We start from the raw sequence: 57,671 nt of genomic DNA, 5'->3' as shown, positions 1-57,671 counted from the left end.
TGCCCGGGTTGTGACGAAATAGCTGCCGTCCCAGGAGTTGTGCTGAGCTTCCGTGCCGTTGGAGGCGGAAAGCTGAAGCGCCTTCACCGTGATCAGGTCTTTCTTGCCAAGAGATTTCGCAATTTCCGGCGTCGTGACAATGGCACAGGCCGATCCGTCACTCACACCACAGCAATCGAAGAGACCAAGTGGCTCTGCAATCATCGGGGCGTTCATCACCTTCTCTTCATTGATCTTGTTACGAAGATGCGCCTTTGGATTACGAGATCCGTTATCGTGGCTTTTCACGGAAATGTGGGCCATAGCCCGTTTCATGTCGTCCTTGTTGACACCGTGTTTTGCTGAATAGGCGGATGCCAGCTGTGCAAAGGAGCCGGGAGCCGAGGCATTCGCCCAGAAGAGGTCATTGACGGAACCGCGGTTACGTTGCGGCAAACCGCCATATCCCGTATCCTTCAATTTCTCGACACCAAGGGCGAGCGCGATATCGCAGGCGCCTGAAGCAACAGCATAGACGGCACCGCGGAAAGCTTCGGAACCGCTGGCGCAATAGTTTTCTACACGCGTTACCGGAATATTCGGCAGGCGGAGTGCCATGGAAAGAGGCACGGCGGACTTACCGACATGTTCCTCTTCAATAGCTGTCCCGAGCCATGCCGCCTCGATCTGGCTTTTTTCAATACCGGCGTCTTCCAGCGCTTCGACATAGGCTTCGATCATCAGATCTTCTGCGTTGTCATTCCAGCGTTCCCCGAATTTGGAGCAGCCCATACCGATAATTGCAACTTTATCTTTAATTCCTGAGGCCATTGTTATTCTCCTTTATTTGAAGCGTCCGCGGGGGCCGCTTTCCAGAAATAGCGCCTGAATCCGCGCTTGTCGTCATAGTCCTTAATCCTGAACATCATCCGCATCGGCATGCCCACCTGGATATCCGTCTCCGGTGAGATGTCCGTGAAGTCACTCATCAGGCGACCGCCTTCCTCGAACTGAATCATACCGTAATACGCGGGCGGATCGGGTGAGTAGGTAAGGCGGTCCGCCGTGTAGGAATTCACTTTGGAAATCCTTTCCGCGAAGGGGTAATCCTCCTGCGTGCCGATGGCACCGCAATTTTCGTTCACGCACATATTTGATTTCGGGAATTGTGCCGTACCACATTGCGAGCACTGCCCGCCAATCATAGCCTGAGTCATTCCCTTGTTGCGGTATAGAGTCGTGAGGCCTGTCTTCTTGTCGGTTTCTGCACGGATACCACGTTCCAGTTTAACAAGATTGTGGAACGCAAGAAACTTGCTGTAGTTCGTTTCCGCATAGCGCCGGGCGAGATACCCTGCAACACCCTTGCGGGGCGACAGCGACTTGATTTCTTCGGTTACCTCGAACAGCAGGGCGTCGCTGCCCTGACCGAAGCTTGCCACCAGAATTTTGTCGCCGGGCTTGCTGTTTTCCAATGCAAGAGACAGCATAACCATGGAATGCGCAGTACCGGTTTCGCCACAGTTTGCCTGGAGGTTGTCCGCGACGGCACTTTCAGGAATGCCGAGTTTCTTCGCGAGCATCCCGGCAACACCGCGTGCCGCGACCGGAAAGCAGAAAGTGGTAATATCTTCTGCCTTGACGCCGGTTTCAGACAACAAGGCTGAAATGGCACTGGGCACTATCTTGAGATAACCCTCATCCCGGATCCAGCGCTCTTCCCAGTTATAATCATAAGCTTCGCCTTCGCCGCGGAAGTGGTCCACAAAATCGACGGCTTCCGTATGGCTGCCGAGAAGTCGGGCAATGATCTTTCCCTGGCCAACCAGGAATGCGGCTGCACCGTCACCGGAAGTAAATTCCAGCGGGCTGGCTGCTTTCGTCTGGCGTTTTTCGGCGGCGGTGAAGAGGATCGGGCCGCTGCCTCCTTTGGCAACCTGGAGGGCCGTCGCCAATCCCGCGCTACCAGCTCTCTGAGAAGAGGCGAAGTCGAGGGTTTGCAGGCTAGTGCTCAGGTTAAGGGCATCGGCAACAATGCCGGCATTCTGACGATCCATGAATGGAAAGCTGGTGGACGCCATATAGACGGCAGAAATATCGCTGCGGTCATATTCCGAGAGGCAATCCCGTGCGGCTTCAACTGCCATGGTGACGCTATCTTCGTCCCAGTTCGCCATCGCTCGTTCGCCTTTGGCGAGACCCATCAGTCCGGGGTTAAACCAGCTGTGTGCTTTTGCGATTTCACTGCGTTGTAATCGGCTTTGTGGGATATATCCCCCGTAGGCCAATATTCCTACTTCCATTTGGAAAGGCTCCTTTTTATTATTTCTTAATGCCACATATGTTGCAGGAAACGCAGCACCATCTTTTCCGCACCGAAAATTCCTGCAGGCCAACAGTTTAAAACGACTGCTGGCGTAACACCAGAAAATTAAATCGTGCTTCGATCGTCCGCGTCTTTTTTTCTTAACGACGCAAACTTTCCTATGCTATCAATAAAGAAAAAAATAAAAATCCGGAGTTCCGAATGACCGTTTTCTCTTCCAAAATCGTCACATCCTCTGACAGTTTTGCCGCCAATCGACAGGAAATGTTAGCGCTTGTTGATGATTTGCAGGCACTCAAGGATCGCGCCAAACAATTATCTGAACGCCGTCGAGCCAGGTTTGAGGAACGCGGACAACTTACCCCGCGTGAGCGGCTGGTACGCCTTCTCGATCCCGGGATGCCGTTTCTGGAGCTGTTCGGTCTTGCCAACTACATGGTGGATACGAATGATCGGGACAAAAGCATTCCCGGTGCGAGTTCGCTGGCCGGTATCGGGTTCATCAATGGTGTGCGCTGCATGATCTTCGCAAGCGACAGCGGTATTAATGCGGGCGCAATGACCCAAAAGACTGGAGAGAAGCTTCGTAGGTGCCAGGATGTCGCCATCGATAAAAAGCTTCCCTTTGTACATCTTGTAGAGAGCGCCGGGGCCAATCTCCTGAAATATCAGGTTGAATCCTGGGCGCATGGCGGGGGTGGTTTTCAACGACTCGCAAAACTGAGCGCTGCCGGTATCCCGACCTTCGTTGTGCTACACGGACCGTCAACAGCAGGCGGGGCGTATTTTCCAGGCATGAGCGATTATGTAATCGGCATCAAGGGGCGGGGACGGGCTTCGCTCGGCGGTGCAGCCCTGGTGCGGGCGGCAACCGGCGAAATTTCGGATGATGAAGAACTTGCAGGGTCGGAAATGCATGCGACCACAACGGGGCTTATTGAGTATCTTGCCGAAGATGATGCCCATGGCCTCCTGATCGCGCGGGATATTATCGGCCGTCTCGGCTGGAACGACAATTGCCCTAAGCCGGAGGTGAAAAGCTTCAAGGAGCCACTCTATGATCCCGAGGAAATTGCCGGGGTTGTGCCAGTGGATTATCGAAAGCCCTACGATGTTCGTGAAGTTGTTGCCCGGCTCGTTGATGGCTCTGATTTTGAGGAATTCAAGCCGCGTTATGGTTCGACTCTCGTCTGTCTACAGGCCAATATCTTTGGACAGGCCTGCGGCATTGTTGGTAACAACGGTCCGATCGATCCCGACGGCGCAGCCAAGGGCGGACAATACTTCCAGCTCTGCGACCAGGCCAATATTCCACTCATCTTCCTCAACAATATTACCGGCTATATGGTCGGCAAGGAATATGAACAAAAAGGCATGATCAAGCATGGATCGAAAATGATTCAGGCAGTCTCCAATGTTCGGGTGCCGAAGATTACATTCTACATCGGCGCAAGTTTCGGGGCGGGAAACTATGGCATGGCCGGACTTGCGTATGACCCGGATTTCTTGTTCGCTTGGCCGAACGCCAAGACAGGCGTGATGGGCGGAGAGCAGGCTGCTGTCACCATGGACCAAGTGGCCCGAAGCGGTGCGGAAAGAAAAGGCATCCCCGTCGATGAGGAGGCGCTGGCCGCCCAGAAGAAGCGGTTGATTGATCATTTTGATAGTCAGGCGGATGCTTTTTATACCTCGGGCCGGCTGCTCGATCAGGGGGTCATCGATCCGCGGGACACCCGAAAGGTCATTGGCTTTGCGTTGCAGACCTGTTGGGAGGCGCGCAATCGAGTCTTGCAGCCAAACAGCTTTGGCGTCGGCCGACTTTAATCTCCGGTAATCAATAAAAATAATGATAAAGAACAGGTAGGTCCGGAAACAAATGAGAAATTTTAACAGTATATTGGTCGCCAATCGGGGCGAAATCGCCGTCAGGGTAATTAAATCGGCAAAAAGCCTGGGGTATCGAACAATTGCCGTTTACTCAGAAGCGGATGCAGCGGCACTCCATGTCCGAATGGCGGATGAAGCCGTGTTGATCGGTCCGGCTCCAGTGCAGCAGTCTTATCTGGATATGGCCAAGATATTAGCGGCGGCGAAAGAGGCCGGAGCGGAAGCAATTCATCCGGGATACGGCTTTTTGTCTGAAAATGCTGAGTTTGCGCGCGCGTGTGAGGCGGCGGGTATCGTCTTTATCGGGCCGTCTGCCGAGGCGATTGACCTTATGGGGAACAAGGCGGCGGCCAAGCGAAGGATGATCGCGGCAAAGGTGCCCTGCGTTCCGGGATATGAAGATCCGGATCAATCTGATGACACCCTCATTAACGCGGCCAAGGAAATCGGCTTTCCGATCATGGTTAAGGCGGCTGCCGGCGGCGGTGGACGCGGCATGCGTCTTGTTCATGAGGAGAAAAACCTTGCCGGCGCGTTGGCTTCCGCCCGGTCAGAAGCCCTTAACGCTTTCGGTTCTGAAGAGCTTATCCTTGAAAAGGCGATCATTGAGCCGCGGCATGTGGAGGTGCAGGTTTTTGCGGACAGCCACGGGAATGTGATTCATCTGGGCGAACGGGATTGTTCTGTGCAGCGCCGTCACCAGAAGGTGGTGGAGGAAGCGCCGTGCCCGGTAATGACGCCTGAGTTGCGCGAAAAGATGGGAGCCGCGGCGGTAGAGGCAGCCCGCAGTATCAACTATCGAGGGGCCGGTACTGTCGAGTTTCTGCTTGACGCCGGCAATAATTTCTATTTTCTCGAAATGAATACCCGCCTGCAGGTTGAGCATCCGGTAACCGAACTGGTTACAGGAATAGATCTGGTTTCTTTGCAGATAAAGGTGGCCCAGGGTGAACCTCTCGGGATGGCGCAAAAGGATGTGGCCTTGCAGGGCCACGCTATTGAAGTCCGCCTTTATGCGGAGGATACCACCCAGGACTTTCTGCCCTGTACAGGCAGGATTTCAAGATGGCAGGCGGCGGAAGGAGAGGGGATTCGCTTTGACGTCGGTATTGATGCCGGACAGGAGATTTCCCCCTTTTATGATCCGATGATCGCAAAAGTTATTGCCTATGGCGAGAGCCGGGAAATAGCGCGTCATCGCCTGATTGAGGCGCTCAAGAACACCGTTCTGTTCGGACTGACGACAAATCGTGGATTTCTCATTGATATTTTGAATGAGGAAACCTTCGCCAGGGGAGAGGCTACCACAGCTTTTATCGGGGAGCTGTTTGACGAGAACCGTCTTGCGGCAAAAGTGCCGAGTGATGCCGAGATGGCGATGGCGGCCGTTCTTTTCTATCAGGTGGAACGTGATAAGGCCGCTTCCAGCGCCTTATTTGCGAGCGATCAACTCATGGACTGGTCGAGTGGCGGTGATCTACTGACGCGGTATGTGTTCGCGGCGGGTGATGGCAAGACAGATGTGACCGTTTCACCAAGACGTGAGGGTGGCTATAAGGTCATGGTCGGCGACACCCCCCTTGTTGTGGATGTCATGGGGCGGAGTGAAAATAAGGCACAGCTGACCGTTGATGGAAATCGTAGACGCGTGCATTATGATGTCCCGTCCGAAGGTGTCCTCGAACTCACCGATGATGGAAAAACGCTCCGGTTTGCAAACGAGATTGCCGTCCCGCTATCAGCGGCGGGAGCCGCCGGCAGCGGGCAGGTGATAGCGCCCATGCATGGTACTTTACTGGATGTCTTCGTCAAAGCCGGCGATACGGTAGAGGTCGGAACACGCCTTGCGGTGTTGGAGGCAATGAAGATGCAGCACGATATTCTGGCGGAAGTCTCCGGTGTCGTGCAGAATGTAATCGCAACGGCGGCAAGCCAGGTATCGGTTGACGATCTGTTGTTTGAGATCGAAGCGTCGGAATAACCCGGAAATAAAAGGAAATTCAGATCATGCTGAAAGAAGCCTATGACTTCAGAGACGAAAGCGAAGCGCTCTACACTCTTATAGAGCCGCTTGGTGAAGCGGATTACGACCGGGTGACGTTATTTCGCGACTGGACCATTAATGATGTCCTTCAACATCTCCATTTCTTCAATTACGTTGCCGACTTGACCCTCACGGATGAAGAGGAGTTCAAGCGAGTTTACGGGAAACTTGGCGAACTGCGCGATAAATCCGGCTCGCTTGTCGACGCGACCGATAAGATGCTGGATGGCTTGAATGGTATTGCCCTTCGGGATGCCTGGCGGGATTATTATCTTGAGATGGCGGATCGCTTCCATGCGGCAGACCCGAAACAGCGGCTGCTCTGGGTTGGCCCAAGCATGAGCGCGCGATCCAGTATCTCGGCGCGCCTGATGGAGACCTGGTCCCACGCGCAGGAAATATACGATTTGCTGGGTGTTGAGCGGGAAAACAGGGATCTCATCAAAAGCATTGCCGTGATGGGGATGAATACCTTCGGCTGGACCTTCATCAATCGCAAGGAGGATGTGCCTGAGCCGGTTCCCTGCGTCAGGTTGACCGCCCCATCTGGCGAAATCTGGGAATGGAACTCGGAAAATGAAACGGACTTGGTTGAGGGCGATGCCGCGGAATTCTGCCAGGTGGTCACGCAGACCCGCAATATTGCCGATACCAAGCTGAAGGTCCGCGGCGATATCGCGATACGCTGGATGTCCATCGCACAATGTTTCGCCGGGCCACCGCGCAATCCGCCTGCTCCGGGAACGCGCCACGCCTAGGTTCGGATAAAAATTGGATATAAAATGACCGCACATAAGAAATACCCAAATCTATTCTCTCCCCTGGATCTTGGTTTCACCACACTCAAGAACCGTGCGTTGATGGGCTCCATGCATACCGGGCTGGAGGATGTTGAAGGGGGATTTGAACGCATGGCCCCTTATTTTGCGGAACGCGCACGGGGTGGGGTTGGGATGATTATCACGGGCGGCATTTCTCCGAATCCGGAAGGTGGCGGGCGCGCAAAGCTTTCCAATGATGAAGAGGTGGAAGACCACCGCCTGGTAACAGAGGCTGTCCATCAGGCCGATCCGGATGTCAAAATCTGCATGCAGATTCTGCATATGGGGCCACTCGCCCGCAACGACAGCCCTGTCGCGCCGTCAGCGGTGCGGTCCCGTATTGCCAGTAAAACCCCACGCGAATTGGATGCCGCAGGGGTAGAAAAACAAATTGCGGATATTGTGAATTGCGCTGTCTGTGCGCAAAAAGCCGGCTACGACGGTGTCGAAGTGATCGGTTCCGCCGGATACCTGCTGAGCACGTTCCTTGTTGAAAAAACCAATCTCAGGACGGACAAATGGGGCGGCTCGTTTGAGAACCGGATGCGGTTTCCTGTCGAAGTGATGCGCCGTGTGCGAGAGGCAGTTGGTCCGGACTTTATTCTTATTTTCCGGATTGCCGCAATGGATATGCTGCAGGGCGGCATGTCTTGGGATGAAGTGGTAAAACTCGCCAAGAAAATCGAGGAAGTCGGCGTTAATATCATGAGCACCCATTTCACCTGGCATGAATCGGCAGTCCCGACGATTGCCACGATGGTGCCCCGTGCGGCCTTTACCCAAGTGACAGGCCGCCTCAAAAAAGAGCTCAATATTCCGCTTATCACCAGCAATCGTATTAATATGCCGGATGTCGCGGAAGAAGTGCTGATGCGTGGTGACGCGGATATTGTCTCGATGGCACGTCCGATGCTCGCGGATTCCGACCTTGTCCGCAAAGCCTTCGAGGGGCGAGAGGATGAAATCAACACCTGCATCGCCTGTAATCAGGCCTGCCTTGATCATACATTCAATGGAATGGAAGTGAGTTGCCTCGTCAATCCGCGAGCCTGTCATGAAACTGAACTGAACTATGAACAGACGGTAGCGCCGAAACGGATTGCCGTTGTCGGGGCGGGGCCTGCGGGACTTGCTTACGCAACGGTTGCGGCTGAACGTGGTCATAACGTCACGCTTTATGATGCGTCATCGGAGATTGGTGGGCAGTTTAATCTCGCGAAGCGTATTCCGGGCAAGGAAGAGTTTCACGAGACGATCCGGTACTTCAATAGCATGATCGAGAAGCGGGGGATTGAACTGAAACTGAATACCCGGGTGAATGCCGGTATGCTGGCAGCGGAAGGCTTCGACAAGGTAGTCGTGGCGACAGGAATTTCGCCGCGTGTTCCTGACGTCGAAGGGATCGATCACCCAAAAGCCGTGAGTTATATTGATGTGATCAAGGGAGTGAAATCCGTCGGCAAGAAAGTCGCCATTATGGGGGCGGGTGGTATCGGTTTTGATGTGGCGGAAAAAATTACCCATGAAGGCAAGTCCTCCGCACTTGATGTCGATATTTTCGCAAAAGAATGGGGAATCGATTTCAAGAATCATCCGCGTGGCGGCGTTACCGGCGTTGAGCCAATTGTCGCGAAAGCGGATCGGGATGTCACGTTGCTACAACGGAAATCCTCACCGGTTGGGCGCGGACTTGGCAAGACGACCGGTTGGACGCATCGCATCACCTTGGCGCGGCGCGGCGTAAAAATGATCAATGGCGTCGAGTATCTCAAGATCGACGATGAGGGTCTGCATCTCCGTATCAATGACCAATATGAGATCATGGATGTGGATACGGTCATAATCTGTGCGGGTCAGCTCCCCTTGCGAGGTCTTTATGACGAGCTTGTAGCCCAAGGCATGGATGCCGAACTTGTCGGCGGTGCGTTCGAAGCGATGGAGCTGGATGCCAAGCGGGCGATAAATCAGGCGAGTTATCTCGCCGCCGCTGTCTGACGGGGTATAGCTGACGTATTTGTTAGCCCCTGTAGGTCCGCCGCGAGAGCGCGTAGTTTTTCAGGGGTGCCGAGTTGGGCCCGGTTAAAACCGATGCGCTTGAACCAGAAATGCAAACCCATCAGGTCCGTGTAGCCCATGCCGCCATGCACTTCCGTCGCCGTACGGGCAACGAACCGGCCAATTTCATCCATATGGGATTTTGCAAGCAAGCCGGAAAGCTGTGCCTCTTCTGGCAGGCGGTCAAAGGCATAAGCTGCATACCAGATAAGGGACTGGCATGGCTGCAATTCCGCCGCCATTTCCGCACAAAGATGTTTGACGGCCTGAAAGGAACCGATCACCCGGTCGAACTGGCGGCGTTCCTTGGCATAGTCGACAGCTCGGCGCAGCATTTCCTCCGATGCGCCGAAACTTTCAGCGGCCAGAATAATTCGTCCGGCATTGATTATTTCCGCAAGATGGTCTTTGCCGTTCCCCTCAAGCGGTTCCGCCGCGACATCCTCTAGCATGATTTCACAGAGTGGACGCGTGCCGTCTATAGTCGGCGTCTGAACGCGTTCCAGTCCCGATGCATCTGCTCGGACGAGATAGAGGTTGTTTTCGGCATCGCTCATTATAAGCACATCTGCCTCCGCCGCATCGAGAGTGAAGGGCGCGCGGCCTTTGAGCCGGTTGTTAGCCGCCGTAACAGCCGTGCCGCGTCCTGCCCCAGTGACAGAATCTGCGAGAGCCATGCCGACAATCGTCTTTCCGGAGGCAATTTCGGGGAGCCAGGCTTTTCTCTGGGCGGTGCTCCCGGCAAGCTTCAGGGCGAGGGGAGCCATAACGGCGGTCGCGACAAAGGGCACGGGCGCCATGCTGCGACCTAGTTCAATGGCGACAACGGCGGCATCAAACAAAGATAATCCTGTTCCGCCGTCCTCTTCTTCGACAAGAAGTCCCGGCAGTCCCAGTTCCACGAGGTGCTTCCATAGATCGTTGTCCATCGCCTGCGAGTCATTGGAGATGGTGCGAATGGAGTCGAGCGTAACCAGACGTTCCAGCGTTCCGCGAAAGCTGTCCTGAATAAGAAGCTGTTCCTGTGAAAGGCCAAATTCCATCGGGTTATCCTTGTCCCAAGCGCGGCTCCCGCGGCAGACTAAGCCCGCGTTCCGCGATGATGTTCTTCTGAATTTGGGCGGTGCCACCGCCGATAATTAAGCCGAGGTCGTACATATGGAGTTGCTGCCAAATGCCATCGAGTTCCATGGATGGGATGCCATCATACAGAACCCCGGTTTCCTCAAGGATATCGATGGCGAGCGCATCCAGTTGATGGTTGAGTTCGCAGCCGAGAAGCTTGCAAACCATATCCCCGAGACCACTCGGTTTGCCCGCCGCGGCATCCGATATAAGGCGCATTTCATGAAATCGCATGCCCTGCACCCGAGCCTGAAGACGGATATACCGGTCCATCAACGCAGCTGTTTCAACGGTCGGATGGCTGGATATTTCTTCCGACTTGATGAGCTTCTCAATTTTCTGGAGGCGTTCAAGAGACATATTGGCGCTCGATAGCATGCCCCGTTCGTGCGCAAGTGTGCTGTTTGCAACTTTCCAGCCTTTGCCGCGCCCGCCAACCACGGCGCTTTTCGGAACGCGGACGTCGGTAAAGAAAACCTCATTGAAGGACGGATGCCCCGTCATCGTCTGAAGTGGCTGTATCTCGATCCCCGGCGTATCCATCGGAAAGATCAGGTAGCTTATCCCGTCATATTTTCCCGCGTCAGGTTCCGTGCGGACGAGGCAGAAGATCATTTGTGCGACATGTGCGGAGGAGGTCCATATCTTCGAACCATTAACGATGAAGTCATCGCCATCTTCTATTGCGCTGGTCTGCAGGCTGGCGAGGTCGGAGCCCGAATTCGGTTCCGAGTAGCCCTGACACCAGAAAACCTCGGCGCGGATTGTAGGGCCGACCCAATCTTTCTTTTGCTGCTCTGTTCCATGTTCAAGAAGGGTGGGTACCAGCATGGAGATACCCTGGCTATATAGTCCCTGCGGGACATTTGCCCTGAAAAACTCATCTACAATGATCTTCGATTTCAGGATATCTGGTTTCGCGCCGAAGCCCCCATATTCAGTGGGTACTGTCCGGGTTGCATATCCTTTTTCAACCAGAAGCTTCTGCCAGTTACGGACGTCGTCAGAATAGGGGCGCGGCATCAGGCGGTAGGAATGTGCCGTGTCTCCCGGTGCGAGATGACGATATTCGGCGATGAACTTCCTCACTTCCTCGCGAAACTGTTTGTGTTCCGACTGATCCGTTAAGTCCATCTGTCTGTTCCTTAGTCCGGGGATATGCCCATCAGCTTCGTAATGACTTTCAGCATGACTTCATCAGCGCCACCGCCAATGGAGGTCAGTCGGAAATCCCGAAATTTCCGGGAGATGGAGGATTCCCACATATATCCCTGCCCACCCCAGTATTGCAGGCAGCTATCCATGACTTCCCGCTGCAACCTGCCAACCTTGAGCTTTGCCATGGAAGCAAGCTTGGTTACATCCTCTCCGGCGACATAGAGTTCCACCGCATGATAGGTGAGGGCGCGCAACGCCTCTACTTCCGTCTGGAGTTCGGCCAGTCGATAGTTTACAACCTGATTGTCCAGTATGGCTTTGCCGAAAGCCTTGCGTTCCCGAGTATATTCAATCGTTTCGTTAATTGCTTCTTCCATTACGCGGGGGCCCCGGGCGGCTGCGAACAGACGTTCTTCCTGGAACTGCTGCATCTGGTATATAAATCCGCGCCCTTCTTCGCCAATCCGGTTGCGCTGGGGCACGCGAACGTCGTCAAAAAACAGCTGCGCCGTATCAGAGGACATCATGCCAATCTTGCGGATTTTATGCTTGGTAATGCCGGGGCTATCCATTGGGACCAAGATCAGCGTTTTGTTCTTGTGCACGGGGCCGTCGCCGGTATTGGTAAGGAGGCAGATCCAGTCCGCCTGCAGCCCGTTTGTAATATACATTTTGGAGCCATTGATCACATAGTCATCGCCGTCTTTCCGGGCTGTTGTCTTAAGGCTCGCGACGTCTGAACCGGCGGCGGCTTCGGTCACGCCGATACAGCCGACCATATCGCCGGCGATGGCGGGGGCAAGGAATTCACGACGCAGTTCGTCCGAACCATGTCGGGCGAGAGCCGGGGTCGACATGTTAGTCTGTACGCCGATTGCCATTGCGACGCCACCGCAAGCAATATAGCCCAGCGCCTCGGATGCAACGGCTTCATAGGAATAGTCGAGACCACTGCCGCCGAACTCTGTCGGTTTGCTGATGCCGAGGAACCCTATATTCCCCATTTTCTTGAACAGTTCATGGGCCGGGAACTGTTCCGCCTCTTCCCATTCGTCGACATGGGGGTTTATTTCCGCCTCGATAAATTTTTTCAAACTTTCGGATAGTTCCCGGTGTTCCTGAGTGAGCTGCATGATTTTCCCCGTCTCTTTTATCCGGAATGATTTGAGTTTCCGGCCCCCTAAAGGGGATTGTTATTTTAGTTGGCTCATACTAACATTCATGCATGAATGTTACAAATAAATATTGTGGGATGACGATTGCGGATGTTTTTGCCGTGAATATTCGGGTGCGTGTTCAGGCTCCGCGAAAGCGGGTGTGACCATGATTGAGTCGCAAAAGAATGGAAAACGTCGACGGCAGGAAGACAGGCGAGTGGAAACCCGCCGGCGCCTCGTTGACGCAACAATTATGTTACTGCATGAAAAGGGGGCGGGACAGCTTACCATGGCGGATGTCGCCCGCGAAGCCGGGCTGACGCGCGGGGCAATTCAGTATCATTTCGAAAACCCCAAATCCCTGTTGATTGCCAGTATCGAGGAAATTGCAAGTCGGCTAAGCCAGCATCTGGATGCAACCGAACTTGCGAGCCTTCCGCTAACGGAGCGGATCGACCGGATTGTCGATGATTACTGGCAAGGGTTTCGCGGATTTAATTATACGGCTTTTATTGAAATTGCGGTACGCGGACGGCAGGATCCGGATTTCGAGGAAGCGATTGCGACGACGCTCGAAGAATTGGAGAGACGAAGAGCGGATGTTTGGCAGGCGATCTTTGAGGATACCGGCCGAAACCGGGCGGAAATTCGATCTTGGCGGCATATGCTGCTTGTGACGCTCCGCGGCCTGGCGTTGACAAATATGATTCCAGGGGGAAATGAAAAAGTTTCGCTGCAAATTGATCAATTTAAGGCTATGTTCAAACGATACCTGACCGACGCATAAGCGGCAGGTGATGCGATAAGAAGAAAGAAAAAGAAAATGCATGAACTACCGGAATGTGAATTTTTAAAGCTTGAAGTTGCTGAGGGGCGCTTGAACCTGTGGTTCAATCGGCCCGACCAGAGAAATGCCATCAACAGTCAAATGGGAGCGGAATTTGCGGCTGTTGTTGATTGGCTTGAGGCGACACCGGATGTGAGGGTCGTTGTCCTGCGTGGAGTGGGAGGGCATTTCTGTGCGGGGGGAGATATCAAGGAACGTCGCAACATGGCCGAGGATGTTGTCACCAAGGACAGCGACCCGATTATGGAGCGTAACCAGGCCGCCGGTATGGCCTTCCTGAAGTTCGAGCATTTGCCACAGACGACTATCGCTGTTGTAGAGGGATCCGCGTTCGGGGGTGGCATGGGCTACGCCTGTCTTGCCGACATTACAATCGTTGCGGAAGGCGCCCGGATGGGTATGCCTGAAACGACACTCGGCGTTGCGCCAGCGCAGATTGCGCCGTATGTGGTGAAACGTATTGGGCTGACACGTGCCCGCCAGCTCGCGCTCACGGGGGAACGCTTCGACGGCGCAAAGGCGTATGAGTATGGTATCGCACAATATCTCTCCGCCGATGCAGACATTGATGCGATGTTGGAAGATGTGGTGGCCCGGGTACTGCGCTGCGGCCCGATGGCCAACGCGGCGACCAAGGCGATTATGCTGAAGGTCGGATCGCTCCCGGAAGAGGAAATGGTGCGCTTTTCGGCGGCAAAATTCTCTGAACTCAATCGAGGTGGAGAAGGCAAGGAAGGACAGACCGCCTTCGCGGAAAAGCGAAAGCCATCCTGGCAGATCACCGACAATAACAAGAAAGGATGAAGGACATGGCAAGTTCTAAAACCATTCGGATTGGCGGAGCATCGGGGTATTGGGGCGATTCTCAAGAGGCGCCCCGCCAACTTGTCCTGAAGGGCAATCTTGACTACTTGGTATTCGACTATCTGGCAGAAGTCACCATGTCTATTTTGGTGCGCGCGAAAGAGAAATCACCTGAACTTGGATATGCGCGGGATTTCGTCGATCTCGCCATGAAGCCATTACTTCACGAAATTAAGGCGCGTGGCATAAAGGTTGTCGCCAATGCGGGCGGTGTCAATGTTGCGGCATGCGCTGCGGCACTTGCGAAAGTCGCTGAAGACGCCGGCGTGGATCTCAAAATAGGGACCGTCGAAGGCGATAATCTTACCAATGACATTGAAAATTTGAGGACAGAAGGGACGACCGAGATGTTTTCGGGCGCCCCGATGCCAGACGGAATGATAAGCGCCAATGCCTACCTCGGGGCATTTCCGATTGCCGCCGCTCTCGATCAGGGGGCAGATGTAGTGATTACGGGGCGCTGTGTTGACAGTGCCGTTACGCTGGGTCCGCTTATCCATGAATTCGGATGGACGGTCGATGACTATGACAAGCTTGCCTCAGGTTCACTCGCCGGACATATACTCGAGTGCGGCGCGCAGGCGACGGGCGGAAACTTTACGGACTGGCGTGATACCGTCGATGGTTGGGATGACATGGGCTATCCCATCGCCGTGTGTTGGGAGGATGGTAATTTTGCTATTACCAAGCCAGAAGGCACCGGCGGCCTTGTTTCCCGACTGACGGTGGGAGAGCAGATCCTCTATGAGATCGGCGATCCAGAAGCCTATATCATGCCGGATGTGATTTGTGATTTTTCCGGGGTTACCCTGACCGAGACAGGGAAAGACTGGCTGGAGATCGCAGGTGTTAAGGGTCGCCCGCCAACGGCAACGTATAAAGTATCCGGCACCTACAAGGATGGATATCGCGCGACCGCAATGACCGTTGTCACCGGGTTTGACGCGGCGGAAAAGGGGCAGGCCTTTGCCAATGCTTTGCTCAAGCGGACGCGCCGTCTTTTTGTCGAACGTAATCTCGGCGATTATCGCGATACGGCTGTGCATATTATCGGTGCGCAAACCCTATGGGGAAAGAATGCAGATGAACATGCGGCCGCTGCCCGGGAAATCATTACTCAGATAGACGTCCGGCATGATGAACGGGCAGCATTGGAGCTTTTCTCCAAGGAAACGACGGGTGTCGGTCTTTCCATGACTACAGGTCGCACCTCCGCCGGAGCAGCGGGCCGACCCAAGATTACACCGGTTGTGGCGCAATTCGCCTTTCAGATCGACAAAGCGAGAATTCAGCCGAAAGTATATATAAATAATAAACCGGTTAAATATGAGACAAAGGTTCCGAGCGAATATTCAAACTTCCCGAAAGTACGTCATGCCGCTCCCGAAACACCTTTGAAATTGACGTCTGACACCATGATCGAAGTTCCCTTGGTTGCATTGGCCGCGGCACGCAGCGGAGATAAAGGGAACAATGCCAATGTCGGCGTCATTGCCCGCAAGCCTGATTACCTTCCCTGGATTAAGCAAAGCGCGACGGAAGAGGCCGTGAAGGAATATTTCGGGCATGTCGTGGAAGGAGACGTCATGCGGTTTGATTTACCGGGTATGAATGCGGTGAATTTTCTGCTAACGAATTGTCTAGGGGGTGGCGGAACCTCCACTCTGCATCTCGATAATTTGGCGAAAACATATGCCCAGCAGCTTCTGGCCTTGCCGATTAAAGTGCCAGGCGACCTGATGGAAAGCCAAGTATAAAAATTAGTCGTAGGGATAAAAAAGGAAACAAGAATGACCCATCAACTTGAGCCCATGCTGCGGCCTAAATCTGTGGCGATTATCGGTGCCTCGAATACGCCATCCCGGATCGGCGGCCGACCAATAAATGCGATGAAGAACGCGGGATATAAAGGCGAAATTTATCCTGTAAATCCAAATTATGAAACCATCCAGGATTTGCCAGCCTTTGCCAGTATACAGGATGTCCCGAAAGGCGTCGATTGCGCGATCATTGCCGTTGCCGCGAAAGTGGCGGTGCAGACATTGCGTGACTGTGCGGACCAGGGAGTAAAAAGTGCGGTCATGTTTACGTCGGGCTTTGCCGAGCAGAGCGACGAAGGAGCCCGTGCCCAGCGTGAGATTACGGGCATTGCCAAAGAAAGCGGGATGAAAATTATTGGGCCCAACTGCCTTGGTGTCTTTAACATCAGTGCAGGCTGGTATGGAACTTTCAGTAATGCTCCAGGGGCTTTACTGCACCCACCCGGATCGATCGGCATTGTCAGCCAGAGCGGCGCTTATGGCGCACATGTCTTTGCCGTTTCGCAGCTCAGGGGCGTTAGGTCGAACTATTGGGTAACGACAGGCAATGAATCTGACGTTGATGTTGCCGAGGTGATTGAGTACTACGCCCAGAACCCCGAAGTAAAAGTTGTCCTTGCCTATGCGGAAGGGATGAAGGATGCGGACCGGGTTTGCCGGGCGCTTGAAATGGCGCGGGACGCAGAAAAACCGGTTATTTTTATGAAGGTCGGTAAAACCGATGCCGGCGCCGCCGCCGCTGCGTCTCATACGGCGTCGCTTGCCGGTGCGGATGCGGTGTATGACGCCTTGTTTAAGCAATACGGTGTGTACCGTGCAGAAACGACCGAGGAATTCGTGGATATCGCCTATGCCTGTCAGTTTGGCAACTACCCGAAGGGCCGCAAGATTGACTTGCAAACGATCTCCGGCGGGGTTGGTGTGCAGATGGCGGATGCTTCAGTGAAGTACGGCCTGGATGTGGCCCCGCTTCCCAAAGCGACGCAAAAGAAACTGAAGGAGCTGATCCCGTTTGCCGGGGTCAATAACCCGGTCGATTTTACGGCGCAGGCCCTCAATGATCCAAAATTGATGGAAGCCAACATCGAGATGACGATTGAGGAGGCCGATTTCGACAGCCATATCGTTTATCTCGCCGGTGTTCCGGCATCACCCTTTACGCGTGATGCCTGCCGGGAGATTTTCGCGAACATTCGCAAGAAATATCCCGATGAGGTCATGATGATGAGCCTGATCGGACCGCAGGACATTGTGGAACCGTTTGAAAAAATGAACATCCCCTGTTTTGAGGATCCGTCGCTCACCGTTCGGGCCATGGCGGCGCTCACCTATTTCGGTGAGGTTTTCTCGCGTGGCCGGCCGGACAAACCCTCGGCATTGCCGAAGGGAGCTTTGCCGGCCCCAGTTGAACCGATTGCGGAACATGAGGCGAAGAAGGTACTAAACAGTATCGGCGTGCCTGTTACCCGCGAAGAACTCGTTCAATCCGCGGAAGAGGCGGTTAAAGTCTGGCAGAAAATCGGTGGCGCGGTGGTTATGAAGATTGCCTCGCCAGACATTCTCCATAAGACGGAAATCGGTGGTGTCCTTCTCAAGCTCAATTCAGAAAAAGAAGTGGCGGAAGGATACGCGACGCTTATCGATCGCGCAAAAAAGGCGAAGCCGAATGCCAAGATTGACGGTGTGATCGTTGCTGAGATGGTTTCGGGCGGTGTCGAGACTGTCATGGGGGTTGTCTGCGACCCGGTCTTCGGTCCCGCCGTTATGTTCGGACTGGGGGGAGTCTTCGTTGAAGTGCTGAAGGACGTAACCTTCCGCCTGGCGCCTTTCGGTGTGGATGAAGCGCATCGGATGATCAATGAAATTCAGGGTCGCGCCATGCTTGATGGCGTGCGTGGGGCGCCACCATCTGATTTGAATGCGCTGGCGGAAGCCCTATCCAAGCTCTCCGTTTATGCGGCTGAAAATGCTGACAAGATTGAAACGATCGATGTTAATCCGTTTATCGTTCTTCCGGAGGGGGCCGTTGCCGTCGATGCTCTGATCGTTCCGAAGGGAGACGCATCATGAAGGCGTATGAAGGACTAAAAGTTGTAGATTTCACGCAAGTATTGGCGGGTCCGATCAGTACTCAGATGTTTTCTCTATTGGGTGCGGATGTCATCAAGATTGAAGCGCCGGTAAAGGGCGATCAACTGCGGACTACTCTCTCAGACGCGGAAATGGTCGCCAAGCGCCTGTCTCCGGCCTTTCTGACAGCAAATCTGAACAAGCGCAGTCTTGCCATTGATTTGAAATCGGAAGAGGGACGGAAGATTGTCTATCGTTTGATCGAAGACGCCGATGTGGTTGTCGAGAATTTTCGGCCAGGTGTCGCAAAGAAGCTGGGAATCGACTATGAGAGCGTGAAGAAGCGCCGGCCGGAAATCGTCTATTGCTCGATCAGCGGATATGGCCAGCAAGGGCCACGAAGCTCTGACAAAGCCTATGATTCCGCCATTCAGGCTGCCTCTGGGCTGTTCACCCTTAATGGCAGTGAAGAGTCGGGACCGATGCGTATTGGCATTATGGTGATCGACATGTTTACCGGCGTTAATGCAGCCTTCGCCATCTCGTCCGCGCTTCATCGCAAGGAAAAGACGGGCAAAGGGCAATATGTCGACGTTGCCATGTATGACAGTGCCATGTTGCTGGCCGCCTCTCAGATGGCTGATTATATGGTGCGCGGGAATGTACCTCCGCTGATCGGAAATGCATCGCCGACGCGTCAGCCGACGGCGGGTGTATTCGAAACGAAAGACGGAAATGTACTGATCGCAACGATTACGCCGGATCATAACATTGCCATGCTGAAAGCATCGGGAATGGAACATCTGCTTGAAGATCCGCGCTTTGCCACCTTCGAGGCGAGGCAGGAGAATTTGCAGGAAGGGTTGAAGATCGTTGGCGAGGCGATGAAAACCAAAACGACAGCGGAATGGGTGGAAATCATGAGCAAAGTCGGGGTCGTCGTTCAGGCGGTTCGTACCCTGGCGGAAGCAACGTCCGATCCGCAACTGGAACATCGCGGTATTGTAGTGCAGGGCGAGAATATCACCGGGTTCGATCAGGCCTTGCGCCTGGTTGGTGTGCCGTTTATTGCAAATGAAGATGGCCCGAAGAAAGTGGCGTCGTCACCTGGCAAAGTAGGCCAGCATACGGAAGAAATCTTGCGTGAACTGGGGTATACTGACGGTGACATTGCAAACATCATTGCACACAAGTAAGCCTGAAATCCGGTCTGCGGGGGATTATATACTGACTACTTAAAGGATAGCTGATCATGATTACGGTTCACCACCTCAATGACTCCCGCTCCCAGCGTATTTTATGGCTATTAGAGGAACTAGGCGTTGATTATGAGGTGGTGCGCTATGAGCGTGACGCCACGACTCGCCTCGCGCCGGACACATTGAAGCAAATCCATCCGCTCGGCAAATCCCCCGTGCTGTCGGATGGTGAGCTTCGGCTACATGAATCCGGGGCAATTACGGACTATCTGATCCGGACCTACGGTGCGGGGCAACTCGCGCCGAAACAAGACAGTGCGGAATATGCATCCTATGTGGAATGGTTACACTATGCCGAAGGTTCCGCCATGTTGCCGCTTCTCCTTAAGCTTTATACAAGCCGCCTTGGAGATGCTGCTGCCCCGTTAATGCCCCGAATTGACAGTGAAACGGAAAATCACTTTTCTTTCATGGATCGCGAAATGACGGGGAGAGAGTTTTTTGTCGGCTCCAGCCTTACAGGCGCGGACATTATGATGTCCTTCCCTTTGGAGGCCGCGCGCGCGCGCGGGATTCTGTCAGCCTATCCAGCTCTTACTGCATTTGTTGAGCGTATTCAGGCACGCCCGGCGTATATTCAGGCGCTTGAAAAAGGCGGCAAGTACTCCTATGGTCCGGCAACAACATGATTAAACCGGGTTAGATCCGCGTGACAAATGAATCCCAGGACCATGAGCCAGTCTTCAATGTGCCTCCCGTAACTGTCTATCTGGTAGCGGCGATTATTGGTGTGCATCTGCTGCTCACAGTTACGGCGCCCGAAACGCTGAACTGGGTCTACAGTAATTTTTCTTTCCGGCCTGCCGTTATCTCGGCCATTCTCGACCAGCCGTCTGTTGGTGGTCTGTTACATATATTTATGACCCTCAATACGCATATGTTCCTTCATCATGACTGGAGCCATATGGTTCTAAATGCCGGCATGCTGCTTGCCTTCGGGACAATGACTGAACGCCGGTTCGGGGCTGTGCGATTTCTGATTTTATATTTTCTGTCAGGCTGGGTCGGGGCCTTCATTGAGTATCTGGTTGCAGAACCGACTGTGGATATCACCCTATATGGCGCATCTGGGGCCGTCTTTGGCGCCATGGGCGCCACAATGATTGTCTTGTTACCACGTTACGGGTTCAGGGGTGTTGTCACGATGATATCAGTATTGCTCGGCATCAATCTGGTTATTGGCGCGACCCCGCTCGGCACCCTTCTTGTGGGCCCGGGGGCGGAAATAGCCTGGGTTGCGCATATCGCCGGCTTTGCCGTGGGATTGATCATGGCCCTCCTATACTCAAGCCGGCGGACTTCTTCCCCTTAACTGTTCACGCCATTGTTATTGAATGTGGCTGGCGGGGAAGGCAGATATTATTATCTTGAGAATGCATAGATAGGCTTTTTCTTTTATGCAAGGAAGGAACATCTAGATGATAGCCCGTTTGACCGGCCTTCAAGGCCTTGCGATTGCCCTGTTTGTCGCCCTTCTCTCATTTTCAATGATACAGACGGCTTCCGCGGAGAAGCTCTACTACAGCACGCTCTTCGGAACAGCTGTTGAGGGCTATGACGTTGTTGCCTATTTCACGGACGGAAAACCAGTTGAAGGCAGTAAGGACCACAGCGTCGAATGGAAAGGTGTGGACTGGTATTTTGCAAATGCTGAGCACAAGAAAATGTTCGAGGCTGAGCCTGACAAATATGCGCCTCAATACGGCGGATACTGCGCCTGGGCTGTGAGTCAGGGATATACTGCCTCAACGGTGCCGGAGGCATGGAAAATTGTCGATGGAAAGCTCTACCTTAACTATTCAAAAGGTGTTCAGAGCACGTGGGAAGAGGATATTCCCGGTAATATCAAGCTGGCGAACAACAACTGGCCAGGAATCGTCAAGGACCTGAAATAAAAAAGCACCTGGCTGCGGGGGAGCGAGAACCAGGTGCTTTCAAAAGAAGCCGTGTTATACGACTTTCTAATTCTTAACTGTTTATTTGTTGCGGCGCCAGAGGGGAAGCTCCTCATCGGAAGCCGGTTGATAGGTGACCGTCATTTCATCAAAAGCTTTCAATGAGTTGGAGGCATTCTGGTCATCACGTAACTCGAAACCGTTCATTCCGCAGCGCTGCATATAGAACAGCTGGTCATACAGGACATCACCGGTCGCCCGGATTTCTCCCTTGAAACCGTAGCGTTCACGAAGAAGACGGGCCTGGGTGAATGCACGTCCATCCGCCATTTTGGGGAACTCGAGAACAACCAGGTCCAGCCTTTCCAGATCATCCTTGATGATTGCCGGATCATCCGTGTTGCGAAGGGCAACGCCCAACCGGCCGTTTCGCGTGAGCAAAGTTTCCCGGGCATTCAGCCATTCTTCCAGGGGGACATAAATGTCGCCCGTCGGCAGGGAATCGCCATCCTCCAGCCCCGTGAATGGCATCCATTCATTGCTGTCTACCTTGCGGTCCTTAATGTAGTTATCCATAGAGCCGTTCCTTAAACAAGGCGGGGCCGAGCCGCCGGTAAGCTGTAAGGAAAGTTTCCTCCGGATCCTCCCGATTTTCAAGATAAACCGAAAGAACCTCGCTGACGGCATCCACTATCTCGTCCGCTTCAAAGGCCGGGCCAATGATCTTGCCGATCGCGGCATCTTCCCGGGCACTCCCGCCGAGGGTCAACTGGTAGACTTCCGTCCCTTTCTTGTTGACGCCCAGAATACCGATGTTGGCGACATGATGATGTCCGCAGGCATTGATGCAGCCAGATATATTGATACTGACATCGCCTAGGTCATTGATGAAGTCATAATCATCAAAGCGCGCCGTGATCGCCTGTGAAATCGGGATGGAACGTGCCGTTGCCAGGGCGCAGTAATCCAACCCGGGGCAGGAGATGATATCGGTCACATGGTTATAGTTGGGTGTGGCAAGGTCAAGCGCCTTCAACTCTCCCCACAGCGCGGGCAAGTCCTTGAGCTGGACGTCCGATAGAACCAGATTCTGGCGATGCGTTGTACGAATATGGCCAAGGCTATATTTATCAGCCAGGTCCGCGATGGCGTCCATCTGATCGGCCGTTACATCGCCGGGAGGTTGATGCGCGGTTTTAAGGGACAAGTAAACGATGCGGTAGCCGGACTGTTTATGCAGTTCGATGTTCTTATCAACCCAGCGGGCGAAATCCGCATTGCTGAGCATAAGATTCTCAAAATCCGCATCCTGATCGGGCAGGATGTCGTATTCAGGGTCGTTAAAGAACCCCTTGACCCAATTAAAGTCCTCTTCCTTCAGATATAGGCCGCCAGCCTTGATCTTCTCCCATTCCGCTTCTACGAGCTCGCGGAATTTTTCCTCGCCAGTTTCATGGACAAGGATTTTGATTCGCGCTTTATAGATGTTATCGCGCCGGCCGAGCATGTTATAGACCCGCAAAATAGCTTCAAGATAAGTCAGCATGTCCTGCTTCGGAAGGAATGCGCGGATGACCTTGCCGAGCATTGGCGTCCGGCCGAGGCCGCCACCGACGTAAACCTCGAAGCCGATTTCCTCGGACGTTTTACTCTTGACCAGACGAAGACCGATATCATGCACAGCCACTGCCGCGCGGTCCTGAGTGGCGCCGCTGACGGCGATCTTGAATTTGCGGGGCAGGAAATTGAACTCAGGGTGAAATGTCGACCACTGTCTGATCAGTTCGCAATAGGGGCGAGGGTCCTCAATCTCATCACGGGCGACACCGGCAAGCGGATCAGACGTCGTGTTGCGTATGCAATTGCCACTGGTCTGGATGGCGTGCATCTCGACCTTTGCAAGGTCATCCAGAATATCCGGCACATCTTCTAGCTTTGGCCAGTTATACTGGATATTCTGCCGCGTGCTGAAATGGCCGTAGCCTTTGTCATATTTACGGGCAATATGGGCGAGGGTTCGCATCTGCTCCGATGATAGCAGTCCATAGGGAATGGCGACCCGCAACATATAGGCATGGAGTTGCAGGTATAAGCCGTTCCGCAGCCTTTGATGCTTGAATTCTTCTTCTGACAGTTCACCCTTTAGACGGCGTGCCACCTGTCCACGGAATTGGGATACCCGCTCCAACAGGAGCTGGTGATCCTGCTCTGAATATTGATACATGGTAAACCTTAAAGTTTATGCAGCCTCACGGCTCTCGCGAATATTGTCCTGCGGCAGAGCTATCGTCGGTCCGGCGGCGCGAATCTGTTCCCGCTTAGTCGCAGCGACAATGCCATTCTCGGTCTGAAAGACATCAATTGCGTAAGGCGCGACGACAATATTATCCTGCTCTGATTGCTCTGCAGCCGTTTTTAATGTTTCCAGCGCGTCATCATTGCTCACGGTAGCGAGATGAATATCGGTTGTCCATGACGGACGGCCATTGTCGAGTGCCAGATATGCAACGAGTCCTTCTTTCAACAGCGAAGCTGTGTAAACCTGCAGTGCCATTGTCGTTCTCCTTTGAAAAAAGCCCATCATTCAGTCGAGAATGAGCCAATCAATTTATATTCTCTAAATTTAGGTGTTTATTTTAATTTCGCAACAAAAATGTGAAATAAAATAAAAACACATAAAATAAGTGTATTATATGGCCGTTACCAAATCCGGCCGCTTCGATAGGTGAATGCCGCATTCGGTTTTATCTCTGCCAGCCCAACGCCCAGATCGAGGATCGGCGCCTTCGGCGACGCGGCTGGTGCAGGGCATGCAGCCGATTGACTTGAATCCATCGGCGACCAGGGGGTGGGGTGGCAAATTCTTCGCAAGAAAAGCCTGTTTAATATCCTCTGTCGTCCAGTCAGCTAGGGGATTGATCTTGATGAAATCAGCGTCCGCTTCGATCTTGGGAAGGGTCGTGCGCGTCGCGGCCTGGAACTGCTTTCGGCCTGTAATCCACGCCTTGTATCCAAGATTTCCCATCTTATTCATGATGTTATCAAGTGGTGCGACCTTCCGGATGTGGCAGCATTTATCCGGATCCTCATTGAACAGCATGTCTTCGGGGTCGAGCCGCAGCAGAACGCCGTCATCAGGCCGGACTATCCGAACATCTTCCAGGCCGAGATAGTCGGTAAGGGTCTTTTGATACCGGAGTGTTTCACCGAAAAGCCGGCGCGTATCAAGGAAGATGACAGGAATTGTTGGGTCGACCTGCGCGACGATATCCAGAAGAACGGCTGATTCGGCCCCGAACGACGACGACAACATGATCTGACCATTAAGCTCGTTATGGACAAGCGCCTCCAGTAGATCAGGCCCTGAGAGATGGTTGTAGAGGCCGCGAAGTCGGGCGGCTTCCGATTCGGGGCAAAATTGGACTGCTGAATTGGTCATCTTCTATCCCATCAAATTTGTTCTAACGAAATAAGTATGTGGTATAGACTTAAATATCAACAAAAAATGTAAAAAAATAAAAATACATTTAATTAATGTAAAAAAGGTTTGTTGTAAATAGCATCGCAATTTCATTGATCACGCGCATGAATTTTCCCAAACTGAGGACAGGAGGGGGCATGCGGTTTCCAGGTTTCTTGACAATGGTGATTTGCATCGGAGCAATTTCCACGGCCAGTGCGGACGCGGACATGCAAACATATGTCATGGAACAGATCGAAGCAGACCGGATCGTTACAAAGAACAGTGTTCGCGTATCGCTCTATGGCGTGCGCCTTGTGGAAGAGAGCCAGGATCCAGAGCTTTATCGCAAGGCGCAACGCTATCTTCTGGAATCATTGGAACCATCAACCTTCAAGCTTGATATAGCGGCATTCCAAAGATCCGACGTTGCTCAAAGTCGGTATGGGGACCTTCATGGCACAATTATCCTGTCCGATGGTCAATGGTTGCAGGAACAATTGATTGCGCGCGGATACGGGCTCTGGAGTGGCGCGCCAGGCTATCCTCCCGATCTTCGGGACCGCCTCGTGCGGGCAGAAAAGGGGGCCGCAATCGAGAAGATTGGAATGTGGCGCAATTTTAAAATCATCGACGCCAACCAGCCGGCGCGACAGTTTTGGAATGGCCAGTTCATCATCGCAGAAGGTGTGGTGAGGGATGTCTACCGGGGTGCGAGCGCCACATATCTCAATTTCGGCGATGATTGGCGGAACGACTTTACAGTCGCGATTTCGTCCCGGTCCCGCAAAAAATTTGAGCGTAAGGACTGGACGTTGGCAGACCTGAAGAATAGATCAGTTAGTGTAAGGGGAAGGGTGCGTTTTTATAATGGACCTTATCTGGAGCTTGATTTTCCCGAACAGCTGGAAATACACGGCGTGGAGAATGAGGAATAGGAATTACATGAATATTGAGTTCGCAGGCAGAAAATGGCAGCGCATGAGACTTGTTCTTATTCCGTTGATGGTGATGATTGCCGTGCCAGCCAGTACGCCAGCCAAGGCTGATCTGATCGATAATCTCTTTTCAATTTTCGAGCCAGGCGATGACAGGAAGATCGGAGCCGAGCAGCATTCCCGGGTCGTTGCCCAATATGGCGGCGAGTATGTGAAGGAAGGCTTGAATGACTACATTCTTGATATCGGCCTGCGCCTTGCTTTCGTCTCCGAAATGCGTGACCTGCCTTGGCGGTTTACGGTCCTCAATTCGCCGGTGGTCAACGCCTTTGCGTTGCCGGGAGGTTATGTCTATATCACGCGTGGCTTGCTTGCCCTCGCCAATAACGAGGCGGAGGTGGCCGGTGTCCTCGCCCATGAGATCGGGCATGTCACGGCCCGCCATGGTGCCGCGCGTCAATCCCGTGCCACCGGTATCGGCCTGATCGGCGTATTGGCGGGCGTTCTTACGGGAAGTTCTGCTGTACAACAGTTGGGGCAACAGCTTGGCGGGCTCTATGTCGCGGGATATTCACGCGATCAGGAATATGAAGCGGACCAACTCGGCGTTAAATACCTGGGCCTTGCCGGCTATCCACGTGAGGCCATGGCCGATTTTCTCAAAAGGATGGACGCACAAACAGAATATATGGCTGGCCTGACAGGGAACTCGTCCGGCGGCAATTTCGACTTCTTCGCGTCTCACCCTCAAACGGAAGATCGCATAGGGCGCGCTTCGGCGAGCGCTGCTGAAAATGCGGACGACCTTGACAGAGAGTATGGTCGCAGTCGCTATCTCGGCGTAATAGACGGCATGCTCTATGGAGACGACCCGAAAGAAGGAATTATCCGCGGGCGAGAATTCCTGCATCCCGAGTTGCGGTTCAAGTTTTTCGCGCCTGAAGGATTCCAGCTTATCAACTCCTCGCGGGCCGTTTTTGCAGTTGACGGCAAGGGAAGCCAGATGGTCTTCGATCTTGGAAAGCTAAATAGTCCGGGTCAGTCAATGGCGGACTATCTGCAAAATGTATGGCTGGCCAAATTACAGGTTCCGTCCATCTCGACGACGGAAGTGGGAGGGGCCCCCGCCGCCGTCACGCGGGTTGTTCTCGACCGGGGCGGGCAAAAGATTTACCTGACGGCCGCAGTAATTGACTTTGGTGCCGGCCGCGTTGCCCGGTTTATTTATCAAACGCAAAATCCTGATAATACGCTGCAGACCCGGTTTACAGAAAGTTACAAGAGTTTTCGACCACTCGATGCCACAGAGGCTACGGCGATCAAGCCAACTCTGATGAAGATAGAAACAGTTTCGGGAAATAAAGATCTGAACGCAATTGTTGCCAGTATGGCGGATGTTACAAAAGATAAAATGGCGCTCTTCCTGCTTCTGAACCCGACGTTTGAAAATGGGGTTCCCCCCGCAGGCCAGCCTTATAAAAATATTCGTGAAGGGAACTAATGTGGCCGCGATCAAGCAGGAATGCTGACCTGATCCGCAATTTTTCCGTCCAGGGTTAAGCAGGCGGCCTCCAGCGTGCCGCCGAAACCGCATCCGCCATCCAGCGTAACCGTGTACGGCTTGATCGTTACGCCGCCATGGTGTTTCTCATATCCCCTGACAACGCGCTTGAAACCAAAATAGGGGGCGTCAATCTCATTAAACCGGCGATTGCCCCACCAGAAGCTGTCGGTTTGTTCGACAACGGGGAGGGTCGGGTCCAATCCTGCATGGACAAAAAGCAATTCGCCACTTTCGGTGTAGGCAGCCCGGCGCAGCGCGATAAAAATTTCGTTGTGGCCGGGAAAGGAGCGAATTTTCTCCCGCAGGCGATTCGTCCATTTTGTCGTTGCGAGGATGCCTTCACGAATATACTTGCGGACTTCGTCCGGGCTTTCTCCATATGCTGCTAGGGAATAGCCAAGGTCATTTGCGACCATCCAGTCGAGGACTTCCGTCGGTTGCGGGGCAAGTTGAAGTTGCAGAAGACTGCGCCAGATTTCTTCCTGTGCCCCCCGAAGATAAACGATGTCGTCCGGGATCATGCCGGGAAGGCACAACCGATTTATGCGAAAGGATAATAACTCGTCGAATACTTCTCTGATTTTCGCGCCCCGACCCAGATAGTTTCCCAGGTAGACTATCCGGTCGCCATGCCTCCAGCGCCGGGAGATTTCTTCATGCATGGCCATGAGGGCGTCAGCTTCTCCGTGAATAGAGGCTATTGCCCATACTCTTTTAGAAGCGGTCAGGCATCCGAATTTTTCTTTATATTTTCTGGACTTCATAGTTGTTTACAATGAAACCTATGGTGAGGATTGGCAAGTCCAACAAAGAAATTAGCGAAAATTTTATACAAAAAAAGCCCGGATATTCATCCGGGCTCAGTTTGGATCTCTTGCCACCGAAAGTCAGGCGGCTTTTAGAACCTTCTGAACTTTCTCTGTGGCGGCATCCGCCTCGATCTGTTCAACAACAGCGAGCTCGCGAGAGAGCCTTACAAGCGCTGCTTCATAAATCTGGCGTTCGCTATATGATTGATCAGGCTGATCGTCATTGCGATGCAGATCCCGGACAACCTCAGCAATCTGAACCGGGTCACCGGAATTGATTTTCGCTTCATATTCCTGAGCCCGGCGGCTCCACATCGTGCGTTTGATCCGGGCGCGACCTTTAAGCGTGTCCAGGGCACTCTTCATCTTTTTTGGCGTCGACAAGGGGCGCATTCCGACGTTCTTGGCCTGCTTGACCGGAACCCGGAGCGTCATTTTTTCATGGGCAAAGTCAACGACATAAAGCGTCAACGCCATTCCAGAAATTTCCTGCTCTTCGATACTGATAACCTGTCCAACGCCGTGGGTCGGATAAACCACATGATCGAGCGGTGCAAAATCCATTTCTTTTGTCATTTAAGTCCTTCTCATCAACCGCGGGAATTCACGCTTCTTGCGTTAATGCAAAAAAAAACAGCTGCGTTTAGAGCGCTGCAAATCCTCACATTAATCGTCAAAAATAGGCCATGCTATACTTTGCGCGAATAGCCATAATAACTATCCACACATCACCACTGCTATAACCAACCTAATGCATGATAGGCACTATAGCACAATTCTGCGCGTAAAGCTAATATTGTTGTATAAAATGTAACGGCTTTATAAAAGCCGACGGTGGCTGTCGGCCTGGTTAGCCTTCGCCGCCTGGTTTCGCGCTGAATTCTTCGGGGTACTTATTGGGCTTTCCGTCCCATTCTTCCGAGTCGGCGGGCGGTTCCCCTTTTTGCGTAATATTCGGCCAAACTTCAGAATATTCGCGATTGAGTTCCAGGAATTTTTCAGCGGCTTCTTCCGTGTCGGGAAGGATGGCTTCGGCCGGACATTCAGGTTCGCAAACACCGCAGTCGATACATTCGTCAGGATGTATCACCAGCATGTTTTCGCCTTCATAAAAGCAGTCCACCGGACAGACCTCGACGCAGTCCATGAATTTGCAGCGGATGCAATTTTCGGTAACAACGTAGGTCATTTAAGTTCTCCAGCCAGTTCATCAAAGCAACATAAATACGACACGAATAATGTCCCTTTACGGATTATCGCTAATAACAGCGAAAAACAACCCCAAAATCAATGGGGCGTCGAAAAATCAATCTTCATTGATCCCCAGACGGGCCATCACCCTTTTCCGCGCGTTCCCGCGGTCGCGATCGCTGACGTAAATGAGGCCCGCGATACGCCGGACGAGATTGGCCTCGAACTTGCTCAAGACCCCATCCGCATAGGCAATTTCCCAAAGCATCTCGATCAACTGCACCCGCGTCTCAATAGGAAAGCTTTCCTTAACGGTACGGGTAAAATAAAAGAGCTGTTCCGACGCGGCCTGAGCTTTTTCCGCTTCCCGGACCAAATCCCGGGCATCCGCGTCCGAAATCTTGTAATGCCGAACCAAGACATCGGCTATCGCATCGCGTTCTACATCCTGATAATCGTCATCCGACAGGGCGGCTTCGATCAAGAGGGCGGCTGTCGCGATGTGAGCCTCGTCCTGGGTCGCAGGCGTCGTCGCTGTGTTTTCGGACAAAAGAGTTCTTAAAAACGAAATCATGGCCAACCTTGAAACGAAATTTCCAACCGCTCCTTCAAACCCGTCCGTGACATTGCTTGAATTTTTTCCCCGAGCCGCAAGGGCAGGGCGCGTTACGCCTTACTTTACCCCAGTTTTCAGCATTGGTGCCGTCCGTATTCAGCTCCGCCGTTTCAAACTCGTTTTCACCTGTGACCGGGTCGATGTGGGTCGCGGTGATTTCGCTTTCATCCGGCTCCTGCCGCTGCAACTGCTCCGCCGGGTTCTGGAGCTGGACATGCGAAAGATAGGTTGTCACTGTCTCGCGGAGCTGGTTCAGCATCAACTCGAACATATTGAAGGCTTCGCTCTTATATTCATTGAGCGGGTCTTTCTGAGCATAGGCCCGAAGCGACACGCCTTGACGTAGCTGATCCAGTTGCAGGAGATGATCTTTCCACGCCTGGTCGAGAATCTGCAGCAAGATGCTTTTCTCAACCATGCGCATAATTTCGGATCCGTAGCGGACGGCCTTCTCTGCCATCCTGCGCTTAGCCGCATCCTTCAGGCGTTCCCGGATTTCCTCGTCGGCAATGCCTTCTTCCGCCGCCCATTCGGCTATGGGCAGTTCGAGTGCAAGTGTTCGCGCGACCGCCAGTTTCAGGCCCTCTACATCCCATTGCTCCGGATAGGCTTTCGGTGGGATATGCGTATCAACAAGGTCATCGATCACCTCGTCCCGCATGGTGGAAATTGTTTCGGAGACATCCTGTGTATCCATCAATTCAATGCGTTGCTCATAAATGACTTTTCTCTGGTCATTCATGACGTCATCGAATTTCAGCAGGTTCTTGCGAATCTCGTAGTTACGGGCCTCGACCTTTTGCTGCGCTTTCTCAAGCGCCTTGTTAATCCAGGGGTGAATGATTGCCTCACCCTCTTCTAGACCGAGCTTGCGGAGCATGCCGTCCATGCGTTCCGAACCAAAAATACGCATCAGGTCGTCCTGCAGCGACAGGAAGAAACGCGACGTTCCCGGATCCCCCTGGCGGCCGGCGCGACCCCGAAGCTGGTTATCAATACGCCGGGACTCATGCCGTTCTGTGCCGATCACGAAAAGTCCGCCCGCGTCGAGAACCTGCTTGCGCTGCTCCGCGATTTCAGCCTTCACTTCTGCGGTGATTTTGGCAATTTCCGCCTCATCTGTAAGATCAGCGGTCCTGGCCGCGATCATCATCTCTTCATTGCCGCCAAGCTTGATGTCGGTACCCCGGCCGGCCATGTTTGTCGCGATTGTTACCGCATTAAGACGTCCAGCCTGACTTATGATCTCGGCTTCTTGCTCATGATAGCGGGCGTTCAGGACTTTATGCGGGACTTTCTTCTTCTTCAGGAGCTCAGAGAGCATCTCTGATTTCTCGATCGAGACGGTACCAACAAGGACCGGCTGCCCTCTTCTAAGGCAGTCTTCTATAGTCACGACGATGGCATCGAATTTTTCTTCTACGGTCCGGTATACCTCGTCATCGGCATCAATACGGGCAACCGGAACGTTGGTCGGAATTTCAAGAACTTCCAGACCGTAGATTTCATGAAATTCGTCCGCCTCTGTTGCCGCGGTGCCGGTCATCCCGGCAAGCTTGTTATATAGACGGAAGTAGTTCTGGAAGGTAATCGAGGCGAGGGTCTGGTTTTCCGGCTGAATAGTGACTTTCTCTCTCGCCTCCAGTGCCTGATGAAGCCCTTCCGAAAACCGCCGGCCCTCCATCATGCGTCCCGTGAACTCGTCAATGATGATGACCTTGTCATTCTTGACGATATAGTCCTTGTCCTTTTCGAACAGCTTATGCGCGCGAAGCGCCTGGTTCAAATGATGGACAATGGTGACGTTTTCGACATCATACAGATTGCTGCCTTTGAGAAGCCCGGCAGATTCCAGTACTTTCTCAATATTTTCCGTCCCGTCTTCGGAAAAACCAACTGTCTTGGTCTTTTCGTCGACCTCATAGTCATCCTCTTTAAGGGCCGGGATCAAGGCGTCGATGGCCATGTAGAGATCGGAGGAATCTTCCGCGGGCCCTGAAATAATCAGCGGCGTCCGGGCTTCGTCGATCAGGATGCTGTCCACCTCGTCAACGATGGCAAAATTAAATCCGCGCTGAACCATCGCGGATTTTTCAAATTTCATATTATCGCGAAGATAATCGAATCCGAATTCGTTATTCGTGCCGTACGTGATATCAGCCGCATAGGCGGCACGACGTTCCTGGTCATCGATGCCATGAACGATGCAACCGACGGAGAGACCAAGCTTGGCAAAGACTTGCCCCATCCATTGCGAGTCGCGCCGAGCCAGATAATCATTCACCGTCACCACATGGACGCCTTTGCCGGTTAAGGCATTAAGATAGGCGGGGAGGGTAGAGACAAGGGTCTTGCCTTCACCGGTTTTCATTTCCGTAATCTTGCCCTGATGCAGGACGATACCGCCAAGCAGCTGGACATCGTAATGTCGTTCGCCAAGGGCACGCCAGGCGGCCTCCCGAACACAGGCGAAGGCTTCAGGTAGGAGCTCGTCGAGTTTCGCTCCCGCTTCAAGGCGGTCCCGAAATTCCTGTGTTTTTGCCATCAGTTCGGCGTCACTCAATGGTTTGATCTTGTCTTCAAACGCATTGATCTCGTCAACTTTGGTTCGAACGACTTTAAGAGCCCTGTCATTCGGTGATCCGAACAACTTCTTGGCAATAGAACCGAACATATCTGACTAAACTCCAGTCGTGGTTTTTTTCTGGATACGCGATTTCGCGCAGGCACATTGTATATTTAGTCTCTTCTTATAAGAAAAAACCATCTATATGAATATGCTGACAGATAAGGGGCCAGCGCAGTCATGTCAATCTATCCGGCGCGGTAGAGGCAAAAAGCGGCATATTTGATGGCAAAAATATGGAAATAAATCATCGTAACGTATGAAAGGTTGTCCTGATAAGAAATATTACTATATTCGCTTGAACTCTTGGCGCGCAGGAGAGCCGCATCGGCTTCTTCGAGGACGCAAATATAGATTGGGATTTTAGTATTATGAAATCATTACATTATTTTTCACTGGCGATCGTTGCCGTGCTCTGTCTGGCCATTGGCTACTATGTGGGTACACAGGGGAGTTCGTTGCCGGGTGCGGAAATGATTGCCTCGGAGACTACAGAGACGAAAACCGACGAAAAGACCGCGGAAGCCGAAGGTGAGGTTCTGGCGACTGTAAATGGTAAGAATATTACGTCGTCTGACGTTCAGGCGCTCTATGCGTCACTGCCGGCACAATATCGCCAGGCACCGATTGAATTCATCAAGGACCAGCTGTTACAGCAGCTCATCAGCATGGAAGTGATTTCCCAGGCGGCTGAAGCCGAAAATATGGGAGAGCAAAAAGAATTCCAGGATCGCATGGACACAATTCGCACCCAGATGATGCAGGAATTCTATATTACCCGCAAGATCGATGAACTTGTGACAGACGAGCTTCTAAAAGAAGAGTACAATAAGGCTGTTGCCGATTTTACGCCTGAAGAACAGCTTCATGCCCGCCATATCCTGCTCAAGACCGAACAAGAAGCCAAGGATGTCATAAAACTGCTTGATGACGGAGGCAATTTTGAGGAGCTGGCGAAAGAATACTCGACTGGCCCGTCGGGCCCCAATGGCGGCGACCTGGGATATTTCACCAAGCAAAGCATGGTGCCTGAATTCGCCGATGCGGCTTTTGCCCTGAACACAGGTGAATACAGCAAGACACCGGTAAAAACACAGTTCGGGTATCACGTCATCAAATCCGAAGACAAGCGGAACACCGAAGCTCCTACTTTTGAGGAGAAAGAGGCGGAACTGCGCGGGAAGGTGAGCAGCTCGGTTATCGACACGCTGCTTGAGGAATTGAAGGCGGACGCCTCCATAATCCTGATGACACCGGCCAAGGACGAAAAAGCAGAGGAAGCCGCGAAAGAAGACGGCGAGAAGGAAGACGATAAATCGGAAGAAAAGAAGACTGACTAGACTGCCTCCGAACCTCTCAAACGCAATAAAAAAGGCCCGGAATTTCCGGGCCTTTTCATTTGAACCAGTTAGCGGGTTCAGGCATCTGTTAATGGAAGCCACGGGATCTCGGCCACCTCAACACCTTCTTCCCGTAATTCTTCGCTTTCTTCGGGCGTTGCCTCGCCATAGATTCCGTGCCGTTCGACTTCTCCATAATGCATCTTGCGGGCCTCTTCCGCGAAGCGGGGGCCGACGTAGTTGCAATTTTCTTCCACGGCCTTGCGAAGCTGGCGAAGGGTCGTCATGGCAATAGCGGCTTTTTCGGCCTCTTTTATCGCTATTTCTTCACGTCTTGAAGCAGTGGATGAGCCTTTGCGCGGAACTGCGGGAGCCATTGGGGCCTTGTTAACGCTTGTAGATCCGCAAACCGCGCATACAATTGCCCCCGCGCCAGCCTGTTCATCGTAGGTGGCGCTGTTTTTGAACCATGCCTCGAACACATGGGCGTTTTCACATTTAAGATCGTACTTAATCATTCGCTGAAATTGTCATGTTAAAGTAAATCACCTATTCATAAGAAATAATCTTTTTCCAGTTAAACACAAGCCTTCGTTGGCTTGAAAAGGGAGTATCATGCGGCCCATATCACCCTGGATCCGGAAGTATGCGTCTTTAATACCTCAGAGTAGACCCGTTCTGGACCTTGCCTGCGGGGCAGGCAGGCATAGTCTCTATTTGCTGGATGCGGGCTATGACGTGACCGCGGTGGATATAAATATCTCCTCCATCGCGGCGTATCAGGAGAAGGTAGGGCTTTCCATCGTAGAAGCGGATTTGGAAAAGGATCGATGGCCGTTTTCCCGCGGCGCTTTCTCCGGCATCGTCGTCGTAAATTATCTCTGGCGTCCCTTATTCGCTGATATCGCGGAATCTCTGACACCGGGCGGTATTTTGCTGTATGACACATTTGCTCTCGGAAATGAAAAATACGGACGTCCACGCAATCCCGATTTTCTACTTGCGCCGGGCGAGCTCGCCGAATTTTTCGGAGCCAGTCTAGAAATTGTCGATTTTTTTGAGGGCGTTGTCGACGAGCCCAGTCCAGCGTGCCGCCAGGCTATCGTCGCACGAAAACCCCTTTAGACGGACTATTCCGCCGCGTTAGCGACAGACTCCGGCGTATGTAAGGTAAACTCCCGGATATTTCGCAAGTTCGGGATTTGTTGTCGCCGTTTGGCAATATCAGCCATGTTGATTTCGGCCATGACAAATCCGGGTTCCTCTCCTGCCTCCGCCAATATCTTGCCCCAGGGGTCGATAATCAGGGAATGACCAAAAGTGCGCCTTTTCTCCGAATGCTGGCCGCATTGTGCGGGCGCAATGACAAACGCACCATTCTCGATTGCCCGTGCCCGGAGCAGGATATGCCAGTGAGCCTCGCCCGTGGTCGCCGTAAAGGCCGCTGGTACCGTAAACACACCTGCGCCGGCCAGAGCAAGTTTCTGGTACAGATGGGCAAAGCGCACGTCATAGCATACTGACATCCCAACCGTTCCCCATGTGGTTTCAACGAGGTTCGCGGTCTCTCCAGGCGCATAGGCGCGGCTTTCCTTATGAGCCTCTCCGGTATCCAGTTCGACGTCAAACATATGAATCTTGTCATATTGCGCTGCGATGCTTCCGTCCGGGCGGATCAGGAATGAGCGATTGGCCAACCGATCCTCATCTGGCTTCTTGATCACGAGTGAGCCTGCCATGATCCATTTTCCGGTTTCTTCCGCGAGGGAACGGAATGCCTTGAGGGTAACATCATCTTCCTGGAACTGGGCTTTCGCGCGTGCCTCAACCTTGTTGGGTTCCAGCAGGTTCGTGACCTCAGGCGTAGCGATAAAGTCAGCGCCAGCACCCGCAGCCTCTTTAATCAGGGATGTCGCAACATCGAGATTTTCTGCAACATCGCCTTTGCTCGTCAATTGTATGCAAGCTGCGGTAAAAGTTGACATCCTGTTCTCCCTCCAGATCAGCTAATCCCTAAAATCTTATCAAGTTTTCCGTTCGCATCAAGCATATGGACATAGTCGCTATCGCCAATATGATTGCCATCGACGAAAATCTGCGGGACGGTATGGGCACCACCGGAACGGCGTGTCATTTCTTCGCGAAGATCGCCCGCGACCGTAACGTCAATCTCCTTGTAATCGACTCCTTTGCCATTGAGCAGCTTTTTGGCTCGTGAGCAGAAAGGGCAGAACATCGTCGTGTATATTTCAATTTTTTTCATGAGTTACTTCCATACCTAAATAAATTCTTCTCGCCCTTGCCTGTACTATATAGCCGTGTTTGAAGCCCGGACAACCCGGCTTAGGGTCAGGACGTCAACTTTTATTGCGCCGCCCTCCAGAAGGCATTTACTGCAGGCGTTTACCGTCGCCCCCGTCGTCAAAACATCGTCAATCAGGAGCACTCTCGCGCCGTGAAGCTGCGCTTTCCTCGCGGCGGTTACCTCAAAAACACCGCGGACATTCCGAAGGCGTGCTTTTGCGCTCAATCCCCCCTGTGACCGGGTGGGGCGCTTCCTAGTAAGAAGGTCGGGAATTGCGGGCTTGTCCACCAGGGCCGCAATCTCCCGCACGAGCAACGCCGACTGATTAAAGCGGCGCTTGATCAGTCGTTTGTGGTGGAGCGGAACAGGACAAATTATATCACAATCGTTGATCAGATCTGCGCCGGCACGCGACATCCAGTTCGCGAAGGTCGGAGCGCGGTTTGTCTGATCCGAATGTTTGTATCCGAGAATCATGTCCCGGCTTGCGTCATCATATTTGAAAACAGCGCGGGCCCTTGCAAAAACTGGAGGTTGTTTCAGGCACGTCGCGCAAACGAAGCCATCGCCTGCATCAAATTCAAATGGAAAGCCGCATTTATCGCAAAATGGCGCTGAGATATAAGTCATCTCCGGCCAGCAGTTGGCGCAAAGATTGCCCGGAGTATCTATCGGTTCAGCGCAGCTTATGCAGCCCGGCGGAAATATCGCGTCGAGGGCCGTTTTTTGCAGTTGCGTCAGCAGGCGCGTTGTGGCGGACATGCTCATTCACGGGAGTATACGCCAAGGACGGCCAATTCCATAAGATAGTTTGACTTGTAAATGGCGTAACGAACGCAAACTTACGTCAAAGATTGTTTCCGCTTGATGAAGGTGCGATAAAAGCCCAATGAAAAGAACACCATCGCTTCTCCCGCCTGAACAGGTCCTTTTTGATCGAGTGCAGGTTGCCCAACATCGTCGACGCGCGGCCACGCTCGATTGGCCGCGACATCGGTTTTTATTTAATGAAATTGCAGAGCGGCTGGCCGAACGCCTGCTGGATATCAACCATTTCTTCAGCCTCGCGCTGGATCTCGGCGGGCGGGATGGTGCGTTCGGCGACAAGCTGGTTGCAATGAAAAAGATCGATCGGGTTATACGGACGGATCTCACCGAGGTGATGCTGGATAACAGAACGGATGCCGCCGTAGTGGCGGATGAGGAGTTTTTGCCTTTCAAGGAAAACTCATTTGACCTCATCGGCAGTGTTCTTGGCCTCCACTGGACGAATGATCTCCCCGGGGCGCTTTCCCAGATCGCGAGGTCCCTGAAGCCGAACGGACTTTTCCTGGGAGCGCTCTTTGGTATTGAAAGCCTGCAAGAGTTGAAGGCTTGCCTGATCGAGGCGGAATCAGAGATAAAGGGAGGGGTTAGCCCGCGTGTCTCCCCGTTTACAGAGATTCGCGATGCGGGGTCCTTGCTCCAGCGCGCAGGGTTGGCACTTCCGGTTACGGATACCGATCTAATAACGTTGAAGTATGAGAATCCGTTTGCATTGATGCATGAGTTGCGGGGTATGGGGGAAAACAATGCGCTCATCGAGCGGCAGAAATATTTTACGCAGCGTCAGATCATGCTCCGCGCTGCAGAGTTATATATAGAAAATTACGCTGATGAGGATGGTCTTATTCCCGCAACTTTTCAGATCATTTATTTGTCGGGTTGGGCCCCCCATGAAAGTCAACAAAAGCCAATCGCGCGCGGCAGTGGAAAAATTAACCTCCGCGATTATCTGGAAAAATAGCGGCTTCCGAAATTTTTGCGAAAGCGCATTATTTCTTTGTTAAAAGGTTGCGAACCGCCCGCATTTCAGTCGATAGTATTAACCATATTTAATTCAATGCTGGACTGCGAGTAGTATCTATTATGCGTAGAATTGAGGAAATCCTGGAAGGGCGTGACTTCAACGCCGAAGAATTCAGGATCATCAATGATTTTTGGACCGAAGTTCGTGCTATTCGAGCGCGGCGGGATCCGGGCCAGACTAAAAATCGCTATCTTGTAGGGCTGGCGCTTAGCTATCGTCGCATGAGCCAGAAGGAAGTCGATCTGGAAACTTTGGCGTCTCTGACAGGACTTGGCCGGTCAAGCCTTCACAAAACACTTCAGTCGATGGAAAAGGACCATCTCGTCATACTCGTAAAAGACACGAACGATTTGCGCCGCACGCTGGTGAAGCCAACTCAGTATTATACGGACCGATCTCTTGATATGTATGAAGAAACTCGCGAGCTCATTCAAAGAACCGCGCAGCAACTCAAGGCTGCTAAGGAATAATCTGACCACTAGTGGCAATAAAAACAGTTGCCATAGCAAGTAATTTTGTTTGTTATTTCTAATGTACACCTAATAGAACGATGGGCGTCTTGGTGCCTGCCCAGAATTCTCGCTCTCTTTCGAGCAATAGGTTACCTGGGTCGGCTTTTGGATGAGGAGAAAGTCCAAATGCCGGCCTTTTTGGTTTGCTCAGGAAAGATTTTCCTCTTACAGCAAATCCCGCAGCATCGCGATGAGGGGTATATCCGCAGGCGGCATCTCATATTCTGTTAGCCGATTGGCGCGAACCCATTTTAGCGTCTGGCCTTCCGCCGGACAGGGTATGCCGTGCCAACGGCGACAGACATACAGCGGCATCAGGAGATGGAATTTTTCATAGAGGTGGCTTGCGAAGGTAAAGGGGGCGAGACAGGCTTCCGTGACGTCAATCGCAAGTTCTTCCCGTAATTCACGGATAAGCGCTATTTCCGGTGTTTCCCCGGGCTCGACCTTGCCGCCCGGAAATTCCCAAAGGCCAGCCATGCTCTTTCCCTGCGGACGTTGCGCGATAAGGACGCGATTCTCGTCATCCACAAGGGCGACGGCGGCCACAAGGATCGTTGGTTTGGTTGCCGCCATCTGGTTAGCTTCGGTAATCGGCATTGATTTCAATATATCCATGGGTGAGATCACAAGTCCAGGCGAAGGCGCGCCCATCGCCAACCGCGACATCAACGTCAATGTCGATCTCCTTCCCCGTCATATGAGGCATGACATCCTTCTCTTGATAGGATGAGGCGCGGGCACCGTTTTCGGCAATGAGAATGCCCCCGATTTTCAGGCTCATCTTGTCGCGGTCGGCTTTTTCACCTGATTTCCCTACCGCCATGATAATCCGGCCCCAATTCGCGTCTTCGCCGGCGATCGCTGTTTTCACAAGGGGCGAATTGGCAATGGCCAACGCAATTGTCTTCGCCGATGGATTACTTTCGGCACCGGTGACCTTGACCGTAATAAATTTGCTTGCGCCTTCACCGTCTCTCGCGACCTGTTGGGCGAGATCCGTCATTACCTCAAGGAGGGCTCGCTTAAAGCCTGCAAGGCTGTCATCGGAATTGGTCGCGGGTATCACATTCTGCGCGCGTCCGGTGGCAAAGAGCAGGGCGGTATCACTGGTTGATGTGTCGGAATCCACGGTTACGCAGTTAAAGCTTCTCTCATTTGCATCCGATAATAGCTGCTGCAGGATCGAGGCAGGGATTGCGGCATCCGTGAAAATGAACGCGAGCATTGTCGCCATATCCGGGGCAATCATACCCGATCCCTTGGCGAATCCGGCAATCGTAACGTCCGTGTTCCCAATTTTTGCAGTGGCGACGGCACCTTTTGCAAATGTATCGGTCGTCAGGATGCAGTTGGCGGCGCTATTCCCTGCATCTGCCGAGAGGTCCTCGGTCAGTCGGGGAAGGAGACTCGTGATTTTTTCTGTCGGGATAGGGTCACCGATCACGCCAGTCGACGCGATGTAAATATGCTCAGGAGACGCATTCAGCAATTGCGCTGCGGCGGTGGCGGTATCTTCCACCGTCTTTTTCCCGGCGGCGCCGGTAAAGACATTTGCAATCCCGGCATTGACAACCAGACCCCGCGCCAGACCGGTGGGAAGTATCTTCCGGCCCCAATCGACGGGGGCACCGGGCATGGCATTTTTCGTAAATACACCAGCAACTGTCGTGCCGGCATCAAACTCCGCGAGCATGACATCATCACGACCCTTATAGCGCATTCCGGAGTTGCCACAGGCATATCTCACGCCGGGAATTACCGGAAAATCAGGAAACGACTCAGGCGCGAGGGGTGATTTATTTGGGGCCATTACAGATCTCATAAGTAAAAAATTACACCCAATTAAGGCAAAGACCTAGGGTGGGTCAATTCTGATTTACGGGTGATTATTCCGGTTTCACGGCGGCAATCATGTAATTAACGCTGAGATCCTTGCTCAAATGCCATCGATCCTCAAAAGGATTGTAGGTCGCGCCGGAGATATCGTGGACGGCAAGATCATTTCCGCGAACAAGGCGGGCAACTTCGGAAGGTTTCAGGAATTTCTTCCAGCTATGCGTCCCCTTGGGCAACCAACGCAAGATATATTCCGCGCCGACGATGGCGAAGGCAAAGCTTTTGGCCGTGCGGTTCAAGGTTGCGATAAACATGATACCGCCAGGCTTGAGAAGGGTTGCGCACGCCTCGACAAAGCCTTCAATGTCTGCGACATGTTCGATGACTTCCATATTCAGGATGACGTCAAAACGTTCGCCCGAGGCTGCAAGTTCCTCTGCAGTTGTGTGACGATAATCGATCTCAAGGCCGGATTGTTCCGCATGCAACTGCGCGATCTGGATATTCTTCTCTGCCGCATCCGCCGCGACTACGTCGGCGCCGAGGCGCGCCATCGGTTCGGACAGCAAGCCGCCGCCACATCCGATATCGAGGATACGCAATCCCTTAAAGGGCTTTAGCTTGACGACCGCGTCATCGGTCTGCAGGCCGAAATGATCGATAACTGTGTCACGGATATAGCCAATACGAATCGGATTGAATTTGTGTAAGGGCTTGAACTTGCCATTTTCATCCCACCATTCATCCGCCATCGCCACGAAATTGGCGATTTCTCCCGGATCCACTGAATTCGCCCTGGCTGTGTTGTCCATAATTACCTCGCCGATATATGCCTTAATAAAAGTTGTTATTTTGCAATAAAAATCATCGCGGTGCTTGCCCCACACCCCCTGATAAGTATAAGTATACGCTCCTTTAAGACCAAAGGGTATTTGTGACTTTTAGATTATATTTGGACCCTCGCAGCAGGCGGGGGGAGAGGTAATGCGGCCATGGCACGGCTGGTAATGAAATTTGGCGGCACTTCTGTTGGTACTGTAGAGCGGATCAAGAACGTTGCACGTAAAGTAAAGCGCGAAGTCGATGCCGGCCATGAAGTGGCGGTTGTCGTCTCGGCCATGGCAGGAGATACAAACCGGCTCGTTGACCTCGTGTCAGACATAAGCAGTCTGCATGACGCCCGGGAATATGACGTTGTTGTCTCAAGCGGCGAACAGGTCTCGGTGGGACTTTTGTCGCTTGCGCTTCAGGACCTCGGGATATCGGCCCGGTCCTGGCTCGGGTGGCAGGTTCCTGTGAACACGAACGCGGTTCACAGCGCTGCCCGGATCGAGAACATAGATTGCAGCGAGATCATCAAACGCTTTGCTGACAATCAGGTGGCGGTTTGCGCCGGCTTTCAGGGAGTTGGTACCGACAATCGGATAACCACCTTGGGCCGCGGAGGTTCTGATACATCGGCAGTGGCACTGGCGGCCGCGCTGGAAGCGGATCGGTGCGACATTTATACTGACGTCGATGGAATCTATACAGCGGATCCGAGGATCGCGACAAAGGCTGCAAAACTTGATAAAATTACGTATGAGGAAATGCTCGAACTAGCGTCCCTTGGCGCTAAGGTTCTGCAGACACGATCCGTAGAGATGGCGATGAAGCATCGGGTGAAGCTGCAAGTGCTATCCAGCTTCGAAGATTTACCGGGAACATTGGTTGTAGATGAGGAAGATATTGTGGAACATCAGGTTGTAAGCGGCGTAACCTACACGCGTGATGAAGCCAAGGTGACGTTGCAGCAAGTCGCTGACCGGCCGGGTGTGGCTGCGCTTGTTTTCGGGGCGCTGGCGGATGCAAATGTCAATGTGGACATGATTGTCCAGAACGTATCGGAAGACGGTCAGGCGACGGATTTGACCTTTACGGTTGGGCAGAAGGAAATAAATCAGGCGATGGACGTCCTTGAAAAACTGAAGGGAGAGGTTGCGTGCAAGGCGATTGTTCCTGATTCCAATGTGGTCAAGGTGTCGATCGTTGGCATGGGTATGCGTAGCCACGCGGGCGTGGCTAAGACAATGTTCGCCGCGTTGGCCGAGAAAGGTATCAACATTCAGGTAATCTCGACATCCGAAATCAAGGTTAGCGTGCTACTGGCGGAGGAATACACCGAACTCGCCGTAAGGACATTGCACACGGCCTTTGGACTGGATGCGGCTTAATATGGACGATTTCGCAGCGAACAAAACAGAGAGCCTGGAAGCAGCCTGGAAAAGCGGATGTGAGTTTCTCGGGACTAAATACGCCATACTTGGTGGCGCAATGTCATGGGTGTCGGAACGCAATCTGGTGGCCGCAATCTCAAATGCTGGTGGGTTTGGGGTCATCGCTTGCGGTGCGATGACGCCGGACCTGTTGGAAACGGAAATCAAGGCGACGCAGGCATTGACCGATAAGCCCTTCGGCGTCAATCTGATTACAATGCATCCGGACCTGGAAAAGCTGGTTGATGTGTGTCTGTCACTCAACGTTGGCCATGTGGTTCTTGCCGGCGGGGTACCGTCAAAGGAGACAATTCTCAAAATCAAGGAAGGTGGCGCGAAGGTAATCTGCTTTACACCGACCTTGGCACTTGGGAAAAAGCTTATCCGCACGGGCGCCGATGCGCTGGTTATTGAGGGGATGGAGGCGGGCGGTCATATCGGACCGGTTTCAACGAGCGTTCTGGCACAGGAAATTCTGCCAAATATTAAAGATGTCCCAGTTTTTGTCGCCGGCGGAATTGGCAGGGGAGAGGCGATCGCCACCTATCTCCGTATGGGGGCGGCAGGCTGCCAGCTTGGGACCCGTTTCGTTTGTTCCCATGAATCCATTGCCCATCCTTCCTTTAAGAAGGCTTTTATGCGCGCCAATGCCCGTGACGCGGTGACGACGGTGCAGGTCGATCCGATGTTTCCTGTTATTCCTGTTCGCGCCCTCAATAATGAGGGGGGCAAGAAGTTTATAGAAACGCAGCACGAGGTAATCGCAAAATACAAGGCCGGCGAAATGGATCTTGAAGCTGCGCAGCTCGCTATTGAGCATTTCTGGGCGGGTGCCCTGCGTCGGGCCGTGATCGACGGGGATGTCGAGTTTGGCTCTGTTATGGCAGGCCAGAGTGTGGGCATGGTCAAGAAGGAACAATCTATAGAGGAGATTATGGAGGAACTCGTGAGCCAGGCACGAGAATCTTTCGAAAGTTATGGAGACTAAAAGGGCAGATCATAGATGAGCGGTCTGGGGATCAGCGCGCCAAGATTGTTGCTACGCAAGCTCCACCAGGTCATGGCGGGGCATGGCGATGCGGAACAGCGTCTGAATGAGATTGTTCGACTGATCGCGGGCAATATGATTGCCGAAGTTTGCTCCTGTTATTTACGTCGCGCCGGAGATGTTCTTGAGCTTTATGCCACAGAAGGTCTCAAGAAGAATTCTGTTCACCAAACCCGCCTGCGCTTTGGCGAAGGCCTTGTCGGCGATATTGCGGCACGTGCGCGGCCCCTCAATCTATCAGATGCTCAGTCACACCCGCAATTTGCGTATCGGCCGGAAACGGGGGAAGAGGAATATCATTCCCTGCTTGGTACACCTGTTTTGCGCGGTGGGCGGGTCATTGGCGTTCTGGTCGTGCAGAACCGGACACGGCGGACATATACCGATGAGGAAGTAGAGGCGCTTCAGACGGTTGCCATGGTCGTGGCAGAACTTGTCAGTTCGGAACAGATGGTTGCGGCGACGGAATTTTCGGACGCTGCCGGAAATGCCACCTTACCACATCATATTAACGGACGTGTGCTCGCAGAAGGGCTGGGCGGCGGTATCGCGCTGCTTCATGAACCCCGGATCGAGGTCGTTCACGCAATTTCCAATAATCGCGCGAAGGAACTTACCAGATTGAACTCTGCGGTTAACGCTCTGCAAAGTTCCGTCGACAAGCTGCTGATCGCCACGAATACGCTTTTCAAGGATGAATCCAAGGATATTTTTGAAGCCTATAAGATGTTCGCCCATGACAAGGGCTGGCTCAAGAAATTGCAGGATGCGGTCAATACTGGCTTGACCGCAGAAGCCGCGATCAAGCGTGTGCAAGACGATACCCGTAACCGGATGAAGGAAATCACCGACCCTTATCTGCGGGAGCGCTTGTCGGAACTCGACGACCTGGCCAACAGACTTTATCTACATCTTGACGGGCGTACACAAATCGATCGGCGAAATCTTGAAAATGATACGGTCGTGGTCGCGCGGAACATGGGAGCTGCTGAACTGCTCGACTATGATCGCCGCCGCCTGAAGGCCGTGGTATTGGCGGAAGGTACGCGATCCAGCCATATTGCCATTGTGGCACGCGCCCTTGGTGTGCCGGTGGTTGGTCAGTGTGCAGATGTGCTCGACACAGTGGAACAGGGGGACTTGATCCTTGTCGACGGTGAACATGGTCAGGTCTTCCTACGTCCTGGTGATGACGTCCAGCAGGCTTTTTCCCGCAGCCAACGCCAACGCGCACAACGGCAGGCAAAATACGCTGCTCTCCGCGACAAGCCCAATATTTCCAAGGATGGCGTATCGCTCAGCCTGAATATGAATGCAGGGCTGCTCATTGATATTGATCATTTTCCGGAGTTTGGGGCAGATGGTATAGGTCTGTTTCGGACCGAACTGCAGTTTATGGTCCGCTCCCAGATGCCGAAGATTGACGAGCAGACGCGGCTTTATTCGCGTGTTCTCGAGAAAATGGATGGAAAACCGGTTATCTTTCGTACGCTAGATATTGGGGGAGACAAGTTTCTGCCCTATCTAAAGACCAAACGGGAAGAAAACCCGGCACTGGGCTGGCGTGCAATTCGTATCGGCCTTGATCGTCCTGCGCTGCTTCGCAGCCAGCTCAGGGCGCTGGTTCAGGCGGCAGCTGGTCGCGAACTGTCATTAATGTTTCCCATGATCGCGGAAGTGTCAGAATTTCAGGAAGCGAAAGCACTTCTTAATAAAGAGGTGGAGCGTGCCGCACAAAAGAAAGAAGGGCCGCCCACAAAGGTAAGTGTCGGCACAATGATTGAAGTCCCTTCAATCGTCTGGCAGCTGCCGCATTTGCTGAAGGAAGTTGATTTTATATCCGTTGGATCAAATGATTTGATGCAATTCTTTTTTGCGGTAGATCGGGGCAATCCGAAAATAAGTGACCGTTATGATACGTTGAGCCCTAGCCTTTTATCACTATTGCACCATATCGCAGAGCAATGTGAGCAGGCCGGCAAACCTTTTTCCATCTGTGGAGATATTGCCGGCCGGCCCCTGGAAGCTATGGCATTGCTTGGCTTGGGGTACAGAAATTTTTCTATGTCGTCTGAAGCCTTGGGGCGGGTCAAGCAGATGGCCCTAAGCGCAGATATCAACAAGCTAGAGGACTTTGTCCGGGGCCTTTGTCAATCTCGGGATCATTCGGTGCGTGATCAATTGCGTGCATTTGCCCGGGATCATTCAATAATAATATAGAGTTTGTGCTTTCCTTATTTTCGCCGATAATGGCGAGTAAGCTGTTGAGACGAGTTAATTAACGGTAATTTGGCGTTCCATTATGGCGAGAGACAGCAACCGAAGAGATGTCGTAAGGCAGCCTAACCTGTTCAGCAGAAATGCGTCCAAGGAAAGCAGGCTTTTGTTAAAGACCCCCGAAGAGAAAATTGAACCGGTGGAAGAAGGCTCCCCTACAGTTGGTGCCCAGCTGCGTGCGGCGCGGGAAGAGAAAGGCCTTTCCCTCCATCAGGTTGCGGATATTCTGCGTCTTCGGGCAAGTCAGGTTCATGCTCTGGAGGAGGGCGAATTCAGCAGCCTGCCCGGACAGACGTTTGTAACCGGATTTTTACGCTCTTACGCGAATTTGCTGGATCTAGACGCGGTAGCGATTGTCGAGCTCTACAAGCATGAGGAGGGCGGTGGATTGCATGTCCCGTCGCTTGCCTTTCCGGAACCTTCATCCGGCGGACGTATACCGGGTGCAGGCATCTTGCTTGGGACATTCGTGGTTACTCTCATCCTGCTGGCCGGTTGGTTTCTTTATCAGGAGAGCGAAAGTCTGGACTTTGAACGAGTTGCGGAATTGCCCGAACATCTGGCGAGCAAAATTCGCGATCTTGATGAAACCCCGTCTGAAAACGCGGTAGATACCGCAAGTCTTGATGGTGCTCCCCAAAATAAATCGGAAATTCCGATCGCCGCCCCGTTAGTTGCGCCTGAAGTCAGCGCCGGGAACAATCCTGTTTCCGTGACTGAAGGTGATCCCGCCCGCGATCAGGACGAAACTTTGTCTGTAGAAAGTGCATCTGAGAATCTTGAAGTCACGGAGACGGCAGCAAACGTAGAAACGGGACTTTCAAATGATGCCTCAACTGGCACGGTGTCCGGGACGGAAAGCGAACCCTCTTCCGCTAGTGCCGCGTCAGAAACCGTGGCGACAGACAGCTCAGCGGCATTAATGAATGTGACGGCTTCAGAACCTGTTGCGGACACGTCGCAAGCGCCTGTCTCCAGCGAAACGCAGAGCTCAGCGGTGGCAGATGTAACTGAGGATCCGACGGTGACAGTGACGCCGGAAGCGCCGCAGCAGGAAACGGAAACTCCGTCGGTTTATCCGCAGGATACGCTCGATTTGGCTGCGGCGTCGAAGCTAGAGACCGGTGAAACGCCAGATAATCCGTTGCCGCGGACCTTTGGCGTTGAAAATACGGATGCCCGGATAGTTGTTCGCGCAACGGAGGAGAGCTGGATTGAAGTCAAGGCGACGAACGAGAAGCCGGTTCTTTCCAGGGTTCTAAAACCGGGTGATGTCTATATGGCACCAAATGCACCGGGCCTTATTCTCACAACGGGAAATGCGGGCGGTCTCGAAATTCGGGTGGATGGCAAAGAGATCAGGCCCCTTGGCGGTGCCGGGACAATTTTACGCGAAGTTCCGCTCGTTGCGGAGAGTTTGATTGAAAAGAACGGCTTTCAATAGCTGCGTAATGCAGATTGAAAGACGGCCAGCAATTGTATCACTTGTAATTTCCGCGTTTTGCAGCCATTTTAGGCGAAATTCGCGACTGCGGCATTTTTGACGCCAATTTTAAAAAGTATGATCCCATGAGCATCAGACCTTACCGAGAGATTATCCGCCGGAAATCGCGCCAGATTTTTGTGGGCGACGTGCCGGTTGGCGGCGATACACCGATTACGGTGCAATCGATGACCAATACCCTGACGTCCGACGCCAAGGCAACCATTGCGCAAATTCAGGCGCTGGAAGAAGCCGGCGCAGATATGGTCCGGGTTTCCTGTCCTGATGAGGCAAGCACGAAGGCCTTGAAGGAAATCATTCGGGAGACACGCGTCCCCATCATCGCCGACATTCATTTTCATTATAAGCGCGGTATCGAAGCTGCGGAAGCTGGTGCAGCCTGCCTGCGGATCAACCCCGGCAATATTGGTTCCCCTGATCGCGTGCGGGATGTTGTGAAGGCGGCTGTAGATCATAACTGCTCCATGCGTATAGGGGTCAATGCGGGGAGCCTAGAGCGGGATCTCCTCGAGAAATATGGCGAGCCTTGTCCGGAAGCCATGGTGGAGTCTGCCCTGAACCACGCCAGAATTCTTGAAGACAATGATTTCTTCAATTTCAAGATCAGCGTGAAGGCGTCTGACGTTTTCCTATCTGTCGCCGCCTATCAGGGACTGGCTGAGGCCTGCGACTATCCGCTTCATCTCGGTATCACAGAGGCTGGCGGATTGTCCTCCGGCACGGTGAAATCTTCTATCGGTCTTGGCATGCTTCTCTGGTCGGGGATTGGCGACACAATCCGCGTTTCCCTCTCTGCCGACCCGGTTGAGGAGATCAAGGCAGGTTACGAAATCCTGAAAAGCCTGGGGCTGCGGCGTCGCGGCGTCACGATCATTTCCTGCCCGTCCTGCGCGCGGCAGGCCTTTCCCGTGATCAAGACGGTTGAAATGCTGGAAGAGCGTCTCGCCCATATCCAGACACCTCTCACCCTCTCGATCATTGGATGTGTTGTCAACGGTCCCGGTGAGGCGCGGGAAACGGACATCGGACTTACGGGCGGCGGCAAAGATAATCACATGGTTTACTTGAGCGGTGTTACGGATCATAAGGTAGCAACCGGAGATATGGTGGATCATATTGTCGGGTTGGTCGAGGAAAAGGCCGCTGAACTGGAAGCCCTGAACGCAGACGGCGAAATGAATGAGGCCCCTGCCGCCAAGCGCATCGCCTGATCCCACCTTAGAAGTTTTTACTAGACGGAGAAAAGACGTGTCACTACCACAGCCAGTCCGCGGCACCCATGACCTGTTGCCCGAGGATTTTGCGCGCCATGCCCATGTTCAGGCAACCGCGCGGGAAATGGCGGCGCGTTTTGGCTATGCGGAGATGGCAACTCCGATTTTCGAGTTCACGGAGGTTTTCGCGCGGACCATGGGCGAGAGTTCCGATGTGGTCTCGAAGGAAATGTATTCCTTCGAAAGCCGGAGCGGGGAGAGCATGACACTGCGGCCAGAATATACCGCAGGGATCTGCCGCGCCTTTATCAGTAATGGGCTGCAGCAGAACGTACCGTTCAAGGTGTTCGCTGCCGGCCCGATGTTCCGATATGAACGCCCGCAGAAAGGTCGCCAACGGCAGTTTCACCAGATTGATGTTGAATGCATCGGCGCGGCGGAGGCAAAGGCGGATATTGAGGTGATTGCCCTTGGGGCCTCTATCCTTAATGCTCTTGGTGTGCTGGAAAACTGTTCCCTTGAGATCAACACCCTTGGCGATCAGGAAAGCCGTCAGTCCTATCGTGCTGCTCTTGTCGAGTATTTCAGCGATCATAAATCGAGTCTGTCAAAGGATAGTCTGGAGCGGCTGGAACGAAATCCCCTGCGAATTCTTGACAGCAAGGACCAGGGTGATCGCGTCCTCGTCGAAAAAGCGCCCCTCTTTACCGATTACCTCAACAGCTATTCGAGTGATTTCTTTGCGGAAGTGCTCGACGGACTAACCCTGCTTGGGATCAAATATGAGCTAAACCGGCGCCTAGTGCGCGGGCTTGACTATTATACCCATACCGCCTTCGAATTTGTGACCACAGCGCTTGGCGCACAAGGGGCGGTGATAGCTGGTGGTCGCTATGACGGCCTGATTGAGACATTGGGTGGCAAGCCAACACCGGGGATCGGTTGGGCCGGTGGGATCGAGCGTCTTGCTATGCTGATGAATGATGCCCCGGCGGCAGAGCGTCCCGTGGCCATCGTACCGGTCGGGGACGCCGCAGAAGCTGTTGCGGCGAAACTTGCGCATCAGCTGAGGCAAGACGGGGTGAGCATTGAAATGGCCTTCAAGGGCAATGTTGGCAAACGCATGAAGCGTGCGAACAAATTAAATGCCCGGGCGGCGGTTCTTATAGGTGAGGATGAGTTGGCCCGCAATGTATGTACACTCCGTGATCTCGATCAGGGGGAGCAGAGCGAAGTCCCTCTGTCGGATATTTCAGCAGCGCTTGGCGCTCTCGGTTAAGGTCAGGAAATGCTCCCCCAAGATAAGCTCAAAATGATCCAGGCGCGTTCCGAGGAATTGGAAGCGGCCATGTCCGGCGAAATGGGCGAGGTAGCACCGGACGATTTCGTGCGGATGAGCCGTGAGTATTCCGAGATTAAGCCGCTTGTTGAGGCAATCGGGAAATATCAGGCGACCCGCACCGAGCTGAGCGAGCTGGAGGAAATGCTCGACAGCGAGGATACGGACGCGGAAATGAAGGAGATGGCTGAGCTCGAGATCGAGGAGCTTCAAGCCCGTCTTCCCGACCTGGAACATTCCATCAAGTTGCAGTTACTGCCTAAAGACGACGCTGACGAGAAAAACGCAATCCTGGAAATTCGGGCCGGCACCGGCGGGGAAGAGGCAGCGCTTTTTGCCGGCGACCTTTACCGGATGTATCAACGCTATGCGGAAGGGGAAGGCTGGAAATGTGAAACCATGTCGCTTTCCGAATCCGATCTCGGCGGGATCAAGGAAGTGATTGTCAAGGTGACCGGACGGAACGTTTTCGCCAATCTCAAGTTTGAATCCGGTGTGCATCGGGTGCAACGTGTACCCGAAACGGAAACCGGCGGGCGGATACATACTTCTGCCGCGACCGTGGCGGTTCTGCCGGAGGCGGAGGAAGTCGACGTACAAATTGCCGAGAGCGATATCCGTGTTGATATCTTCCGGGCGTCCGGCCCCGGCGGTCAGTCGGTAAACACGACGGACTCGGCCGTGCGGATTACCCATCTTCCGACCGGCATTGTTGTTCAGCAGCAGGACGAAAAGTCCCAGCACAAGAACAAGGCAAAAGCGATGAGCGTGCTGCGGTCACGCATTTATGAGGCGGAACGCGCGGCACTAGCGGCTGAACGCTCGGCGGAAAGAAAGGGTCAGGTTGGCTCAGGAGACCGGTCGGAACGCATCCGGACTTACAACTTCCCGCAAGGGCGCGTGACGGATCACCGGATCAACCTCACGCTCTATAAGCTTGATAAGGTGCTGACGGGCGAAGCCCTGGATGAAATTATTGAAGCGTTGATCTCAGAAGATCAGGCGGCGCTGTTAGCTGAGATTGAAGGCAGCAATTAATCCGATGAAAGCGTCCCTGCGATCGGCGGTCTTGGCAGCCGGTGAGATTTTGAAGCAGGCAGACGTGGGGGATGCAAAACGGGACGCGGCATTGCTTCTCGCCAATGTCCTGGGGGAAGATGTGGGTTACCTTCATCGGGAACCAGACCGTATACTGACAGATAATGAATACCAAAAGTACCAGGAGCTTGTTGCCCGGCGTGCAGCCCGGGAACCGCTCTCTCATTTGACGGGCCATCGGGAATTCTGGAGCCTTGACTTCCTGGTAACCGGAGATGTTCTCGACCCGCGACCTGATAGTGAAACCCTTATTGAGGCGATAGTTTCTGCAAAATCGCAGGGTTTTAATCCGCAGCGTGTGCTCGATCTTGGGACTGGTAGTGGCTGCCTGCTCCTCACGATATTAAGCGAAATACCTGCGGCGACAGGTGTCGGGATAGATTTCAGCGAAGCCGCCCTTTCTGTCGCCCGGAAGAATGCCCATAGGTTAGGCATGGAGACCCGGACCGAGTTCCGTCGTTCCAGTTGGGATGTCGATCTTGGAGAAAAATTCGATCTTGTGGTTAGTAATCCACCCTATATCCCGTCTGCGGATATAGCGGAGCTTCAACCGGAGGTGCGTGACTTCGAGCCTCATCTTGCATTGGATGGTGGGGTGGATGGGCTTGATTGCTACCGCGCCATTCTCGCAAACATTCGAAATATTTTGCGTCCTGGCGGTCAACTGATGTTTGAAGTCGGCTTTGACCAGGCGGCAGATGTCGGGAAAATGATGGAGGAAGCCGGTCTTTCACAACCTGAATATCACAAGGATATTGCGGCTATTGAGCGATGTGTATCGGCTTTTCTTCTTGATTAGCGTGCTTTTTTAAAAAAAAGGTTGGATTATTGCGCGAACAGATTGTAGGCTTTCTAAAGATCATACGTGAAAAACAAGACCTGATCTTAAGGTCCATGATCGCTATTTAATTCAAATTCAGGCCTGAGCTTCCAGAAAATGGACATCTTGGCGGCGCGCGAGTGAGTTTTGCAGGTGCCCGAATTGAATAAATTTACACTAAAGTGAAATTTTAAACTCTAGATTGGCGGAACCATTGCAATTATGAGAGTAAGTAGTAACAGACGTCCTCGTGGTGGGCGGTCGAACACTGGCGGGAATCGACCCGGGTCAAGTAATAATCGTCGGCAGAACGGCGGTAATCGTAATTATGACAGCAATGGTCCTGATGGAAAAATCCGGGGTACTGCTAATCAGGTTTACGACAAATACATGGCTCTTGGAACCGATGCACAGACATCAGGTGATCGTGTCGCCGCCGAGAATTACTTTCAGCATGCTGAGCATTATTTCAGGATAATCGCTGCAAACACGGTTCCACCGAAAGAAAAGCAGCCTTCTGAGAATTCCGACAATCCTTCCGCTTCGTCTGAAGAAGAAAATACCGCCACAGTATCGCGCAAGTCAGGAAGCCGTCACAATGAAGAGCAGGCGTCCGAAAATGGCGAACTCGATGGCGCTCAGAGTGATCCGGTCGTTGTTGAATTGAGCACTGCAGAACAACCGGCTCTTGACATTGACCCCGAGAAAGACTCCTCGGCAGCTTCAGAGAGTTCGGAAGGTGAGCAGGCCGATACGGAAAAGCCGAAACGCAAGGTGAGCCGGACTCGGACACTCCGTCGCCGGACATCCAGCCGGAATGTCAGTGAAAAAGACGCGGAAGAAGTTAACACAACCGAATAAGACGATTTCCAGAATTCAGGAAATTTCTGCTGATCAATTGAAACGGGGGAGGCCGCTACCGGTCTCCCCTTTTGCATTTCCTGAGCGGCGATGCGGATCAGATGGCCTTTAACATGCGCTTGAAATCACCCCTTGGCCGCCCACATATAAATCAGTAGTGAAGCCGTTGGCGGGCTTGCAATATGATTGCCTCTCAGGGATCATAAGGAGCTGCGCAAGGAAACAACGGTCTATGTGTCGAGGACGAGCATGGATATTGAAAAATATACAGATCGGTCGAAAGGATTTATCCAATCGGCCCAATCATTGGCGTTACGTGAAAATCATCAACGGCTGACGCCGGAGCATCTTTTAAAAGTACTTCTTGATGACAAGGAAGGTTTGGCAAGCGGATTGATTGCCAAAGCCGGCGGCGATGCAAATCTTGCGCGCCAGGGAATTGAGGCCGCGATGGCCAAGCTTCCGCAGGTGACCGGTAGCGGTGCGGGCCAAATCAGCCTAACCTCCGAACTCGCGCGTGTTTTCGCCTCCGCGGAAAAGCTGGCGGATAAAGCGGGCGACAGCTTTGTAACAGCGGAACGGCTCCTTCTTGCGCTTGCGCTGGAGAAGGGGACAGAGTCCGCAAAAATCCTGAGCAGCGCGAAGGTCACACCCAATAACTTGAACGAAGCAATTAATGATCTGCGCAAAGGCCGGACGGCTGATTCCAGTGGCGCGGAAGCAAGTTATGATGCGTTGAATAAATATGCACGGGATCTGACGGAGGCAGCCAGAAAAGGCAAGCTTGACCCGGTTATCGGCCGCGACGAAGAAATTCGCCGGACAATCCAGGTGCTTTCCCGGCGGACGAAGAACAATCCTGTTCTGATTGGCGAGCCTGGTGTGGGTAAAACCGCCATCATTGAAGGATTGGCCCGTCGGATCGTCAATGGCGATGTGCCCGAGAGCCTGAAAGACAAGAAGCTGATGAGCCTCGATCTGGGCCAGTTGATCGCTGGCGCGAAGTACCGCGGTGAATTTGAGGAACGCTTGAAAGCGGTCCTGTCCGAAATTTCCGCAACCGGCGGGGAAATCATTTTATTTATTGATGAGTTGCATACACTTGTTGGGGCCGGTGCTGCCGAAGGTTCCATGGATGCCTCCAACCTGTTGAAGCCCGCGCTGGCACGTGGGGAACTCCATTGTGTCGGGGCAACGACCCTTGATGAATATCGCAAATATATAGAAAAAGACGCCGCTTTGGCGCGTCGGTTCCAGTCGGTCTTTGTCTCCGAGCCAACAGTAGAAGATACAATTTCAATCCTGCGCGGTCTCAAGGAGAAGTACGAGGTTCATCACGGTGTCCAGATTTCCGACAATGCCCTGGTCGCGGCGGCAACTTTATCCAATCGTTATATCACGGACCGCTTCCTGCCCGACAAGGCGATCGATCTGATGGATGAGGCGGCCAGCCGTCGCCGCATGGAAGTGGACAGTAAACCTGAGGAAGTCGATGAGCTGGATCGCAAGATCCTGCAAATGAAGATCGAGGCCTCCGCGCTGGAGAAGGAAACAGACAAGGCGTCGAAAGAACGCCTTGGGAAGCTGAAAAAGGAACTGGTTGAGCTTGAAAAGCAGTCTGCTGACCTCACTGAAAGCTGGCAGATGGAGAAAGAAAAGCTCAATCGTGCCCAACAGGTAAAGGAACAGCTCGACGCGGCCCGTAATGAGCTTGCGACTGTTCAGCGGCAGGGCAATCTGCAACGCGCTGGCGAGCTTGCTTATGGCGTTATTCCGGAGCTTGAGAAAAAGCTGGAAGAAGCCGAAGAAGCGGAAGGGTCTTCAATTGTGCGCGACAGCGTCAAGGAAGAGGATATCGCCGGTGTTGTCTCTCGCTGGACCGGTATCCCGGTTGACAAAATGCTTTCCGGTGAGCGTGAGAAACTGCTCAATATGGAAAGCGAGCTTCGAAAACGCGTTGTCGGTCAGGAAGAGGCGCTTGTCGCCGTCGCCAATGCGGTGCGCCGCTCTCGGGCGGGTCTTCAGGATCCCAATCAGCCGATTGGTTCCTTCCTGTTCCTTGGGCCGACCGGCGTTGGCAAGACGGAACTGACCAAGGCATTGGCGGGTTTCCTCTTTGATGATGAGCATGCGATGCTTCGCGTGGATATGTCCGAATATATGGAGAAACACAGTGTGGCACGCCTGATTGGGGCGCCTCCAGGGTATGTCGGATATGACCAGGGTGGCGTAATCACGGAGGCCGTGCGCCGACGCCCCTACCAGGTCATCCTGTTTGACGAAGTCGAGAAGGCGCATCCGGATGTCTTCAACATCCTGCTTCAGGTCCTTGACGATGGCCGCTTGACGGATGGTCAGGGCCGGACAGTTGATTTCAAGAATACCCTGATTGTCCTGACGTCCAACCTCGGCAGCGAACATATGTCTGGCGGCGACGATGTGGATGATGAATTGGTTCGTCACAAGGTAATGGAAACGGTTCGCGCGGCTTTCCGGCCGGAGTTTCTGAACCGGTTGGATGAGCAGATCATCTTCCACCGGCTGAGCCGTGAGAATATGGATGACATCGTCAACATCCAACTCGAGCATTTGCAATTGCTGTTGGCGGACCGGAGAATTGAGCTGGAACTTGACCCCACAGCGTATGAATGGATCGCCAATCGTGGTTATGATCCGATTTATGGTGCCCGGCCCCTGAAACGGGTAATCCAGCGATATCTGCAGAATCCCCTGGCATCGCAGATACTCGAGGGTACGATCGCGGACGGCGCAAAAGTGAAAGTCAGTGCCGGCGAAGACGGGTTGATGATCAATAACGTTCTCGCCGATGCGGCCTAGACCGTTCAGCCATTGACAAGAAAAAAGCGGCTTGCCATGTGGCAGCCGCTTTTTTTTACTTTAGACTAAATGACAGATTAGTCGGTCTTGGCGCTCGCTAGCTGAGTTTCCAGCTCGACACTGGCAATTTCCTGCCGGATCTGATCCGAATGGCTTTTGAACGCAGCCAGCATTTTTCCATCAAGTTTACGACCCGCGGGCAGTTTGACAGATAGCGGATTGATCTGCCGACCGCCTTTATGCACTTCGTAATGCAGGTGAGGGCCGGTGGAGCGGCCGGTTGAGCCCACATATCCGATAATCTGTCCCTGCTTTACACGGGCACCCTTGCGAATGCCCTTGGCGAACTTCCGCATATGGGCGTAGGCGGTCTTGAATTCATTGTTGTGGCGGATGCGGACATAATTGCCATAACCGCCATTGCGTGCCGCAAATTCGACAGTCCCGTTACCGGCCGCCATGATCGGCGTACCGCTCCGGGCGCCAAAATCGACACCGCGATGCATCTTGGTATAGCCAAGCGTCGGATGTTTGCGTTTTCCAAATCCCGAGGTAAGGCGAGCCCCATCAATCGGCGTACGCATCAATGTCTTTTTGACGCTCCGGCCTTTTTCATCATAGTAATCGGTAAAGCCGTCATCATCCGTCTTGTAGCGATACACGGAGAATTCCTTGCCGCTGAGGGTCATGGAAGCCCAGAGGATGGATCCCTCTTTCAGGATATTGCCACTTTCGTCGGCGAAACGCTCGAAATAGACTTCAAAGCTGTCACCTGGCTGGATTTCGCGCTGGAAGTCGACGTCATAGCTGAATATCCGGATCAGGTCGACGATGGTTTTTGTCGGAATGCCGGCCTGCGCTGCAGATAGAAAAAGCGAGCTTTGGATAATGCCGCCTGCTCTAACCATTTTCCTGTCCAGCTCCAGAATTGTTTCCTGGGCTGTGAAGCCTTCCCCCGGAGTGCGTACCGCTGCCAGTTGCCGGTCGACATCTTCATTGAGGGAGACACGGATAAGGCTTGGTGCGGTATCGTCGCTTTCCCGGGCTTCATCTATGCCGAAATAGAGCGTTATATCTTGCCCAATCTTCAGGCTCCGCGGATCAAATATCTCGTTAAGCGCTGTAATGGCCTCATAGCTTTCCGTGCGGTCAGCCCCGGCACGGGTCAGGACCTTCATCAGCGTATCACCCTTACTGACAGAGACTGTCTTTGTTAACTCATTCAGATTTTGTGCAGCAGGGGCCACATAGGCTGCAACGGCCACATCGGCTTCCTTCTCGAGAATTTCCGTTGTTACCGCTTCTTCTGTCTCTGTTGGGGGCGCCGCCGCGACGACGGTATCGTCTGTCGCCGTCGTTTCCTGCATTTGCGCGGTATTCATCTCTTGGACCGGGCCGTTGTCCGGATCCGTTATTAAGGTGGTGACCAGCAATGCGCCTGCCGCGCCACCGGCAATCATTGTTAATACAGGTATCAGCAAGGATTTACCGACTGGGCCCGAGAGGGCGCTAGATTTCATTTTATTCAGCACTCGTCAAACCACCCGCTGTAATGTGTTGATTAAAAAGCGTTAACCATAATATCGCGACAAAAGATGCTTTCAGAGTGCAATTTTGTCAAGTATTCCTCAATTTTTCCTTAAGTTATTCAAACGCCGGTTTTCCAGTACGGGCCGGGGCGATTCAATCATTTGGGTCTGTCGCTTTTCGGCGCCCGTCATTTTTTGTCGTCGACAGAGGCTTGGAAACACAATCCCGCTTACTCAGGAATAGCAGTTTGTAGGGGAAGTTTGCGGCATAAACATGGCCTGTCAAAAAAGATTCAAATTAGTCGTTGACGTGATTGGATGATGGTCCTATAAACCGCGTCACGCCGACGGGGCGGGTCTGGTTTAGGGGTTTGGTTTTAGGCCTTTTGGATTAGATTTGTCTGGTTGGTTTTTTTGTCCGGAATTTTTGATTTTGGGCGGTTTGTTTTTTGACATTGTGGATATTATGAGAAGGGATGCCTGGGCGGCGGGGTTGTTGAATGACGACTTTTTGTTGCAACGGGTATCTTGA

At 53.0% G+C, this 57,671-nt stretch carries 50 protein-coding genes (1 of these 50 running past the window's edge); 28 read left to right on the top strand and 22 right to left on the bottom strand.

Going from position 1 to position 57,671, the window contains the following annotated elements:
• Together J0X12_RS00250 and J0X12_RS00245 are read right to left on the bottom strand one after the other, a co-directional pair.
• Positions 1-810, bottom strand: partial view of an acetyl-CoA acetyltransferase gene (locus J0X12_RS00250; RefSeq protein ID WP_207040760.1) — the 5' portion only. 396 nt of this gene lie to the left of the window's left edge; the window shows 810 of its 1,206 coding nt (coding positions 1-810); it begins with the start codon at positions 808-810; its stop codon lies off the left edge, out of view.
• 2 nt (positions 811-812) lie between these two features.
• Positions 813-2,282, bottom strand: a complete 1,470-nt coding sequence (locus tag J0X12_RS00245; protein WP_207040758.1) for a hydroxymethylglutaryl-CoA synthase family protein — start codon at positions 2,280-2,282, stop codon at positions 813-815.
• A 224-nt stretch (positions 2,283-2,506) separates the two neighbouring features.
• On the opposite strand from J0X12_RS00245, the gene J0X12_RS00240 reads away from it, so the two are divergent.
• From J0X12_RS00240 to J0X12_RS00225, 4 genes are read left to right on the top strand one after another with little or no spacing between them, the layout of a single operon-like run.
• Positions 2,507-4,129 (top strand): acyl-CoA carboxylase subunit beta, encoded by a 1,623-nt coding sequence (locus J0X12_RS00240; protein WP_207040756.1) that lies wholly within the window; start codon positions 2,507-2,509, stop codon positions 4,127-4,129.
• Positions 4,130-4,181: 52 nt separating this feature from the next.
• Positions 4,182-6,173, top strand: coding sequence for an acetyl/propionyl/methylcrotonyl-CoA carboxylase subunit alpha (locus J0X12_RS00235; RefSeq protein ID WP_207040754.1), 1,992 nt, complete (start codon positions 4,182-4,184; stop codon positions 6,171-6,173).
• 26 nt (positions 6,174-6,199) lie between these two features.
• The gene (locus tag J0X12_RS00230) at positions 6,200-6,994 is read left to right on the top strand and encodes a TIGR03084 family metal-binding protein (protein ID WP_207040752.1); all 795 of its coding nucleotides are present in this window, start codon (positions 6,200-6,202) and stop codon (positions 6,992-6,994) included.
• Positions 6,995-7,018: 24 nt separating this feature from the next.
• Positions 7,019-9,052, top strand: coding sequence for an NADPH-dependent 2,4-dienoyl-CoA reductase (locus J0X12_RS00225; protein WP_207040750.1), 2,034 nt, complete (start codon positions 7,019-7,021; stop codon positions 9,050-9,052).
• Here the strand turns inward: J0X12_RS00225 and J0X12_RS00220 are convergent.
• From J0X12_RS00220 to J0X12_RS00210, 3 genes are read right to left on the bottom strand one after another with little or no spacing between them, the layout of a single operon-like run.
• On the bottom strand, positions 9,031-10,155 hold the full coding sequence (locus tag J0X12_RS00220) for an acyl-CoA dehydrogenase family protein (RefSeq protein WP_207040748.1): 1,125 nt from the start codon (positions 10,153-10,155) through the stop codon (positions 9,031-9,033). The two genes, J0X12_RS00225 and J0X12_RS00220, sit on opposite strands and share 22 nt — an antisense overlap.
• 4 nt (positions 10,156-10,159) lie before the next feature.
• Entirely contained in the window at positions 10,160-11,371 is a 1,212-nt protein-coding gene (locus J0X12_RS00215) for an acyl-CoA dehydrogenase family protein (RefSeq protein ID WP_207040746.1), read from the bottom strand.
• 11 nt (positions 11,372-11,382) lie between these two features.
• Positions 11,383-12,528: an acyl-CoA dehydrogenase family protein gene (locus tag J0X12_RS00210; protein ID WP_207040744.1), complete on the bottom strand. Its 1,146-nt coding sequence runs from the start codon at positions 12,526-12,528 to the stop codon at positions 11,383-11,385.
• Between the two features lie 190 nt (positions 12,529-12,718).
• Between J0X12_RS00210 and J0X12_RS00205 the strand changes: the two genes are divergently transcribed.
• From J0X12_RS00205 to J0X12_RS00170, 8 genes are all read left to right on the top strand, one after another.
• Positions 12,719-13,339 carry a TetR/AcrR family transcriptional regulator gene (locus J0X12_RS00205; RefSeq protein ID WP_207040742.1) on the top strand — a complete coding sequence of 207 codons (621 nt, stop codon included), beginning with the start codon at positions 12,719-12,721 and terminating at the stop codon, positions 13,337-13,339.
• A gap of 36 nt (positions 13,340-13,375) precedes the next feature.
• Positions 13,376-14,203, top strand: a complete 828-nt coding sequence (locus tag J0X12_RS00200; protein WP_207040740.1) for an enoyl-CoA hydratase/isomerase family protein — start codon at positions 13,376-13,378, stop codon at positions 14,201-14,203.
• 5 nt (positions 14,204-14,208) lie between these two features.
• Positions 14,209-16,020 carry an acyclic terpene utilization AtuA family protein gene (locus tag J0X12_RS00195; protein ID WP_207040738.1) on the top strand — a complete coding sequence of 604 codons (1,812 nt, stop codon included), beginning with the start codon at positions 14,209-14,211 and terminating at the stop codon, positions 16,018-16,020.
• 33 nt (positions 16,021-16,053) lie between these two features.
• Positions 16,054-18,153 (top strand): acetate--CoA ligase family protein, encoded by a 2,100-nt coding sequence (locus J0X12_RS00190; protein WP_207040736.1) that lies wholly within the window; start codon positions 16,054-16,056, stop codon positions 18,151-18,153.
• On the top strand, positions 18,150-19,349 hold the full coding sequence (locus J0X12_RS00185; RefSeq protein WP_207040734.1) for a CaiB/BaiF CoA transferase family protein: 1,200 nt from the start codon (positions 18,150-18,152) through the stop codon (positions 19,347-19,349). The genes J0X12_RS00190 and J0X12_RS00185 overlap by 4 nt, the downstream gene beginning before the upstream one ends.
• 56 nt (positions 19,350-19,405) lie before the next feature.
• Entirely contained in the window at positions 19,406-20,041 is a 636-nt protein-coding gene (locus J0X12_RS00180; RefSeq protein WP_207040733.1) for a glutathione S-transferase family protein, read from the top strand.
• Positions 20,042-20,061: 20 nt separating this feature from the next.
• Positions 20,062-20,724 (top strand): rhomboid family intramembrane serine protease, encoded by a 663-nt coding sequence (locus tag J0X12_RS17270; RefSeq protein WP_207040731.1) that lies wholly within the window; start codon positions 20,062-20,064, stop codon positions 20,722-20,724.
• Positions 20,725-20,830: 106 nt separating this feature from the next.
• Positions 20,831-21,307, top strand: a complete 477-nt coding sequence (locus J0X12_RS00170; RefSeq protein WP_207040729.1) for a YHS domain-containing (seleno)protein — start codon at positions 20,831-20,833, stop codon at positions 21,305-21,307.
• Between the two features lie 81 nt (positions 21,308-21,388).
• Here J0X12_RS00170 and J0X12_RS00165 read toward each other — a convergent pair whose 3' ends face one another.
• The 4 genes from J0X12_RS00165 to J0X12_RS00150 all read right to left on the bottom strand — a co-directional run bounded on the left by J0X12_RS00165 (position 21,389) and on the right by J0X12_RS00150 (position 24,746).
• Positions 21,389-21,883 carry a DUF934 domain-containing protein gene (locus J0X12_RS00165; RefSeq protein ID WP_207040727.1) on the bottom strand — a complete coding sequence of 165 codons (495 nt, stop codon included), beginning with the start codon at positions 21,881-21,883 and terminating at the stop codon, positions 21,389-21,391.
• Positions 21,876-23,531 (bottom strand): nitrite/sulfite reductase, encoded by a 1,656-nt coding sequence (locus J0X12_RS00160; protein WP_207040725.1) that lies wholly within the window; start codon positions 23,529-23,531, stop codon positions 21,876-21,878. Before J0X12_RS00160 ends, J0X12_RS00165 begins: the two co-directional genes overlap by 8 nt.
• A 15-nt stretch (positions 23,532-23,546) precedes the next feature.
• Entirely contained in the window at positions 23,547-23,861 is a 315-nt protein-coding gene (locus J0X12_RS00155; protein ID WP_207040723.1) for a DUF2849 domain-containing protein, read from the bottom strand.
• 135 nt (positions 23,862-23,996) lie between these two features.
• Positions 23,997-24,746: a phosphoadenylyl-sulfate reductase gene (locus J0X12_RS00150; protein WP_207040721.1), complete on the bottom strand. Its 750-nt coding sequence runs from the start codon at positions 24,744-24,746 to the stop codon at positions 23,997-23,999.
• Positions 24,747-24,925: 179 nt separating this feature from the next.
• On the opposite strand from J0X12_RS00150, the gene J0X12_RS00145 reads away from it, so the two are divergent.
• Positions 24,926-25,705, top strand: a complete 780-nt coding sequence (locus tag J0X12_RS00145) for a thermonuclease family protein (protein ID WP_207040719.1) — start codon at positions 24,926-24,928, stop codon at positions 25,703-25,705.
• A 7-nt stretch (positions 25,706-25,712) separates the two neighbouring features.
• Positions 25,713-27,206: a M48 family metalloprotease gene (locus J0X12_RS00140; protein WP_207040717.1), complete on the top strand. Its 1,494-nt coding sequence runs from the start codon at positions 25,713-25,715 to the stop codon at positions 27,204-27,206.
• 11 nt (positions 27,207-27,217) lie between these two features.
• Here the strand turns inward: J0X12_RS00140 and J0X12_RS00135 are convergent, their stop codons facing one another.
• The 5 genes from J0X12_RS00135 to secA form a co-directional block, all read right to left on the bottom strand.
• Positions 27,218-27,937, bottom strand: coding sequence for a metallophosphoesterase family protein (locus tag J0X12_RS00135; RefSeq protein ID WP_207040715.1), 720 nt, complete (start codon positions 27,935-27,937; stop codon positions 27,218-27,220).
• Between the two features lie 219 nt (positions 27,938-28,156).
• Entirely contained in the window at positions 28,157-28,654 is a 498-nt protein-coding gene (locus J0X12_RS00130; RefSeq protein WP_161313524.1) for a CarD family transcriptional regulator, read from the bottom strand.
• 274 nt (positions 28,655-28,928) lie between these two features.
• Positions 28,929-29,267, bottom strand: coding sequence for a ferredoxin FdxA (gene fdxA, locus J0X12_RS00125; RefSeq protein WP_207040713.1), 339 nt, complete (start codon positions 29,265-29,267; stop codon positions 28,929-28,931).
• 117 nt (positions 29,268-29,384) lie between these two features.
• The gene (locus J0X12_RS00120) at positions 29,385-29,819 is read right to left on the bottom strand and encodes a tellurite resistance TerB family protein (RefSeq protein WP_207040711.1); all 435 of its coding nucleotides are present in this window, start codon (positions 29,817-29,819) and stop codon (positions 29,385-29,387) included.
• 58 nt (positions 29,820-29,877) lie between these two features.
• Positions 29,878-32,559, bottom strand: coding sequence for a preprotein translocase subunit SecA (gene secA, locus J0X12_RS00115; RefSeq protein WP_207040709.1), 2,682 nt, complete (start codon positions 32,557-32,559; stop codon positions 29,878-29,880).
• Positions 32,560-32,882: 323 nt separating this feature from the next.
• Between secA and J0X12_RS17265 the strand changes: the two genes are divergently transcribed.
• Positions 32,883-33,851: a peptidylprolyl isomerase gene (locus tag J0X12_RS17265; RefSeq protein WP_237687920.1), complete on the top strand. Its 969-nt coding sequence runs from the start codon at positions 32,883-32,885 to the stop codon at positions 33,849-33,851.
• 77 nt (positions 33,852-33,928) lie between these two features.
• Here J0X12_RS17265 and J0X12_RS00105 read toward each other — a convergent pair whose 3' ends face one another.
• On the bottom strand, positions 33,929-34,369 hold the full coding sequence (locus J0X12_RS00105; RefSeq protein WP_207040706.1) for a DUF1178 family protein: 441 nt from the start codon (positions 34,367-34,369) through the stop codon (positions 33,929-33,931).
• Positions 34,370-34,466: 97 nt separating this feature from the next.
• On the opposite strand from J0X12_RS00105, the gene J0X12_RS00100 reads away from it, so the two are divergent.
• A complete protein-coding gene (locus J0X12_RS00100; RefSeq protein ID WP_207040705.1) occupies positions 34,467-34,976 on the top strand; it encodes a class I SAM-dependent methyltransferase in 510 nt (169 codons plus the stop codon).
• Positions 34,977-34,981: 5 nt separating this feature from the next.
• On the opposite strand, the gene J0X12_RS00095 is transcribed toward J0X12_RS00100, so the two are convergent.
• From J0X12_RS00095 to J0X12_RS00085, 3 genes are read right to left on the bottom strand one after another with little or no spacing between them, the layout of a single operon-like run.
• On the bottom strand, positions 34,982-35,836 hold the full coding sequence (locus tag J0X12_RS00095; RefSeq protein ID WP_207040702.1) for a carbon-nitrogen hydrolase family protein: 855 nt from the start codon (positions 35,834-35,836) through the stop codon (positions 34,982-34,984).
• A gap of 17 nt (positions 35,837-35,853) precedes the next feature.
• The gene (grxC, locus tag J0X12_RS00090) at positions 35,854-36,114 is read right to left on the bottom strand and encodes a glutaredoxin 3 (RefSeq protein ID WP_207040700.1); all 261 of its coding nucleotides are present in this window, start codon (positions 36,112-36,114) and stop codon (positions 35,854-35,856) included.
• A 45-nt stretch (positions 36,115-36,159) separates the two neighbouring features.
• A complete protein-coding gene (locus J0X12_RS00085) occupies positions 36,160-36,918 on the bottom strand; it encodes a ComF family protein (protein WP_207040698.1) in 759 nt (252 codons plus the stop codon).
• A gap of 127 nt (positions 36,919-37,045) precedes the next feature.
• Between J0X12_RS00085 and J0X12_RS00080 the strand changes: the two genes are divergently transcribed.
• Both J0X12_RS00080 and J0X12_RS00075 read left to right on the top strand, forming a co-directional pair.
• Positions 37,046-37,942 (top strand): methyltransferase domain-containing protein, encoded by an 897-nt coding sequence (locus tag J0X12_RS00080; RefSeq protein ID WP_207040696.1) that lies wholly within the window; start codon positions 37,046-37,048, stop codon positions 37,940-37,942.
• 122 nt (positions 37,943-38,064) lie between these two features.
• Positions 38,065-38,475 (top strand): hypothetical protein, encoded by a 411-nt coding sequence (locus J0X12_RS00075; protein ID WP_207040693.1) that lies wholly within the window; start codon positions 38,065-38,067, stop codon positions 38,473-38,475.
• Between the two features lie 207 nt (positions 38,476-38,682).
• Here the strand turns inward: J0X12_RS00075 and mutT are convergent, their stop codons facing one another.
• The 3 genes from mutT to ubiG all read right to left on the bottom strand — a co-directional run bounded on the left by mutT (position 38,683) and on the right by ubiG (position 41,168).
• Positions 38,683-39,135 carry an 8-oxo-dGTP diphosphatase MutT gene (mutT, locus tag J0X12_RS00070; protein WP_207040691.1) on the bottom strand — a complete coding sequence of 151 codons (453 nt, stop codon included), beginning with the start codon at positions 39,133-39,135 and terminating at the stop codon, positions 38,683-38,685.
• Entirely contained in the window at positions 39,098-40,330 is a 1,233-nt protein-coding gene (gene argJ / locus J0X12_RS00065; protein WP_207040689.1) for a bifunctional glutamate N-acetyltransferase/amino-acid acetyltransferase ArgJ, read from the bottom strand. Before argJ ends, mutT begins: the two co-directional genes overlap by 38 nt.
• Positions 40,331-40,406: 76 nt before the next feature.
• Positions 40,407-41,168 carry a bifunctional 2-polyprenyl-6-hydroxyphenol methylase/3-demethylubiquinol 3-O-methyltransferase UbiG gene (ubiG, locus tag J0X12_RS00060; RefSeq protein ID WP_207040687.1) on the bottom strand — a complete coding sequence of 254 codons (762 nt, stop codon included), beginning with the start codon at positions 41,166-41,168 and terminating at the stop codon, positions 40,407-40,409.
• Positions 41,169-41,348: 180 nt separating this feature from the next.
• On the opposite strand from ubiG, the gene J0X12_RS00055 reads away from it, so the two are divergent.
• The 10 genes from J0X12_RS00055 to clpB all read left to right on the top strand — a co-directional run bounded on the left by J0X12_RS00055 (position 41,349) and on the right by clpB (position 55,610).
• Positions 41,349-42,569 (top strand): aspartate kinase, encoded by a 1,221-nt coding sequence (locus tag J0X12_RS00055; protein ID WP_207040685.1) that lies wholly within the window; start codon positions 41,349-41,351, stop codon positions 42,567-42,569.
• A gap of 1 nt (position 42,570) precedes the next feature.
• The gene (locus J0X12_RS00050; protein ID WP_207040682.1) at positions 42,571-43,599 is read left to right on the top strand and encodes an NAD(P)H-dependent flavin oxidoreductase; all 1,029 of its coding nucleotides are present in this window, start codon (positions 42,571-42,573) and stop codon (positions 43,597-43,599) included.
• Between the two features lie 15 nt (positions 43,600-43,614).
• Positions 43,615-45,879 carry a phosphoenolpyruvate--protein phosphotransferase gene (gene ptsP / locus J0X12_RS00045; protein ID WP_207040675.1) on the top strand — a complete coding sequence of 755 codons (2,265 nt, stop codon included), beginning with the start codon at positions 43,615-43,617 and terminating at the stop codon, positions 45,877-45,879.
• Between the two features lie 163 nt (positions 45,880-46,042).
• Complete coding sequence (locus J0X12_RS00040) at positions 46,043-47,380, top strand: helix-turn-helix domain-containing protein (RefSeq protein WP_207040674.1); 1,338 nt, start codon at positions 46,043-46,045, stop codon at positions 47,378-47,380.
• A 125-nt stretch (positions 47,381-47,505) separates the two neighbouring features.
• Positions 47,506-48,651, top strand: a complete 1,146-nt coding sequence (gene ispG / locus J0X12_RS00035; protein WP_207040673.1) for a flavodoxin-dependent (E)-4-hydroxy-3-methylbut-2-enyl-diphosphate synthase — start codon at positions 47,506-47,508, stop codon at positions 48,649-48,651.
• Positions 48,652-48,688: 37 nt separating this feature from the next.
• On the top strand, positions 48,689-49,933 hold the full coding sequence (gene hisS / locus J0X12_RS00030) for a histidine--tRNA ligase (protein WP_207040672.1): 1,245 nt from the start codon (positions 48,689-48,691) through the stop codon (positions 49,931-49,933).
• Positions 49,934-49,942: 9 nt separating this feature from the next.
• Positions 49,943-51,031, top strand: a complete 1,089-nt coding sequence (prfA, locus tag J0X12_RS00025; protein ID WP_207040671.1) for a peptide chain release factor 1 — start codon at positions 49,943-49,945, stop codon at positions 51,029-51,031.
• A 4-nt stretch (positions 51,032-51,035) separates the two neighbouring features.
• Positions 51,036-51,890, top strand: a complete 855-nt coding sequence (gene prmC / locus J0X12_RS00020; RefSeq protein ID WP_207040670.1) for a peptide chain release factor N(5)-glutamine methyltransferase — start codon at positions 51,036-51,038, stop codon at positions 51,888-51,890.
• 243 nt (positions 51,891-52,133) lie between these two features.
• Positions 52,134-52,772 carry a DUF4167 domain-containing protein gene (locus tag J0X12_RS00015; protein ID WP_207040669.1) on the top strand — a complete coding sequence of 213 codons (639 nt, stop codon included), beginning with the start codon at positions 52,134-52,136 and terminating at the stop codon, positions 52,770-52,772.
• A gap of 249 nt (positions 52,773-53,021) precedes the next feature.
• Complete coding sequence (clpB, locus tag J0X12_RS00010) at positions 53,022-55,610, top strand: ATP-dependent chaperone ClpB (protein WP_207040668.1); 2,589 nt, start codon at positions 53,022-53,024, stop codon at positions 55,608-55,610.
• A gap of 77 nt (positions 55,611-55,687) precedes the next feature.
• On the opposite strand, the gene J0X12_RS00005 is transcribed toward clpB, so the two are convergent.
• The gene (locus J0X12_RS00005; protein WP_207040667.1) at positions 55,688-57,130 is read right to left on the bottom strand and encodes a M23 family metallopeptidase; all 1,443 of its coding nucleotides are present in this window, start codon (positions 57,128-57,130) and stop codon (positions 55,688-55,690) included.
• Between the last annotated feature and the right edge of the window lie 541 nt (positions 57,131-57,671).

This window comes from Sneathiella sedimenti (genome assembly GCF_017313765.1).
Lineage (GTDB): Bacteria > Pseudomonadota > Alphaproteobacteria > Sneathiellales > Sneathiellaceae > Sneathiella > Sneathiella sedimenti.
Note: the sequence above shows the minus strand (reverse complement) of the source record. Positions and strands in the feature narration are given on the sequence as shown.

Excerpts from the sequence above, each read along its gene's own strand:
- J0X12_RS00200 (WP_207040740.1), top strand. The coding sequence starts at position 13,376 with ATGCATGAACTACCGGAATGTGAATTTTTAAAGCTTGAAGTTGCTGAG.
- J0X12_RS00230 (WP_207040752.1), top strand. The coding sequence starts at position 6,200 with ATGCTGAAAGAAGCCTATGACTTCAGAGACGAAAGCGAAGCGCTCTAC.
- ubiG (WP_207040687.1), bottom strand. The coding sequence starts at position 41,168 with ATGGACAACACAGCCAGGGCGAATTCAGTGGATCCGGGAGAAATCGCC.
- J0X12_RS00225 (WP_207040750.1), top strand. The coding sequence starts at position 7,019 with ATGACCGCACATAAGAAATACCCAAATCTATTCTCTCCCCTGGATCTT.
- grxC (WP_207040700.1), bottom strand. The coding sequence starts at position 36,114 with ATGAAAAAAATTGAAATATACACGACGATGTTCTGCCCTTTCTGCTCA.
- J0X12_RS00100 (WP_207040705.1), top strand. The coding sequence starts at position 34,467 with ATGCGGCCCATATCACCCTGGATCCGGAAGTATGCGTCTTTAATACCT.
- ispG (WP_207040673.1), top strand. The coding sequence starts at position 47,506 with ATGAGCATCAGACCTTACCGAGAGATTATCCGCCGGAAATCGCGCCAG.
- J0X12_RS17265 (WP_237687920.1), top strand. The coding sequence starts at position 32,883 with ATGAAATCATTACATTATTTTTCACTGGCGATCGTTGCCGTGCTCTGT.
- J0X12_RS00105 (WP_207040706.1), bottom strand. The coding sequence starts at position 34,369 with ATGATTAAGTACGATCTTAAATGTGAAAACGCCCATGTGTTCGAGGCA.
- J0X12_RS00140 (WP_207040717.1), top strand. The coding sequence starts at position 25,713 with ATGAATATTGAGTTCGCAGGCAGAAAATGGCAGCGCATGAGACTTGTT.
- J0X12_RS00210 (WP_207040744.1), bottom strand. The coding sequence starts at position 12,528 with ATGCAGCTCACTCAGGAACACCGGGAACTATCCGAAAGTTTGAAAAAA.
- J0X12_RS00130 (WP_161313524.1), bottom strand. The coding sequence starts at position 28,654 with ATGACAAAAGAAATGGATTTTGCACCGCTCGATCATGTGGTTTATCCG.
- J0X12_RS00215 (WP_207040746.1), bottom strand. The coding sequence starts at position 11,371 with ATGGACTTAACGGATCAGTCGGAACACAAACAGTTTCGCGAGGAAGTG.
- prfA (WP_207040671.1), top strand. The coding sequence starts at position 49,943 with ATGCTCCCCCAAGATAAGCTCAAAATGATCCAGGCGCGTTCCGAGGAA.
- ptsP (WP_207040675.1), top strand. The coding sequence starts at position 43,615 with ATGAGCGGTCTGGGGATCAGCGCGCCAAGATTGTTGCTACGCAAGCTC.
- mutT (WP_207040691.1), bottom strand. The coding sequence starts at position 39,135 with ATGGATATATTGAAATCAATGCCGATTACCGAAGCTAACCAGATGGCG.
- J0X12_RS00080 (WP_207040696.1), top strand. The coding sequence starts at position 37,046 with ATGAAAAGAACACCATCGCTTCTCCCGCCTGAACAGGTCCTTTTTGAT.
- J0X12_RS00055 (WP_207040685.1), top strand. The coding sequence starts at position 41,349 with ATGGCACGGCTGGTAATGAAATTTGGCGGCACTTCTGTTGGTACTGTA.
- J0X12_RS00135 (WP_207040715.1), bottom strand. The coding sequence starts at position 27,937 with ATGGCCATGCATGAAGAAATCTCCCGGCGCTGGAGGCATGGCGACCGG.
- J0X12_RS00075 (WP_207040693.1), top strand. The coding sequence starts at position 38,065 with ATGCGTAGAATTGAGGAAATCCTGGAAGGGCGTGACTTCAACGCCGAA.
- J0X12_RS00085 (WP_207040698.1), bottom strand. The coding sequence starts at position 36,918 with ATGTCCGCCACAACGCGCCTGCTGACGCAACTGCAAAAAACGGCCCTC.
- J0X12_RS00050 (WP_207040682.1), top strand. The coding sequence starts at position 42,571 with ATGGACGATTTCGCAGCGAACAAAACAGAGAGCCTGGAAGCAGCCTGG.
- J0X12_RS00240 (WP_207040756.1), top strand. The coding sequence starts at position 2,507 with ATGACCGTTTTCTCTTCCAAAATCGTCACATCCTCTGACAGTTTTGCC.
- J0X12_RS00160 (WP_207040725.1), bottom strand. The coding sequence starts at position 23,531 with ATGTATCAATATTCAGAGCAGGATCACCAGCTCCTGTTGGAGCGGGTA.
- J0X12_RS00095 (WP_207040702.1), bottom strand. The coding sequence starts at position 35,836 with ATGTCAACTTTTACCGCAGCTTGCATACAATTGACGAGCAAAGGCGAT.
- J0X12_RS00180 (WP_207040733.1), top strand. The coding sequence starts at position 19,406 with ATGATTACGGTTCACCACCTCAATGACTCCCGCTCCCAGCGTATTTTA.
- argJ (WP_207040689.1), bottom strand. The coding sequence starts at position 40,330 with ATGGCCCCAAATAAATCACCCCTCGCGCCTGAGTCGTTTCCTGATTTT.
- J0X12_RS00015 (WP_207040669.1), top strand. The coding sequence starts at position 52,134 with ATGAGAGTAAGTAGTAACAGACGTCCTCGTGGTGGGCGGTCGAACACT.
- J0X12_RS00190 (WP_207040736.1), top strand. The coding sequence starts at position 16,054 with ATGACCCATCAACTTGAGCCCATGCTGCGGCCTAAATCTGTGGCGATT.
- clpB (WP_207040668.1), top strand. The coding sequence starts at position 53,022 with ATGGATATTGAAAAATATACAGATCGGTCGAAAGGATTTATCCAATCG.
- J0X12_RS00185 (WP_207040734.1), top strand. The coding sequence starts at position 18,150 with ATGAAGGCGTATGAAGGACTAAAAGTTGTAGATTTCACGCAAGTATTG.
- secA (WP_207040709.1), bottom strand. The coding sequence starts at position 32,559 with ATGTTCGGTTCTATTGCCAAGAAGTTGTTCGGATCACCGAATGACAGG.
- J0X12_RS00155 (WP_207040723.1), bottom strand. The coding sequence starts at position 23,861 with ATGGCACTGCAGGTTTACACAGCTTCGCTGTTGAAAGAAGGACTCGTT.
- J0X12_RS00005 (WP_207040667.1), bottom strand. The coding sequence starts at position 57,130 with ATGAAATCTAGCGCCCTCTCGGGCCCAGTCGGTAAATCCTTGCTGATA.
- J0X12_RS00150 (WP_207040721.1), bottom strand. The coding sequence starts at position 24,746 with ATGACCAATTCAGCAGTCCAATTTTGCCCCGAATCGGAAGCCGCCCGA.
- J0X12_RS00165 (WP_207040727.1), bottom strand. The coding sequence starts at position 21,883 with ATGGATAACTACATTAAGGACCGCAAGGTAGACAGCAATGAATGGATG.
- J0X12_RS00245 (WP_207040758.1), bottom strand. The coding sequence starts at position 2,282 with ATGGAAGTAGGAATATTGGCCTACGGGGGATATATCCCACAAAGCCGA.
- J0X12_RS00235 (WP_207040754.1), top strand. The coding sequence starts at position 4,182 with ATGAGAAATTTTAACAGTATATTGGTCGCCAATCGGGGCGAAATCGCC.
- J0X12_RS00205 (WP_207040742.1), top strand. The coding sequence starts at position 12,719 with ATGATTGAGTCGCAAAAGAATGGAAAACGTCGACGGCAGGAAGACAGG.
- J0X12_RS00195 (WP_207040738.1), top strand. The coding sequence starts at position 14,209 with ATGGCAAGTTCTAAAACCATTCGGATTGGCGGAGCATCGGGGTATTGG.
- fdxA (WP_207040713.1), bottom strand. The coding sequence starts at position 29,267 with ATGACCTACGTTGTTACCGAAAATTGCATCCGCTGCAAATTCATGGAC.
- J0X12_RS00220 (WP_207040748.1), bottom strand. The coding sequence starts at position 10,155 with ATGGAATTTGGCCTTTCACAGGAACAGCTTCTTATTCAGGACAGCTTT.
- J0X12_RS00170 (WP_207040729.1), top strand. The coding sequence starts at position 20,831 with ATGATAGCCCGTTTGACCGGCCTTCAAGGCCTTGCGATTGCCCTGTTT.
- prmC (WP_207040670.1), top strand. The coding sequence starts at position 51,036 with ATGAAAGCGTCCCTGCGATCGGCGGTCTTGGCAGCCGGTGAGATTTTG.
- J0X12_RS00145 (WP_207040719.1), top strand. The coding sequence starts at position 24,926 with ATGCGGTTTCCAGGTTTCTTGACAATGGTGATTTGCATCGGAGCAATT.